Origin of the sequence: Cellvibrio sp. (genome assembly GCF_039207905.1) — a bacterium.
Taxonomy (GTDB): Bacteria; Pseudomonadota; Gammaproteobacteria; order Pseudomonadales; family Cellvibrionaceae; genus Cellvibrio.
The window spans coordinates 57,672-115,342 of record NZ_JBCECX010000013.1 but is presented as its reverse complement, the minus strand read 5'-3'; the positions used below and the strand labels follow the sequence as shown (position 1 = coordinate 115,342).

General features: G+C 47.0%; 54 protein-coding genes (2 of these 54 cut by a window edge). 34 read left to right on the top strand and 20 right to left on the bottom strand.

Translation table 11 applies throughout. The annotated features are described in order from the left end of the window. The 5 genes in view from AAGC78_RS10065 to AAGC78_RS10045 are tightly spaced (at most 55 nt apart) and all read right to left on the bottom strand, a layout consistent with a single transcriptional unit that may run on beyond the window. On the bottom strand, positions 1-443 hold the 5' portion of the coding sequence (locus AAGC78_RS10065; protein ID WP_435783944.1) for an alpha/beta fold hydrolase. The gene continues 283 nt to the left of window position 1, outside the view; the window shows 443 of its 726 coding nt (coding positions 1-443); the start codon lies at positions 441-443; its stop codon lies off the left edge, out of view. A 1-nt stretch (position 444) separates the two neighbouring features. Then, complete coding sequence (locus tag AAGC78_RS10060; protein ID WP_435783943.1) at positions 445-1,767, bottom strand: ATP-binding protein; 1,323 nt, start codon at positions 1,765-1,767, stop codon at positions 445-447. Between the two features lie 18 nt (positions 1,768-1,785). Beyond that, entirely contained in the window at positions 1,786-2,487 is a 702-nt protein-coding gene (locus tag AAGC78_RS10055) for a response regulator (protein WP_435783942.1), read from the bottom strand. Positions 2,488-2,534: 47 nt separating this feature from the next. Next, positions 2,535-2,939, bottom strand: a complete 405-nt coding sequence (locus AAGC78_RS10050; RefSeq protein WP_435783941.1) for a DUF3019 domain-containing protein — start codon at positions 2,937-2,939, stop codon at positions 2,535-2,537. 55 nt (positions 2,940-2,994) lie between these two features. Then, the gene (locus tag AAGC78_RS10045; RefSeq protein ID WP_435783940.1) at positions 2,995-3,897 is read right to left on the bottom strand and encodes a MipA/OmpV family protein; all 903 of its coding nucleotides are present in this window, start codon (positions 3,895-3,897) and stop codon (positions 2,995-2,997) included. A gap of 312 nt (positions 3,898-4,209) precedes the next feature. On the opposite strand from AAGC78_RS10045, the gene AAGC78_RS10040 reads away from it, so the two are divergent. Beyond that, positions 4,210-4,968, top strand: coding sequence for a hypothetical protein (locus AAGC78_RS10040; protein WP_435783939.1), 759 nt, complete (start codon positions 4,210-4,212; stop codon positions 4,966-4,968). 83 nt (positions 4,969-5,051) lie between these two features. On the opposite strand, the gene AAGC78_RS10035 is transcribed toward AAGC78_RS10040, so the two are convergent. From AAGC78_RS10035 to leuA, 7 genes are all read right to left on the bottom strand, one after another. Next, entirely contained in the window at positions 5,052-6,125 is a 1,074-nt protein-coding gene (locus AAGC78_RS10035) for an efflux RND transporter periplasmic adaptor subunit (protein ID WP_435783938.1), read from the bottom strand. A 58-nt stretch (positions 6,126-6,183) separates the two neighbouring features. Next, positions 6,184-7,449 carry an ABC transporter permease gene (locus tag AAGC78_RS10030; RefSeq protein WP_435783937.1) on the bottom strand — a complete coding sequence of 422 codons (1,266 nt, stop codon included), beginning with the start codon at positions 7,447-7,449 and terminating at the stop codon, positions 6,184-6,186. Between the two features lie 11 nt (positions 7,450-7,460). Beyond that, complete coding sequence (locus AAGC78_RS10025) at positions 7,461-8,699, bottom strand: ABC transporter permease (protein ID WP_435783936.1); 1,239 nt, start codon at positions 8,697-8,699, stop codon at positions 7,461-7,463. A gap of 5 nt (positions 8,700-8,704) precedes the next feature. Further along, positions 8,705-9,433: an ABC transporter ATP-binding protein gene (locus AAGC78_RS10020; RefSeq protein WP_435783935.1), complete on the bottom strand. Its 729-nt coding sequence runs from the start codon at positions 9,431-9,433 to the stop codon at positions 8,705-8,707. Positions 9,434-9,707: 274 nt separating this feature from the next. Next, entirely contained in the window at positions 9,708-10,979 is a 1,272-nt protein-coding gene (locus AAGC78_RS10015; protein WP_435783934.1) for an ABC transporter permease, read from the bottom strand. Positions 10,980-10,989: 10 nt separating this feature from the next. Further along, positions 10,990-12,240 (bottom strand): ABC transporter permease, encoded by a 1,251-nt coding sequence (locus AAGC78_RS10010; protein ID WP_435783933.1) that lies wholly within the window; start codon positions 12,238-12,240, stop codon positions 10,990-10,992. Positions 12,241-12,811: 571 nt separating this feature from the next. Beyond that, entirely contained in the window at positions 12,812-14,479 is a 1,668-nt protein-coding gene (gene leuA / locus AAGC78_RS10005) for a 2-isopropylmalate synthase (protein WP_435783932.1), read from the bottom strand. Positions 14,480-14,863: 384 nt separating this feature from the next. Here leuA and AAGC78_RS10000 point away from each other — a divergent pair, with 384 nt between their 5' ends. Both AAGC78_RS10000 and AAGC78_RS09995 read left to right on the top strand, forming a co-directional pair. Further along, positions 14,864-15,328 carry an Lrp/AsnC family transcriptional regulator gene (locus tag AAGC78_RS10000; RefSeq protein WP_435783931.1) on the top strand — a complete coding sequence of 155 codons (465 nt, stop codon included), beginning with the start codon at positions 14,864-14,866 and terminating at the stop codon, positions 15,326-15,328. 6 nt (positions 15,329-15,334) lie between these two features. After that, the gene (locus tag AAGC78_RS09995; protein WP_435783930.1) at positions 15,335-16,117 is read left to right on the top strand and encodes a TSUP family transporter; all 783 of its coding nucleotides are present in this window, start codon (positions 15,335-15,337) and stop codon (positions 16,115-16,117) included. Between the two features lie 81 nt (positions 16,118-16,198). Here AAGC78_RS09995 and AAGC78_RS09990 read toward each other — a convergent pair whose 3' ends face one another. After that, on the bottom strand, positions 16,199-16,363 hold the full coding sequence (locus AAGC78_RS09990; RefSeq protein WP_435783929.1) for a hypothetical protein: 165 nt from the start codon (positions 16,361-16,363) through the stop codon (positions 16,199-16,201). 597 nt (positions 16,364-16,960) lie between these two features. On the opposite strand from AAGC78_RS09990, the gene AAGC78_RS09985 reads away from it, so the two are divergent. Beyond that, positions 16,961-17,275: a helix-turn-helix transcriptional regulator gene (locus tag AAGC78_RS09985; RefSeq protein ID WP_435783928.1), complete on the top strand. Its 315-nt coding sequence runs from the start codon at positions 16,961-16,963 to the stop codon at positions 17,273-17,275. Further along, positions 17,268-18,530, top strand: coding sequence for a type II toxin-antitoxin system HipA family toxin (locus tag AAGC78_RS09980; RefSeq protein ID WP_435783927.1), 1,263 nt, complete (start codon positions 17,268-17,270; stop codon positions 18,528-18,530). The genes AAGC78_RS09985 and AAGC78_RS09980 overlap by 8 nt, the downstream gene beginning before the upstream one ends. 496 nt (positions 18,531-19,026) lie before the next feature. Here the strand turns inward: AAGC78_RS09980 and gyrB are convergent, their stop codons facing one another. The 4 genes from gyrB to dnaA all read right to left on the bottom strand — a co-directional run bounded on the left by gyrB (position 19,027) and on the right by dnaA (position 25,408). After that, entirely contained in the window at positions 19,027-21,447 is a 2,421-nt protein-coding gene (gyrB, locus tag AAGC78_RS09975) for a DNA topoisomerase (ATP-hydrolyzing) subunit B (protein ID WP_435783926.1), read from the bottom strand. An 81-nt stretch (positions 21,448-21,528) separates the two neighbouring features. Continuing rightward, positions 21,529-22,626, bottom strand: a complete 1,098-nt coding sequence (gene recF, locus AAGC78_RS09970; protein WP_435783925.1) for a DNA replication/repair protein RecF — start codon at positions 22,624-22,626, stop codon at positions 21,529-21,531. 33 nt (positions 22,627-22,659) lie between these two features. Continuing rightward, a complete protein-coding gene (gene dnaN / locus AAGC78_RS09965; RefSeq protein ID WP_435783924.1) occupies positions 22,660-23,763 on the bottom strand; it encodes a DNA polymerase III subunit beta in 1,104 nt (367 codons plus the stop codon). A gap of 94 nt (positions 23,764-23,857) precedes the next feature. Further along, positions 23,858-25,408 (bottom strand): chromosomal replication initiator protein DnaA, encoded by a 1,551-nt coding sequence (gene dnaA / locus AAGC78_RS09960; protein ID WP_435783923.1) that lies wholly within the window; start codon positions 25,406-25,408, stop codon positions 23,858-23,860. 587 nt (positions 25,409-25,995) lie between these two features. Here dnaA and rpmH point away from each other — a divergent pair. The 24 genes from rpmH to glmS all read left to right on the top strand — a co-directional run bounded on the left by rpmH (position 25,996) and on the right by glmS (position 51,998). Further along, positions 25,996-26,133 carry a 50S ribosomal protein L34 gene (gene rpmH / locus AAGC78_RS09955; protein ID WP_151033402.1) on the top strand — a complete coding sequence of 46 codons (138 nt, stop codon included), beginning with the start codon at positions 25,996-25,998 and terminating at the stop codon, positions 26,131-26,133. A 108-nt stretch (positions 26,134-26,241) separates the two neighbouring features. Next, positions 26,242-26,745 carry a ribonuclease P protein component gene (gene rnpA, locus AAGC78_RS09950; RefSeq protein WP_435783922.1) on the top strand — a complete coding sequence of 168 codons (504 nt, stop codon included), beginning with the start codon at positions 26,242-26,244 and terminating at the stop codon, positions 26,743-26,745. After that, positions 26,723-27,025 (top strand): membrane protein insertion efficiency factor YidD, encoded by a 303-nt coding sequence (gene yidD, locus AAGC78_RS09945; RefSeq protein ID WP_435783921.1) that lies wholly within the window; start codon positions 26,723-26,725, stop codon positions 27,023-27,025. The genes rnpA and yidD overlap by 23 nt, the downstream gene beginning before the upstream one ends. Position 27,026: 1 nt before the next feature. Continuing rightward, the gene (gene yidC, locus AAGC78_RS09940) at positions 27,027-28,694 is read left to right on the top strand and encodes a membrane protein insertase YidC (RefSeq protein WP_435783920.1); all 1,668 of its coding nucleotides are present in this window, start codon (positions 27,027-27,029) and stop codon (positions 28,692-28,694) included. A gap of 9 nt (positions 28,695-28,703) precedes the next feature. Continuing rightward, positions 28,704-30,068, top strand: a complete 1,365-nt coding sequence (gene mnmE, locus AAGC78_RS09935) for a tRNA uridine-5-carboxymethylaminomethyl(34) synthesis GTPase MnmE (protein ID WP_435783919.1) — start codon at positions 28,704-28,706, stop codon at positions 30,066-30,068. A gap of 109 nt (positions 30,069-30,177) precedes the next feature. Then, on the top strand, positions 30,178-30,963 hold the full coding sequence (locus AAGC78_RS09930) for an AAA family ATPase (RefSeq protein WP_435783918.1): 786 nt from the start codon (positions 30,178-30,180) through the stop codon (positions 30,961-30,963). 719 nt (positions 30,964-31,682) lie between these two features. Further along, a complete protein-coding gene (mnmG, locus tag AAGC78_RS09925; protein ID WP_435783917.1) occupies positions 31,683-33,599 on the top strand; it encodes a tRNA uridine-5-carboxymethylaminomethyl(34) synthesis enzyme MnmG in 1,917 nt (638 codons plus the stop codon). An 86-nt stretch (positions 33,600-33,685) separates the two neighbouring features. Further along, positions 33,686-34,291, top strand: coding sequence for a 16S rRNA (guanine(527)-N(7))-methyltransferase RsmG (gene rsmG, locus AAGC78_RS09920; protein ID WP_435783970.1), 606 nt, complete (start codon positions 33,686-33,688; stop codon positions 34,289-34,291). Positions 34,292-34,327: 36 nt separating this feature from the next. Then, positions 34,328-35,131 (top strand): ParA family protein, encoded by an 804-nt coding sequence (locus AAGC78_RS09915; protein WP_435783916.1) that lies wholly within the window; start codon positions 34,328-34,330, stop codon positions 35,129-35,131. A 27-nt stretch (positions 35,132-35,158) separates the two neighbouring features. Next, a complete protein-coding gene (locus tag AAGC78_RS09910; protein WP_435783915.1) occupies positions 35,159-36,070 on the top strand; it encodes a ParB/RepB/Spo0J family partition protein in 912 nt (303 codons plus the stop codon). Between the two features lie 286 nt (positions 36,071-36,356). Continuing rightward, positions 36,357-36,743 carry an ATP synthase subunit I gene (locus AAGC78_RS09905; protein WP_435783914.1) on the top strand — a complete coding sequence of 129 codons (387 nt, stop codon included), beginning with the start codon at positions 36,357-36,359 and terminating at the stop codon, positions 36,741-36,743. 77 nt (positions 36,744-36,820) lie between these two features. After that, entirely contained in the window at positions 36,821-37,723 is a 903-nt protein-coding gene (gene atpB / locus AAGC78_RS09900; protein WP_435783913.1) for a F0F1 ATP synthase subunit A, read from the top strand. 79 nt (positions 37,724-37,802) lie between these two features. Continuing rightward, positions 37,803-38,042, top strand: coding sequence for a F0F1 ATP synthase subunit C (atpE, locus tag AAGC78_RS09895; protein ID WP_435783912.1), 240 nt, complete (start codon positions 37,803-37,805; stop codon positions 38,040-38,042). 51 nt (positions 38,043-38,093) lie between these two features. Next, positions 38,094-38,564, top strand: coding sequence for a F0F1 ATP synthase subunit B (locus tag AAGC78_RS09890; protein ID WP_435783911.1), 471 nt, complete (start codon positions 38,094-38,096; stop codon positions 38,562-38,564). An 11-nt stretch (positions 38,565-38,575) separates the two neighbouring features. After that, positions 38,576-39,112: a F0F1 ATP synthase subunit delta gene (locus AAGC78_RS09885; RefSeq protein ID WP_435783910.1), complete on the top strand. Its 537-nt coding sequence runs from the start codon at positions 38,576-38,578 to the stop codon at positions 39,110-39,112. Positions 39,113-39,134: 22 nt separating this feature from the next. Then, the gene (gene atpA / locus AAGC78_RS09880) at positions 39,135-40,679 is read left to right on the top strand and encodes a F0F1 ATP synthase subunit alpha (protein ID WP_435783909.1); all 1,545 of its coding nucleotides are present in this window, start codon (positions 39,135-39,137) and stop codon (positions 40,677-40,679) included. Between the two features lie 74 nt (positions 40,680-40,753). Beyond that, positions 40,754-41,617 carry a F0F1 ATP synthase subunit gamma gene (gene atpG, locus AAGC78_RS09875; RefSeq protein ID WP_435783908.1) on the top strand — a complete coding sequence of 288 codons (864 nt, stop codon included), beginning with the start codon at positions 40,754-40,756 and terminating at the stop codon, positions 41,615-41,617. 113 nt (positions 41,618-41,730) lie between these two features. Further along, the gene (gene atpD, locus AAGC78_RS09870) at positions 41,731-43,110 is read left to right on the top strand and encodes a F0F1 ATP synthase subunit beta (RefSeq protein WP_435783907.1); all 1,380 of its coding nucleotides are present in this window, start codon (positions 41,731-41,733) and stop codon (positions 43,108-43,110) included. Positions 43,111-43,189: 79 nt separating this feature from the next. Further along, positions 43,190-43,615 carry a F0F1 ATP synthase subunit epsilon gene (locus tag AAGC78_RS09865; protein WP_435783906.1) on the top strand — a complete coding sequence of 142 codons (426 nt, stop codon included), beginning with the start codon at positions 43,190-43,192 and terminating at the stop codon, positions 43,613-43,615. A gap of 173 nt (positions 43,616-43,788) precedes the next feature. Continuing rightward, positions 43,789-45,147, top strand: coding sequence for a bifunctional UDP-N-acetylglucosamine diphosphorylase/glucosamine-1-phosphate N-acetyltransferase GlmU (glmU, locus tag AAGC78_RS09860; protein WP_435783905.1), 1,359 nt, complete (start codon positions 43,789-43,791; stop codon positions 45,145-45,147). A gap of 308 nt (positions 45,148-45,455) precedes the next feature. After that, positions 45,456-46,913: a polysaccharide lyase gene (locus AAGC78_RS09855; protein ID WP_435783904.1), complete on the top strand. Its 1,458-nt coding sequence runs from the start codon at positions 45,456-45,458 to the stop codon at positions 46,911-46,913. Between the two features lie 141 nt (positions 46,914-47,054). Then, the gene (locus AAGC78_RS09850; protein WP_435783903.1) at positions 47,055-49,172 is read left to right on the top strand and encodes a glycoside hydrolase family 9 protein; all 2,118 of its coding nucleotides are present in this window, start codon (positions 47,055-47,057) and stop codon (positions 49,170-49,172) included. A 143-nt stretch (positions 49,173-49,315) separates the two neighbouring features. Beyond that, positions 49,316-50,086: a DeoR/GlpR family DNA-binding transcription regulator gene (locus AAGC78_RS09845; RefSeq protein ID WP_435783902.1), complete on the top strand. Its 771-nt coding sequence runs from the start codon at positions 49,316-49,318 to the stop codon at positions 50,084-50,086. 79 nt (positions 50,087-50,165) lie between these two features. After that, entirely contained in the window at positions 50,166-51,998 is a 1,833-nt protein-coding gene (glmS, locus tag AAGC78_RS09840; protein ID WP_435783901.1) for a glutamine--fructose-6-phosphate transaminase (isomerizing), read from the top strand. Positions 51,999-52,132: 134 nt separating this feature from the next. Here the strand turns inward: glmS and AAGC78_RS09835 are convergent, their stop codons facing one another. Together AAGC78_RS09835 and AAGC78_RS09830 are read right to left on the bottom strand one after the other, a co-directional pair. Next, positions 52,133-53,422, bottom strand: a complete 1,290-nt coding sequence (locus tag AAGC78_RS09835; RefSeq protein WP_435783900.1) for a sensor histidine kinase — start codon at positions 53,420-53,422, stop codon at positions 52,133-52,135. Then, the gene (locus tag AAGC78_RS09830; protein WP_435783899.1) at positions 53,419-54,093 is read right to left on the bottom strand and encodes a response regulator transcription factor; all 675 of its coding nucleotides are present in this window, start codon (positions 54,091-54,093) and stop codon (positions 53,419-53,421) included. The genes AAGC78_RS09835 and AAGC78_RS09830 overlap by 4 nt, the downstream gene beginning before the upstream one ends. Positions 54,094-54,248: 155 nt before the next feature. On the opposite strand from AAGC78_RS09830, the gene AAGC78_RS09825 reads away from it, so the two are divergent. The 4 genes from AAGC78_RS09825 (at position 54,249) to AAGC78_RS09810 (ending at position 56,422) form a co-directional block, all read left to right on the top strand. After that, positions 54,249-54,728 carry a Fur family transcriptional regulator gene (locus tag AAGC78_RS09825; RefSeq protein ID WP_435783898.1) on the top strand — a complete coding sequence of 160 codons (480 nt, stop codon included), beginning with the start codon at positions 54,249-54,251 and terminating at the stop codon, positions 54,726-54,728. A 155-nt stretch (positions 54,729-54,883) separates the two neighbouring features. Beyond that, complete coding sequence (locus AAGC78_RS09820; protein ID WP_435783897.1) at positions 54,884-55,150, top strand: PepSY domain-containing protein; 267 nt, start codon at positions 54,884-54,886, stop codon at positions 55,148-55,150. Then, positions 55,150-55,680, top strand: coding sequence for a cytochrome b/b6 domain-containing protein (locus AAGC78_RS09815; RefSeq protein ID WP_435783896.1), 531 nt, complete (start codon positions 55,150-55,152; stop codon positions 55,678-55,680). Before AAGC78_RS09820 ends, AAGC78_RS09815 begins: the two co-directional genes overlap by 1 nt. A 91-nt stretch (positions 55,681-55,771) precedes the next feature. Beyond that, on the top strand, positions 55,772-56,422 hold the full coding sequence (locus AAGC78_RS09810) for a DsbA family oxidoreductase (protein ID WP_435783895.1): 651 nt from the start codon (positions 55,772-55,774) through the stop codon (positions 56,420-56,422). A gap of 75 nt (positions 56,423-56,497) precedes the next feature. Here AAGC78_RS09810 and AAGC78_RS09805 read toward each other — a convergent pair whose 3' ends face one another. Next, the gene (locus tag AAGC78_RS09805) at positions 56,498-57,340 is read right to left on the bottom strand and encodes a type 1 glutamine amidotransferase domain-containing protein (protein ID WP_435783894.1); all 843 of its coding nucleotides are present in this window, start codon (positions 57,338-57,340) and stop codon (positions 56,498-56,500) included. 137 nt (positions 57,341-57,477) lie between these two features. Between AAGC78_RS09805 and AAGC78_RS09800 the strand changes: the two genes are divergently transcribed. Then, positions 57,478-57,671, top strand: the beginning of a protein-coding gene (locus tag AAGC78_RS09800; protein ID WP_435783893.1) for a LysR family transcriptional regulator. The gene runs 712 nt beyond the window's last position; 194 of the gene's 906 nt are visible here — the first part of the coding sequence; it begins with the start codon at positions 57,478-57,480; its stop codon lies off the right edge, out of view.

The following is a 57,671-nucleotide window of genomic DNA, read 5'->3' as shown; positions in this document are numbered from 1 at the left end:
GGTTTGATTTTTTGTAATTCGATACTTGCTGCTTTCAGAATGCTTGATGTGTTTTTATCGCTTAATTTAATCCGTAACCAATACAACATTGGTGCAACACTGAAAATAAACGTCCAGGGAAGATATTTGGTAAAGGTGAAGTAAGGTGCTGACTCAAAACTCGCGACCAATATTGTACCTATGTGATTGGTAATATTTTTAGCTAAAATAAATATCGCTATAGGCCCTGAAAAAGATTCCCCTACTAATACAAATCGCCCGTCAATCGAACTGATTTTTCCCAATACGTATTCAGTCAGCTCTTCATAAGATTTAACTTCATGCGTCGGGTAGCTAATTACCAACAGTTCATATTCATCGGTTGCAACGGCAAGTAAAGGATCAAATAAACCTGCGGTACCGTTAAGACCGGGTAATAACACAAGGGTTATTTTTTTTTCCATTTTAGTTATGATTTTTTTTAGGCCAGCGAATCTGCACCCTGGCGCCGCCGAGGATTTCCGGTTCGACAAATTGGGCGGTGCCGTGATGCCATTGCATGATGCGTTTGACGATGGCGAGGCCTAAACCGAAGCCGCCGGTGGAGGAGTTGCCGGAGGTTTGGTCGCCGTCTTGTTCGGCGTAGTAGAGACGGACAAAGGAATCGAATACACGCTCGCGTTCACTGGCGGGAATGCCGGGGCCGTCATCTTCTACGGCGATAATGTATTCGCTGTTGGTTTGCATAAGTTCAATACGGATGCGTGACTTCGCATAGCGTGCGGCGTTGTTAATGAAATTTTGCAACACAGTTTCAATCAACTTCCACTCACATACGAATTCAGCGTTATTGGTGATATCGCAAATTTCCAGCTGCAGGTTTCGTTGGTTATGCCGTGTAAAACGAATTTGTAATTCGTCCAGCAAATCGCGCATGTGGCCGTTGGTTTGTTTTAGCTGTTGGGTCTTCTGTTCAAAACCGGCGTAAGCCAAAAGCGCGCTAATCAGTGATTCCATTTCCGCAATATCTTGCTCCACACTGCGCAATTGGCGGCGGCCTTTTTCATCCAGTTTTTCTTCTTCAATCATGGCGAGTGCAAATTTCATTCGCGCCAGCGGCGTACGCAATTCATGTGAAACAGCGTTGGTCATCTCGCGATGCGAAGCAATCAATTCGCGCAAGCGCTGCGCCATATGGTTGAATGCTTGTGCGAGCGGATAAAGTGTTGAAGTCGGCGAAATTTTTAGCGTCTCGGGTACGCCGTCTTTACCGAGCGTACGAGTTTGGCTTTCCAGTTTTTTACTGTCGCGCGAGAGTGGCCACACCCACAAATAAATCACCAGCGCGATGCCGAGGTAAAACACCAATAACAACACCCGATAAACGGGCGATTCACTGTCGTCATCTACCGGAATGCTGAGCATAATGACTTGATCAGTCTGCGCGAGCCGTTTGTACCAGACCACATTATTATCACTGGTCGCGGCCAGAATTTTGCCCGCGTGCAATTCATGCATTGCTGCTGATTGGGCGAGATCATCGAGTGGGAGTAATTCCAGATTAATTGAAAGTTTGGTGCTGATTTGCTGCGCGGTGTTGTTGTAACCCTGTTCCGATTGTGGCTGTTGCGCTAATAAATCGTGTTCAATCAATTGAAATAATGCGTGGGTTTCGACGCTGGGTTCCTGCTCCGGGGCAACACTTTCCCAGAACTGGTTTAAGCCCCAGCCAATCACTACCACTGAGGCGACGAGAAAAAAATAGAGGGTTATAAACGCGCGGTTCACGTTATTAGTTCACCGCGTTTATTGCCAGGCATCTGCAATAAATAAATAACCCTTGCCCCAGATGGTTTTAATACGGGTGGGATTTTCCGGGTTGTCATTTAATTTTTTTCGCAGCTGCGAAATACGCACATCGATGGTTCGATCCAAGCCATCGTATTCGCGATTGTAGATATGGTTGAATAAAAATTCGCGGCTGAGGATTTGCCCGGCTTGGGCTGCCAGCGATAACAGCAAGTCGTATTCATGGCTGGATAAAATAATATCTTCACCCGCCAACACCACTTTGCGCGCAGTGGGTTGGATACACAATTGACCGAATACCAAGGCCTCTTGTTCGCGCGGATCATTTTGATAATAACGACGCATGAGTGCGCGTATGCGTGCAAGCAATACCCGCGGCTCGGCCGGTTTGATGACATAATCGTCCGCACCGTATTCCAAACCTAATACTTGATCGAGATCGGAATCGCGTGCGGTGAGCATTAAAATCGGGCCTTTAAACTGTGGGCGCAATTCTTTACAGAGTGTGAGTCCGTCTTTACCGGGCAGCATTAAATCCAACACAACTAATGCTGGATTTAAATTCTGCGCCTGACGAATCACGCGGTTGCCGTTTTCTTCGATAGCAACTTGAAAATCATTGCTCTCCAGAAAATCTTTTACCAGCTGCGCCAAACGGCGATCATCCTCAACCAATAAAATCAAATTGTTTTGCGACATAAAAAGTTCTCTGTAAAAAATCCCGTTGGCTATTTACCAGTTTCAACCTAGAAGAAGCTCCAGGGATTACGTCTGGCTTTGCGGTATTTTTTTTCGTTGTACACCACTTGAAAACGCTGGTCACTCAGTGAGGTGTTGCTGTCCAACTCGCGCAATTGAAAATCGGTACTTACACTCGCGGTCAATTCAAATTGATATTCGCCTTGTGTGGATTCTTGCCAACAGCGCAGCGGCTCAACTTTATCGGTTTGATACAAACACAGCGAACGTGCTTGCGCCGATAACCACTTTACTTGCAACTCATCGTGACAAACTTCTTCACCGGCATTCAATACACACAAGCGCGGCTTGATAGAAAACTGGATCAGGGGCAAAGAAGATGATTGTGCGCTGGATGAATCGTCCGCATAGGTATAGCTTGCCGGGAGCAAAGCTGCCAGTAATAGGGCCACCAGAGAACTAACATAGGTGAGAGGTAATAAAGCGCGTAGGCTCAGCAGGTCCCCATCAGAAATGGTACACCCCCCCAATGAAAACAGTGATCACTTTATTGTCATTTATAAGTGGACTTGCTGAGATTTCATCGGGCAATTGGCGATAGTTGGCCAAGAAACGCAGATCCCAGCGTTCAGTCAATTGATAATTCCAATCCAGGCGTGCAGTCGGTGTCAACGCAGCGTCTGCGCTGTAAGTGCCGCGAAGATCCGCTTCGGGCAAAGTGACACCATAGTAATAATTCACCACTTCACTGCTCTGCCAAATAGCACCGATTGAAGTGGACACACGATGACGGCCATTCACCCAATTTTTAGCGAGAGATACACGCACTTCATCGCCGTGATGGATGCCGGTAAAATCACTCACGTATTGCAATTGGAAATCGACCAGATCGGTAGAGAAGCTGTATTCAAATCCGCCCAAGCCCGCCATGCGACGGTCGCGCAGGTCGCGCTCCTGCACATCGCGGAACGCAGGCTCAACCAGTCCCTTATCCCCACCCGCATCAATCACCGGAAGGTTTTCCGGCTCATCGGTTGTTTTACCTGTGGTGGCGAATCCACTCGCATCGACAAAAAAATTGCTCGGACTCCATCGATGGAAATACACCTGGTCGTAACTCGGGGTCGCGAACAGGTTGAGCTGTTGGGTTTCGTTCTCCCACAGAATTACCCCAAAATCGAGATTTTGGATAAAAAAGCGTTCGCCGTTGTAATTGATTTGGGGGAGCAAAAATAGCGGGATATCAGGTGTAGCCTCAAGCGGGTTAGTGCGCACTCCTGCACCTATTCCCAAGCTCACATCCCACTTACCAATCTCGACACAGTCTTCAGTATCCGGCGAACACGCGAGCGCGCTGCCAGCAAGTACGGCGGAAGCGAGAGCAGCAATTAACGCGCGGAGCAAGATCATAGGCAAGGTATAAAAAATAAAGTGAAGATTACAGATGCTATTTATAAATGGCTTTTGCAGTAGCTGTTGTAATGATTTGTAGATAAATCGCTCAACACAGATCCACCATTAGCGCAGCTAGGATACCAGCAAGCGGTTAGCAGGTACAAAAGTCCATCTAACAATCATCTGTAACCACGATGATAACAATCTGTTCGGATTACAATTTTTAACGATAAGCTACACATCCTCAACAGACTCAAACCCGGGTATTACACAAAATTGGCAGGGTGAAGTAACAGGTTACATCCTTTAAAATTCCCGGAGCCCATCATGAACCCATCTTCTTTATTCAGTATTGCCGCACTAAAAAAGGCTCTTGCCATCCTGCCCTTGATAGGTTTGCTCACTGCTTGCGGTAGTGATAACGACGATATCAAAGTAGATCCAAATACCAAGATGTTACATATCGATTTCAACGATAGCATCACCGGTTGGAAAGCGGGCTTTGCTGACTATCCTGAAGGTGAAGAAGAGTTTTATGAATTAGGTTCGGGCCAGACTAGTTTGCCAGCACCACTAACCACGACGCGCAAAGGTTATAAAATTACCGGCAATAACCACAGTGATGACTTGTTTATGTTTATTACCAAACAAGTTGATGGGCTTGAACCAAACACTCGTTACAGTTTCCGTTTTAAAGTCACTTTTGGAACCAATGCACCAAACAACTGTATGGGGATTGGTGGCTCACCGGGCAACAGTGTATGGATTAAAGTAGGTGCTACAAAAAACGAACCCAAAACAGTGAATGATGGCACCGGCTTTTTGTTATTAAATTGGGACAAGGGCAATCAAGCTACCGGAGGCAGTGATGCCATTATTGCGGGTGATTTTGCAAACTCACAGGAGTGTGAAGCAAGTAACTCTATCCCTTATCTGAAAAAGACGTTGATTACTGAAAAGGATAGCTATACTAGTGTGACAGATGAAAAAGGAAGTGTATGGTTGCTACTAGGCACTGATTCAGGTTTTGAAGGCCCAACTACAATTTACTTTATGGAATTGGAAGTAGCCGCAACTAAACTTTAAAGAATTGCGTTTTTAAAACGAGATTCAATTAAATAAAAAGAGCCGCAATTGCGGCTCTTTTTATTTTCATTCAGCATTTACTATTAACGATGTTTAATCTTATCGCCTTCTTTCAAACCTTTGACCACTTCGATATTAATGCCATCTGAAATACCGGTTTTGATTTCACGCTTCTCATATTTTTGCGGGCCGGCTTCCACTTCTACAAATTGCTTTTTCTCTTCTACAATCAAGTTACCCTCATTGATCGCAATAACGTTTTCTTTCTTATCCAGAACTATATCAGCGTTAGCACTGTAGTTGGAACGCAAGAATAATTTCTCGCTCAGTTTCACTGCTGCACGAATCTGGAACTTGATAGTACCTTGATCAGTAACACCTTTTGGCGAAATATATTCAAGTACGGCGGTAAAGGGTTCACCTTCCAATGCACCTACATCCAATACCAATTCCATACCTTCGCGAATCTTGCCTACTTCTGATTCATCGACCATACCTTCAAAAATCATATCGTTCATGTCGGCAAGAGTTGCCACTGTAGTACCTGAACCGAAGGAGCTGGTCTCAACAATAAACGCACCTTCTTTATATGGCAGATCCAGCACCATTCCGTTTACGGTAGCGGGAATCATGTTTGATACTTTGTCAGATTTTTTAGTCGCACCGGATTTCAATAATAACAAATTGTTTTCTGCCGAGGTCACCGCTTCGCGCTGCAAGTCATAAGTCAGCAAAAATTTGTTGTACTCGGAAGCAGAAATTAATTTCTCGGCATAGAGTTTTTTCTGGCGATCAAATTCAACAGTCGCATTCTGTAAATTAAGTCTTGCGGTTTCCAATTGTGATTCCGCTTGGTTGAGCATCACCATGCTCGGTGCCAAAGTGATCTTCGCCAATATGTCACCCTTCTTGACGGTTTGGCCCGCTACAACATAAAGCTGCTCTACCACACCGGATACTTGCGATTTAATTTCTACTTCACGACGGGGAATAACTTTACCCACCGCGACTGTCTTTTTCAGAATGGTCGTTTTAAATACCGCATCCGATTGGTATACAACAGGTTTTGCTTGGGACTTGTTGTATAGAAATACCGCTGTGCCAATAAACACAATGGCGATCAAACCCAAAACTGCGTACCAGATAAACTTTTTCATGGTGTCCTTCTTACGATTGCTGAAAATGAAGTTGTTAATAGTGTGTTACGTAAAAATATTATTCGTCTTGCAATGCCACGATTGGATTCACACCAGCTGCTTTTGCAGCGGGCATTAACGATGCCAGTAATCCGGAAATCACTAACACAACTACAGCACTGATGGCGGTATAAAAATCCACTTCCGGATTGCGGAACATACCCGCACTACCACCGTTGGCTTCCATCAAAGAATTAATTCCTTCGAGCAGTAATACGCCGACCACTAAACCGAAATAACCGGCAACTGCAGTAATAAAAACCGACTCCTGTACGATCATGCTGACAATTGAAAATGGTGTTGCGCCCAATGCTTTGCGCAAACCAATTTCGCGGGTGCGCTCTTTTACAACGATCAACATGATATTACCCACACCGATTGCGCCAGCCATGATGGTGCCAATCGCAACAATCCAACTGAATACATTGATACCGGTGAACAGGCCGTAAATTTTGTCGAATTCATTTTGCAAATTGAAACTACCGAATACGCCTGCATCGTTTGGATCAACTTTATTGCGCTCGAACAAATATTTTTTTACATCTGCTTCCGCTATAGCGGCATGCAACCCGGGTTTGGGAATTACTACAAAACTGCCCACCCAATCCACCTGATTAAATGCATAACGCAATGTGTCGTTAGGGATATAAATTTTTTCTTCTTCACTGGTGTTCGGATTGGTAGAACTGGATTTATATACGCCCACCACCTGAAAACTAATGCCCGATAAAGTAATGTCTGCACCGATTGGGTTTTGCCCCGGCTCAAACAAAATGTCTTTCACCCGCGTACCTATGATGGCGACTTTGCGCCGACGCTCATCATCAAGCTCGTTGATATAGCGACCCTCAATCACTTTTTGTTGATGAAGGTTAGCCATCCCAGCATGAGTGCCCTGAATAGAAAAGCTGCCGTTATTTTGTTTGTACACAGTGTAAACCGGAGATCCGCCCCAAATGCCCACACTATTTTGCGCGTAGATTTTTCCTACACTGGGAACGCTATTTCGTATAGCTTCCACATCTTCCACTTTTAAACGGATGTTTCGGCCAATGGGCATTCCTTGATACGCCAATTGCGTTGCGCCCTCTGACCAAATCCACGCGGACGGAGGAATTTCTTTAAAATCTTCCACCACACCATTTTCCAATGCTTTGCCCGCGCCCAATAAAACGGTCAGCATAAAAATGCCCCAGAACACACCAAAAGCAGTTAGCGCAGTACGCAATTTATGTTGATTAAGGGTAAGAAAAATTTCCTGCCACTTTTCAGTATCTATCATCATCGTGATGCTCCTTAATCCGCACGCATTGCTTCAATGGGCATAATGCGCGCCGCTTTTAACGCCGGCATTAAGCCAGCTAAAGCACCCGTAACCACTAATAAAATAATTGCTGTAATTGCCACTTTGAAATCGACTTCTGGACTTTGGAAAAAAGGTAAATTGGCTCCCGCTGAACGCAACGCAAACGAAATCAACTCCAACAAACCAACACCTAACGCGAGCCCCGCATAACCGGCAATCGCAGTGACCAAAATGGATTCCATTAATAATGTGCTTACAATTCCTGTCGGTGTTGCGCCCAGCGCTTTGCGTATTCCGATTTCACGGGTGCGTTCTTTCACGGTGATGATCATGATATTACTTACACCGACAATACCGGCCATTAACGTGCCCAGCCCCACAAACCAAATAAATCCGTTGATTGCGATAAATAATCCATTCACCATTTTTGCAGGTTCGGCCATATTGAATGAGCGAATTGCACGGCGATCTTCCGGTGATACCTGATGGCGCTGTTTTAATAATTGGATTACGCTTTCTTCCAATTTAAAACCATCTACGCCTTCCAATGGACGCAACCAGATTGAGCCGACCTTATCGCTGGTACCAAATAATTTTTGAAAGGTTGTCTGCGGAATATAGATGCGCTCGGAATCACGCCCACGATCACCTTTGTCATAAAACACACCGACCACTTTCATTACTACACCGTTAACACGGATATTTTTTCCAACCGGATCTACGTCTTTTCCAAACAGGCGCTCACTGACTGCTGTACCAATTACAGTGATCTTGCGTTGCTGGTCGTTGTCGAGCAGATTAACTTTGCGGCCGAAGTTAAACGGAATCGATTCCTTGATTTTAAAATAATCGTCGGGCACGCCATGCACACCAAAGCTTCCGGTTTTCTTTTCGTACACTAAAGAAATTCCACCGCGATTATTTTCAGCTGAAATAAAGCGCACACCCGGAACTTTTTGCTGAATTGATTTGATGTCGTCTTTGGTCAATTCGATGTAGCGACCCACACCTCTACCGTTATGGGCAACCGAGGTAGTACCTGTGTACACCACGATAAAGTCCATCACATCAGAACCAAAATCACTGTAGATACCGTTTTGCATTCCCCGCCCGGCACCGAGCAAAAGAATCAGCATGAAAATACCCCAGAACACACCAAAAGCGGTGAGTGCGGTGCGCAGCTTATTTTGGCGCAGGGTATAAAGGATTTCCTGAAAACCGTCGAACATGATGCTTACCCTAAAATTTCTTCTTCGTCCTGATCGGCGATTACTTCAGCGATATGCGAAGGCGAATGTTTACCAGAAATAATCAATCCATCCTTCAGCACAATCTGACGCTGCGTTTGGTCAGCAATATCTTGTTCGTGGGTTACGATTACGATGGTGTTGCCCATTTGATGCACTTCTTTCAGTAGTGCCATCACCTCGTGTGTTGTCTGGCTATCGAGTGCACCGGTAGGCTCGTCGGCGAGAATTACTTTGGGTTTGGTAACCAGTGCACGGGCAATCGCCACACGCTGTTTTTGTCCACCGGATAATTCATTGGGCATATGGTTGGCGCGATGGGACAAGCCCACCATTTCCAAATACTGCTCAGCGCGGTAGTTGCGCTCTTTGCGACCAACACCTTGGTAATAAAGCGGCAACGCAACATTTTCAGTAGCATTTTTAAACGGCAATAAATTGAACGACTGGAATACAAAGCCCAGCAATTCATTGCGCATTTTTGCGGCGGTTTTTTCTTTCAGGTTTTTGACTTCGCGCCCGGCGAGAAAATAATCTCCCTGGTCGTGGTTATCCAAAATACCGAGGATGTTAAGCAAGGTAGATTTACCCGATCCCGACGAACCCATAATCGATACCAGCTCACCTTCGCGGATGTGCAGGTCTATCCCCTTCAGTACATGCAGTGGATGTTCACCCGAGTGATAGTATTTATGGATATTATTTAATTTGATCATGGCGATCTCCTTTGGCATCGCAGGCACCGTTCAACAAGCAACTCTGCGACTATTTTATTTTCACGCAAGCTTAATGGCTTTTAACCGTTTTACCGGGTTTTTTACGCTGGCTTAACAATTTAGTGACATATGTAAGCCACCCTATTACTTATCACCACCAAAACTATTAACAGTTTGTAACAATCACACTGCTTAAGATTGACTCTCATCAAATCGGTTAACTACTAACTTTGATGCATTGCACTGGGATTTGGATTCATCCCGCTAAAATTATTTATTCATCTTGCAGCGCGACTATCGGATTAACCGATGCGGCTTTGATCGCCGGTAACAAGGCGGCCAATACCCCCGTTATCACCAACACCGCCAACGCGAGTAGCGCTGTGCCGATATCGATAAACGGTGATGCAAACATTCCATCGCCCTGCCCCAGCTTTACCAGCACGACTTTAATTACTTCCAGTAATACCACGCCTACCACCAAGCCGCTGTAACCCGCCAATAAAGTGATGACTAATGATTCATGCATAATCATTAAACTGATATTGAGTGGCGTTGCCCCCAGCGCTTTGCGCAAACCAATTTCGCGGGTGCGCTCCTTGATGACGATCAGCATGATGTTGCCCACACCAATAACACCGGCGATGATTGTCCCTATAGCTACCATCCAACTGAAACCTAAAATGCCCAGCACCAGGTTCTGTTGCTCTTTGAAAAATTTTTCGTGATTCCACGTGGCCAACACACCTTTATCATCGGGATGTACTTTTTTACGTTCGTAAATTAATTCTTTAACACGCTGTTCCAGATCCACTGCGCTATAACCCGGTTTGGGTGTGAAAAAAATCAGATCGAATTTTTCCATCGCATTAAATGCGCGCCGCGCCGTTTCATTGGGAACCATAATAGAGCTGTTGCTATCATCACCACCTTCACCGGTTGATATATTTTTATACACACCGATTACAACAAAATGTACGCCTTGAATGGAGATGGATTTTCCCAACACGCTTTTTTCATGTTTAAACAGCAGCTCTTTTACACGCGTTCCTATCACCGCAACTTTGCGTTTTTGCAATTCATCCAATTGATTGATGTAGCGCCCTTCAACGATCTTACTCATATTGCCAAATTCGTAGGGCAGCCATCCGGCGTGGCTACCTGACACCGAGAACGAACCTGATTCCTGTTCATAAATAACTTCCGTGGGTGAACCCCAACCGCCGATACTGTTTTTTCCATCGACCATTTTTACGCCGGGAACTTTTTCGCGAATCGCATCGACATCTTCCTGAGTCAAACCAATACGTCTGCCTTTACTTAACCCCATGTAAGGAAGTTGCGTAGAGTTGGATGACCACATCAACACTACGTTGGTATTTTCGCCAAAGTCACCGATGACTTTGTTACCAAAGCCAGTACCAAAACCCAGTAGCACTACCAACATCAAAATGCCCCAGAACACACCGAAAGCAGTCAGTGCGGTGCGCACTTTTTGTTTGCTGAGGCTTTTTAAAATTTCTTGCCACTTATCAATATCAATCATGGCGCTGTCCTTACTCCGCACGCATAGCTTCAATCGGCATAATGCGCGCCGCACGCAGCGCCGGCACTAAACCCGCAACTACACCGGCAATCACCAGCACCACTAACGCCATAAGTGCGATGTTGATATTAATTTCCGGCTGCTGGAAATAAGGTAATTGGATATTCATTTTGGTCAGCGCTGCCGAAGTACCTTCAAGCACCGCAACACCAAAAACCAAACCCGCATAACCCGCGATACCGGTTACCAATACCGATTCAAATAATAAAGCCCCTACGATTGAATTCGGATTTGCACCCAACGCCTTGCGTATGCCAATTTCGCGCGTGCGCTCCTTCACTGTAATAATCATGATGTTGCTCACCCCAACCACACCGGCAAGCAAAGTGCCTATACCCACAATCCAGATAAAAATATTAAGGCCGATAAATATTTTGTGAATTTCTTTAGCATCACGCGCTTTGTTGTTAATAAAAATTGCCCGTAGATCATCCGGCGCTATGCGTTGGCGCTGCTTGAGTAATGCCAGAATTTTTTCTTCCAACTCGATTGCATCAACACCCTCTTTCGGGCGCACGGTAATCAGCGATACTTCCCTGCCACCACCAAATGCTTTTTTAAACGCGCTCACCGGCATGTAGATTCTTTCCGACATCCGTCCTTGATTGCCTTTGTCGTAAAACAAACCAATCACGCGAAATGCGATACCGTTGATATGGATTTCTTTGCCGATGGCTTCGAGATGAGTAGTGAATAATCGCTCGCTCACACTGGTTCCGATCACCACCACTTTGCGGTTATCGTCCTGATCGAGAAAATTTAACCGGCGCCCCTCATCAAAACGCACTTTTTCTTTGATATTAAAATATTGGTCGGCAACACCCAGCACTCCAAATGAACCTGACTTGGGACCAAAGGTGACCGAGATATCGGAAGTGATAAATGAACCGAGGGGATTTTCGCTGGAGATATAGCGCACACCGGGCAGCTCACGGCGGATCGCATTCATATCGTCTTCGGTAAATTGGATTTGCCGGCCAATCGGCACACCTTTGAAGGCTACTGACGTAGTGGACGGAATAATCCAGATTGAATCGGCAACGTCATTGCTCCAACCATCGGACAGCGCTTTTTCCATTCCGCGCCCTGCGCCCAACAATAAAATCAGCATAAGCAACCCCCAGAAAACACCAAAGGCGGTGAGTCCGGTACGCAATTTATTTTGACGTAAGGTAAAGAGGATTTCTTGCAAACTATCCATGAGAAATTCCTGGTCTGAATACGCAGTACTACTTATCACACTCAATTGGTGCAGCAAGTTGGACACACACGCACTTCGTCTGGATTCACTTCCATTACTTTTATTATCAAGGCTACTGCTAAAACAACGCCGGTTGTTATTGAAAAACTTTCTTATTTAAAGAGTTTTAATGACGACGATATAGATACGCACATCAGCAAGCGGTTCCAGTATAAGCAGGTTTTTTTTCGTCAGCAGCGAGCAGCTAGTAAAGACGGTGTAAATTCTCTCCCGGGCAGCACCCCGGGAGAGAAGCTATTCCAGATAAAAACTGGTGTGCTGACTATCTGAAAAAGCGGTACTGCGAGACCACCAAATCCCAGGTTGGGGGTTATGGGAGTTGGGTAATCCCAATTGTATGATGCGGATTGTTTACCTTTGGATTCATTGACTGGGAATTCAGTAAATCGAATTAATAAAAAAGCGCAGCCCCTTTTTACTCATTCAGGGAACTGCGCTTTTTTACCTAACACGGGTTTGCTTGTTATTAACTGACTATTTCTTAACTAACTATTTATTAACTAACTCTTTATTAGCTAACAGCGCCGCTGCGGTTAACACCGTTGATCAGCGCTTTTACCGCTGAGGTAATGATGTTGCGATCCTGGCCTACGCCGTAAACCGGTTTACCATTTTTCACTTTGATTTCAACGTAGGTTACTGCTGCTACATCGGAACCTTCACCCACAGAATGTTCGTGATAGTCGATCACACTGACTTCACCGTCGATAAACTGGCTGATCGCATGGGCTGCTGCATCAATCGGTCCATTGCCACTACCACTGATCTGCACCGTTTGGTTTTGATGCTGCGCGTGGATAACAATATCAACTTGATGACTATCATCCTGCTCAGTGAACTTGCTCGATTGATAAGTGATAGGCGCATTCACTGCAAAATATTCGTCGTTAAAAATGCTGACGATATCGCTGCCCTTCACTTCTTTACCGGTGCTATCACTGACTTTTTGCACTGCAGCACTGAATTCAATTTGCAAACGACGCGGCAATTGCAAGCCAGCTTCTTGCTGCAACAAGAAACTCACTCCGCCTTTACCTGATTGTGCATTCACACGCACCACAGCGTCATAACTGCGGCTCAAGTCAGCCGGATCGATTGGCAAATAAGGTACTTCCCACAGGGTATTTTTCTTTTGTACCGCAAAGCCTTTTTTGATTGCATCTTGATGCGAACCAGAGAAAGCCGTGAATACCAATTCACCGGCGTAAGGATGGCGCGGATGCACTGGCAACTGCGTACACTCTTCATGCAACTTACGCACTTTGTCGATATCAGAAAAATCCAGACCGGGATGAACACCTTGCGAATACAAATTCAATGCGAGCGTAACCAAGTCAACATTACCCGTGCGTTCGCCGTTACCAAACAAACAACCTTCAACACGATCAGCACCAGCCATTACCGCCAATTCTGCTGCTGCAACAGCAGTACCGCGGTCATTGTGCGGATGCACGCTGATGATAATGGAGTCGCGGTTGTTGATATTGCGATGCACCCATTCGATTTGGTCTGCATAGGTATTCGGTGTATTCATCTCCACCGTTGCAGGCAAATTCAAAATCATTTTCTTTTGCGGCGTGGGTTGCCAGATTTCGGCAACGGCATCGCTCACTTCTTTTACAAAATCAATTTCAGTGGACGAAAATACTTCCGGTGAATATTGGAACGTCCAATCCACTTCCGCTGCTTTTGCCGTTAGTTCTTTACACCACTTGGTGCCCTGGATCGCAATGTTCTTCACACCTTCTTTATCGGTGTTGTACACAATTTTGCGGAATGCCGGCGCCAATGGATTGTACATGTGCAGAATAGCGCGCTTGGCGCCGCGCAAACTCTCCACGGTTTTTTCGATCAAGTCGTAACGCGCTTGCACCAATACTTCGATGGTGACATCGTCGGGAATCAAATTCTCTTCGATCAAAATACGCGTGAAGTTGAAATCAATTTCACTTGCTGAGGGAAATCCGATTTCGATTTCTTTAAAGCCAATTGCCACCAATTCTTTAAACATACGCAATTTGGTTGCAACTGACATGGGGTCGATTAGCGCCTGGTTGCCATCACGCAGGTCTGTGCTCATCCAGATCGGCGGTTTTTCAATGTGCTTGTTGGGCCATTGGCGGTCGGGCAAAGACACGCCGACAAAGCGCTGGTACTTGCTGGATGGATTGGAAAGCATAATCGACTCCGAAAATTTTTTGCCTGGGCTGTTTAGACAGTCGCCTAAGGTGTATGGAGAACCTCTGAATAATCCGCCGGGTAAGCGATTACCCAGAGGCTCCCATGAGCTGTAGTAAGTTCTTGTGGTTTTGGTCAATAACGGGCCCGGTTTGGTAGGCAGTTAAGGGTAATCAACTGCCGGTTTCCGGTGATGCGGTCGCACGGGTAAAAACCCCTTTCCGGCGCGGATAGCGCTGAGCCTTCTATCAACATGTGGCTAGTATAGGGAATTGAGCTTGGCAGATGATTGCGAAGCTTGTGTTAATATAGCCAGTAGAACAATATTATTGCTGTAAATTGATATTTATTGAAATTATTGGTTAATTAACTGGAGTTTACCGCTATGGAACTGGATCGCTATGATCGTTTGATTCTGGAGGCCTTGCAGCAGAATGGCCGCATCTCCAACCAGGAGCTGGCCGACAGCATCAGCCTGTCGCCCTCGCCTTGTTTGCGCCGGGTGCGGGCGCTGGAAGAGTCCGGGCTTATCGACGGCTATGTCACCCTGCTCAACGCCCGTAAACTGGGGCTGACGCTGGTGTCATTCGTGCAGATCAGTATGGATAAACACACGCCTGATCGATTCGAAGTATTTGAGCGGACGGTGGCGGATTATCCCGAAGTGTTGGAGTGCCATCTTATTACCGGGCAATCCGCTGATTACTTATTGAAAGTGATCGTAAAAGACATGGATGCCTACCAGCAATTTTTGTTACAAAAGCTATTGGCTATTGAGGGTGTAGGCGGGGTTCATTCGTCATTTGTGTTGAAGTCTCCGATTGATAAAACGGCGTTGCCGGTGGGGTAGTTGTTGATGGCTGATTTGCAGTTCTATCAGTATGTGTTGATCGCATTGATTTTTGTATGGAGTGGTTTTGTTCGCTCGGGTTTGGGATTTGGCGGTGCAGTTATGTCGCTGCCGCTGTTGTTATTAATCGACAATCAACCACTGGTGTATTTGCCGATTATTGCGGTGCATTTACTATTTTTTTCGTCGATTACGGTTTGGCAGAATTATCAGAAAAACAAAAAGTCACTTACAACGTCTGACATAACAACCAGCACCATCGATTGGGATTACCTGAAAAAATCGATGAAAATAATGATTATTCCCAAGCTAATTGGCGTTGCGGGAATACTCACCTTACCAGCGTCATTAATGACCGCCATTATTTTTGCCATAGTTTCGGTTTATTCCATTAGCTACATTTTTGACAAACCATTCAAAAGTAGTAATCCATTATTGGATAAATTTTTTCTAGTGTTAGGTGCTTATATCAGTGGTACTTCGTTAATTGGAGCACCACTGATTATGGCGGTGTTTTCGCATCACGTGAGTAAATTGCAGTTACGCGATACGCTATTTGTGCTTTGGTTTATTTTAGTTGTTATCAAGATGGTGGCCTTTGTTATTGCCGGTGTTGATCTGCAACTGGAGGCGCATCTGTGGCTATTACCCGCTGCTACACTCGGCCATTTAATCGGCTTGCGTTTTCATCAAAAACTTCTCAGTAGCGATCCAAAAATTTTCTATCGTGTTATTGGCTTTTCATTGCTAGGTGTAAGCTTGATGGGAATTGCCTCGCTGCTGCTATGAAATATCCAATATTGACGACTAGTACACAAATTAAATTACAACAAAAATAAAGGGGCTGATTAGCCCCTTTATTTTTGAAATTTATTTTGCGGCTTTGCGCTCACGGCGGTCAGCCTTGCGTCGCTCTTGAGGTACATCTTGCGGTATACCTTCACGATATTGGCGTCTGTCTGCTCGTTGGCGTTCCTCCAGTGCATCCTCAATCTGAGTTAATAACACCTTCGGCGTTTTGTTCTCACTTGTCATTAAAGTCTTCCCACTACACAGTTAATCTTATTCAAAACTATCGACTACGACCTGAGTATAGACTAGCCAAAATCGAATAATTGTGAATTTGACGACATTTTTTATTTCATTTGTGCATATAAAAAGCCGAATTCTTGCGAATCCGGCTTTCTATTTTATATATAAAATAAACTATAAATTTAAATAATTTAATAGTGTGGGTTATCACAAAAACTGAATATATATGTCATTGATTTATATTAACTTTTTTCATTTTTTATGATTGCAAAATCAGTCTCGATTTACATCATTTAATGCTCAAATCCACATGTTTTTTTAGATTAATTGCATAATTACCTATATATCAAATACTTATATGTAGATAATTACTCAAAATCACACTTACTTTCCACATCCATGCTCAACCATTTACTAGGCGAATTTCAAAGTCCAGTCCACTCTTAGTGGTTGTATGTTAGTTAACTTAATTCTCAAATATTTTGTATTAACAATGAAATAAAAACTTAATTCACAATATATGTGAATTATTGTGCTGTTATTTTTCCTGTTCCACTATACTGTCATAAGTGTTATTTGATCACAAAATGGGCAGACTGTATGGATTTGGGATTCAAAAAACCTGAGGAGATAGTGAAGATTCTTTGCGAAAGACTTCGTAAAGAACGCCTCTCACAGGAAATGTCCCAGGGGGATGTGGCCGCCAGAGCTGGTCTAAGTACCAATACCGTCAGTAACCTTGAGGCTGGCAGGGGTGTCGGATTTGAAAACATTATTCGCGTTGCGCGCGTACTTGGCAGGGCAAACGAATTAGATGACCTTTTCAGCCCACGGCTAACAAGCTTGAGTGATATCCAGCGTTATGAAGAAAACGCGCACCGCCACCGGGCCAAGAGAAAGCCATCCAATGATTAAACAAGTTGATGTTTATTACGATGGTTGGGGCGAGCACTGGCTTTGGGGGTCACTAGTCTCCACCACTATCGCTGGCGGTCGCCCGACGATTTTCTTTGAATATAGCGATCAAGCCAGGCAAAAAGGCTACGAACTTTCCCGCCATAAATTGCCACTGGCGACCAATCAATTCGTCGGTCGCTTTCCTGATCACCAAATGGGATTACCCGGCCCCGTCTATGACTCCTTGCCAGATGGTTGGGGTCTCTTGCTTATGGATCGTCTTTTTCGGCGTCGAGGCTTGGACATCAGCAACATTACCCCCTTGGATCGCTTGACCTACATTGGTGATAGCGCGATGGGAGCATTGTCTTTTAAACCAATTGCTTCCGATATAGATAGTAGCCAGCCCCACATTCCAATTGAGCAACTTGCTGCCGAAATTCAAGAGATTGTCAGCGGTCATGGCAGTGAATTTTTAGAGCGTATCGTAAAAATTGGTGGTTCCCCACAGGGTGCCCGACCAAAAGCACTGGTATTCCGCTGCCCGATCACTGGAACCTTTTCAACAGTTTCTCATCCTGGTTGGGAGGCTTGGCTCATCAAATTTCCAGCCGCCCAGGAAAACGCGGAAGTTTGTGCCATAGAGTATGTTTATGCCGAGTGCCTACGTGCCTGTGGAATCGCTACTCCAGATACCCAACACTTTATTATGAATAATGGATTAGCCGCTTTCGCGAGCAAGCGATTTGATCGCCAGGGCGATATTAAGATTCCTATGCAAAGCCTTGCTTCATTCACAGGAGCAGACTTCAGGTCTCCCGGTTCACTGGATTACGCTACATTTTTACGCGCAACCGAAGTGTGTACAAACGATGTTCGCGAAAAAAAGTTTGCCTTTGAGCGAGCTGTTTTCAATGTGGCATTCAATAATCGGGATGATCACCCGAAAAATTTTGCCTATCTCATGTCCGCTAAAGGGCAATGGACACTAGCACCAGCATTTGATGTGACTTTTTGCAATGGCCCAGCTGGCTATCATCAAATGGATGTAATGGGTGAAGCTCTGAAGATTAACCGCAGACAGATGATATCGCTCGGCGTTGATGAAGCAGAACTGACCCGCGAAAACGCTGAAGTTATAATCGACCGCATTTGTACAATTGCCAGCAGGTTTAATGACATAGCAAACCAACTTATACCGGACGCTATCACCCAAGAAACTTTGCAGTTGATTCAGAAAAAAATTGATAGGAATGTTGTTTTGCTGTCTTAGCGTATGCGTTCAGAATTTCTCGATTAGTGAATTAACCGTGCGTAACACCTAGTACTTCATTTTTCGCGGCAGCAATCATTCTCATTTGACTCATCATTGACTATGCCGATTGCAAATCAGATATAAAAAGACAATCGATTATCTGCTTCTGACGACATAATGCCACTCCATGGTTGAGCATGCTCAGGAGCTATGCATCAAGGATGTACTATGAGTTTATAGATATAGTTCTTGTCTATTATAGATTTGCTAGTTAAAACTAACACAGCTTAATGGCATGGAATTCTTTATTTTTCTCAAATCTAATGTAATAGATGTAACCGATTACACCAGAAAACCTCTAATATTTCGAGATTGATCTACTCTCTGTATTGTAAAGATATATGAAAAGAAAAAAGCCATAACCTATTGATTATAATAGAGTTATGGCCTTTCCATCTTGGACAGCTTATGCGCTAAATGGACAATTTATGTGATAACCCACAAAATAGTTTTATTAAATATCCAAGTTGGCTACGGCCAGTGCGTTAGTCTCGATGAAGTCACGGCGAGGTTCCACGTTATCACCCATCAAGCAGGTGAAGATTTGGTCGGCAGCGATGGCATCTTGGATAGTTACGCGCAGCATGCGACGGGTTTCCGGGTTCATTGTAGTTTCCCACAATTGCTCCGGGTTCATCTCACCCAGACCTTTATAACGCTGGATGTTGTAGCCTTTACGCGACTCTTTCATCAACCACTCAAGGCCTTCAGCAAACTTGAACAGAGGTTGTTTACGTTCGCCGCGCTGGATGTATGCGCCATCTTCAATCAGGTTTTCCAGCTTGCTACCAAGGGAGACGATAGAAGCATATTCGCCTGAAGCAAAGAAGTCGTGGTTGAACGGGTAAGGGGTAGCTATACCGTGCGCCGTAATTTCAACTTGCGGCAGGAACAGGTGACGCTCGCTATCTTCACGCACGGTGATGATGTAACGCTGGCTACCGGCGCGGGCATCAATGCTGAAATGCGCGGCCATCTGGTCACACCATTGCTGCATATGACCTTGGTCAGCCAGATGCTCAGGGCGAATTGCCGGCAAGTAGATCATTTTTTCAAGCACGTCGGCTGGATAGAGACGCGACAAGCGCTCGATAGTCGCCATTACCTTACGATATTCCTGCACTAGATTCTGCAGTGCTTCACCTGCGATAGGTGGTGCACTAGGGTTGACGTACAGGGCTGCATCTTCCAAAGCTGCCTGGGTCAGGAACTCAGTCATGGCCGCTTCGTCCTTCAGGTATTGCTCCTGCTTACCCTTGGCAATTTTGTACAAGGGTGGTTGGGCGATATAGATGTGGCCGCGCTCAATCAACTCACGCATCTGACGGAAGAAGAAAGTCAGCAACAGGGTACGAATGTGGGAACCGTCGACGTCGGCGTCGGTCATGATAATGATGCTGTGATAGCGCAGTTTTTCCGGGTTGTAATCTTCTTTACCAATACCGCAGCCTAGCGCAGTAATGAGCGTTCCCACTTCCGCACTGGACAGCATCTTGTCGAAACGCGCCTTTTCTACGTTGAGAATCTTACCTTTAAGCGGCAGGATCGCTTGGGTTTTACGCGCGCGCCCTTGCTTGGCCGAACCACCTGCAGAGTCACCCTCTACCAGGTAGAGTTCGGAAAGCGCTGGATCTTTCTCCTGGCAGTCCGCCAATTTACCAGGCAAGCCAGCAATATCCAGTGCACCCTTACGACGGGTCATCTCACGGGCTTTACGCGCAGCTTCACGGGCGCGGGCGGCATCGATCATCTTACCCACGATGGATTTGGCTTCTTGCGGGTTTTCCAGCAAGTAAGCACCGAAATGTTCATTCATCTCCTGCTCTACCGCGGTTTTCACCTCGGAAGACACCAGCTTGTCTTTGGTCTGGCTGGAGAATTTAGGATCAGGCACTTTTACCGAGATAATCGCAGTCAGGCCTTCACGCGCATCGTCACCGGTAGTGGCAACTTTGGCGTTTTTAGCGATACCTTCTTTCTCGATATAGGTATTCAAACCACGGGTCAGCGCCGCGCGGAAGCCCGCCAAGTGCGTACCGCCATCGCGCTGCGGGATATTGTTGGTGTAGCAGAACAGGTTTTCTTGGAAGGAATCATTCCACTGCAACGCCACTTCAACGCCAATACCATCCTCACGTTTGATTGAAACAAAGTGCACCATCTTATTAATGGTGGTCTTGTTCTTGTTCAGATGATCTACAAACGCACGTAAACCACCTTCGTATTGATAGATCTCTTCCTTAGCGGTGCGCTCGTCTTTCAATACAATGCGTACACCGGAGTTTAAAAAAGAGAGTTCGCGCAGACGTTTTGCCAGTAATTCGAAGTGGAATTCGATATTGGTAAAGGTTCCAGCGGAGGGTTTGAAGTGGACTTCAGTTCCTGTAGTAGTTGAATCACCCACCACTGACAGCGGTGCATCAGGCACACCGTGGCGATAAATTTGCTCGTGGATCTTGCCACCACGGCGAATAGTCAGCTTCAGATATTCAGAGAGCGCGTTTACTACCGACACACCTACACCATGCAGACCACCGGAAACCTTATAGGTATTGTCATCAAACTTACCACCCGCATGGAGAATGGTCATGATAACTTCCGCAGCCGATACACCCTCTTCGTGCATTTCGGTCGGCATACCCCGGCCGTTGTCAGATACAGAGACGCTTTCATCAGGGTGAATAGTCACGCGCACCTCATCGCAATGACCGGCAAGTGCTTCATCGATAGAGTTATCCACGATTTCAAACACCATATGGTGCAAGCCTGAACCATCATCGGTGTCGCCAATGTACATCCCTGGGCGCTTACGCACCGCATCCAAGCCCTTAAGGACTTTAATACTGGACGAGTCGTAAACATTCTCTTCTGACATAGCTATTCTCCGCTTTTTTGTTCAGTAGCAACCAACATAAGCAGGTTGCGCATAATCTCATTAGGCAATAACTGGAGGGAATTAACTCACCTCAGTTACCCTACCCTGTTCCACGTGGAACATTTTAGGGATAATCTCAGTCTTATCACGCCAACTGGAAAGCAATGTTTCAGCCTCTACCCCGGTAATAAATACCTGGGTGTTCATGGTATCAAGCCAATGAACCAGCAACGCGCGATGTTTTTCATCCAATTCAGCCGGTAGATCATCTACCAAGTAGATCGACTTACGGCCAGTAATCCTGCTAAATACATAGCCTTGGGCAATTTTGAGTGCACAGACTAGCAGCTTTTGTTGACCACGCGAGAGTACTTCAGCGGCATCCAAGCCATTCACCGTTATTTTTAAATCTGCCCTATGACTACCGGAATGGGTATAACCTTGACGCTTATCGCGCTCAAAGGTATCGGCAAGGACGTCATGATAGGACTTATCCTTATCCCAGCCGCGATAGTATCTGAGTGCAATACCATCGATATTGATAAATTCCTTCAGCAATACAGCAAATGTTTCATCAAACTGCGCCATACACTGGGTGCGAAACTCGTGGATCTTATTCGTTAAATCAACGAGTTCCCTATCCCAAGGGGCTAGTTCAAAAGGATCTATTCTATCACGCCGCAGCAGGCTATTGCGGTGTTTAAGGCAGCGCTGAATAGCTTTCCACGCTGGGAAGAAATTAGGTTCCACGTGAAACACTAACCAATCAATAAACTGCCGCCTGACTTTAGGGCTACCTTCCAACAATAAAAAGGTATCGGAATTAATCACCTGCACCGGAAGATATGCCGCGAGATCAGCGGCAGAAGGAACCAAAACCCCATTAGCTTTAAAACTGGCTTCTCCATCCAGATGTCGGCTTATTCCAATCGGCACATCCGACTCATCATCCGTATGCACACGGCCAAACACCGTAAAGGATTTCTGATGATGATTAATAAGCGGCTTATGCTTGTGACTGCGAAAAGAACGACCCAAGGCAAGCAGGTTTATGGCTTCCAGTACACTGGTTTTGCCTGAACCATTCTCACCGTAGATAAGATTAACCCGCAAAGAAGGCGTGATATCCACTCCTTCCAAATTGCGCAGGTTTTGAATAAAGAGGCGTTTTAAGGTCATACGACCAACGGACAGCTAACTACCAATGCACCCTTACAGGCGCATCGGCATAACTACATAGAGAGAATCACTGTTTTCCGGCTCTTCCAGCAGTGCACTGGAATTCGCATCAGACAAGGTAATCTTCACATTCTCGTTACTGATTACGTTGGTTACATCCTGCAAATAACTTACGTTGAAGCCTACTTCAAGAGAATCACCAGTGTAATCCACAGTAACCTGCTCTTCTGCTTCTTCCTGTTCCGGGTTATTGGCAACAATAGTCAGAGTACCATCGGACAACAGCAAACGAACACCGCGATATTTTTCGTTGGACAAAATCGCCGTGCGGGCAAAGGCTTGCTTCAATTCCAGACGTGAGCCGATTACGACTTTATTACCACCGCGTGGCAGTACACGCTCGTATTCAGGGAATTTTCCATCTACCAGTTTGGAAGTAAAAGTGTAATCCATCGAGGTCACACGGATATGGTTTGAACTCAATACCACTTCAACTTGCGCACTTGAATCGTCGAGCAGACGAGATAATTCCAACACACCTTTGCGCGGCAAAATTGCCTGCACAACATCGCTGGTGTTAACCGCTACCGCACGAGTACACATCGCCATACGGTGACCATCAGTAGCCACTACGCGCAATTGATCCTGGCGAACTTCCCACAACATTCCATTCAAATAATAACGAACATCTTGCTGAGCCATGGCAAACGCCGTGCGTTCGATCAAGCGTTTAACTTCTTGCTGGGCACAGCTGAAACGCAAATTACCGGGAGTATCTTCCACATTCGGGAAGTCTGATGCCGGCAAAGTAGATAAGGTAAAGCGGCTGCGGCCAGACTTGACCATAATGCGGCTTTCTTCTAGAAAAAACTCAATATTGCTGCCATCAGGTAGCGATCTGCAGATATCTACCAGCTTACGTGCTGGAACTGTAATCTCGCCCGAGACTCCAGCTTGCTCCAGGGTAATACGGCCAACGATTTCTACTTCCAGATCAGTCCCCGTTAACGACAACTGATCGCCATTCAACTGAATCAACACATTGGACAACACCGGTAGCGTTTGACGACGCTCCACCACACCAGCTACCAGTTGTAAGGGTTTGAGCAAGGTTTCGCGGGATACGGCAAATTTCATGTGATGGTCTCTTAAGTAATCTTCCGGGACTTATTGAGTTTTTATCTCTGGTGTTGCGTTACTACTGTCGGTAAAGACAAACAGCGTTTATAAATCAAGTCGTCAGGGAACGCAGCAAGTTTTTCATATCTTCGCGGATATCCGCAGTCTCTTCCTGCAATTCCTTAATTTTGCGGCACGCATGTAGTACAGTCGTATGATCGCGGCCACCAAAAGCTTCGCCGATTTCCGGCAAACTGTGGTTGGTCAATTCTTTCGCCAGAGCCATTGCCACCTGACGTGGACGCGCCACTGAACGGCTGCGTCGCTTGGAAATCATGTCATTCATTTTGATCTTGTAATACTCGCAGACTACCCGCTGAATATTATCGATTCCCACCTGCTTATCCTGCAGCGCCAATAAATCTTTCAAAGCCTCCCGCACCAGTTCTACGTCAATAGAGCGACCGGTGAAATTCGCACTGGCGATAACCCGCTTGAGCGCACCTTCAAGATCACGCACATTGGCGCGAATCCGCTGGGCGATAAAAAATGCAGCCTCGTGCGGTAAATCAATATTCACCTGCTCGGCTTTCTTCATCAAAATGGCAACGCGGGTTTCCAATTCGGGCGGTTCGACTGCCACCGTTAAACCCCAACCAAAGCGGGATTTAAGCCGCTCTTCCAAGCCATTAATTTCTTTAGGGAAACGGTCACAGGTCAGGATGATCTGGCGGCCACCTTCAAGCAGTGAGTTGAAGGTATGGAAAAACTCTTCCTGCGAGCGCTCTTTGCCGGCAAAGAATTGGATGTCATCAATAAGCAAGGCATCCATCGAGCGATAGTAGCGTTTGAAATCATTGATCGCATTTAACTGCAGCGCTTTTACCATATCGGCAACAAAACGCTCGGAGTGTAGATACACCACTTTGGCGTTGGGGTTACGCGCCACCATGGCGTTGCCCACTGCTTGCATCAAGTGGGTTTTACCCAGCCCCACACCACCATATATAAAGAGGGGGTTATAAGCACCACCCGGATTTTCAGCAACCTGGCGAGCAGCAGCTAAACCCAGCTGGTTGGACTTACCTTCAACAAAGGTCGCGAAGGTAGATGAGAGGTTCAAGTAGTTGCTGTGCTTCAAACCCCCTTCAACTTCGATCTCAACTGCCGGGCGCGGAATATCAATAATGACTTCTTCAGCAGAGTTAGCGGTTTTAACCTCATAATCTGCGATTTTAGCGGCTAAATTCTGAACTTTAGGCGCAGAATAGATTTCGGTAACTATGCTTTCACTTTTGCCACTACTGGTAAAAGCAAGGTTATCAACGACCGGAGTCGTAAGCAGATCGCTTTGATTAGGCGTAAATGCACGCGCTGGTTGTGGCACTGGCGCAGGTTGGAAACCCGCTGCAGGTCTGGGAGCCACAGCCACGGCTACTTGCAACCCATTACCTTGATGATAATGACTGGCAAGTTCACGGATACGGTTAAGGAATTTCTCCGACACCCAATCACAAATAAACCGGTTAGGTGCCAACAAGCGCAATTCCTGGGGCGATGCTGACTCATCAATTTGCAATGGCCGAATCCAGGTATTGAACTGCTGCGACGGCAATTCATCCTGCAAGCTGGCGGCACATAATTTCCAAATCGATTGCAGCAAAACAAAAACTCCCGGAACGCATACCGCGCTTATTGTTTATTGAACTGATGAAACAACAACATCCGACCACACAAATCCACATATCGCTGGCGGAGCATCAATCACGCATTACCACATGAATTACTAATGGGTAATGCCTGAAGCACCTGAATCGATTTTTGGATGTTTGATCAAATAGATAGGTGATAACCAAAGCAGCCGGTAATAGATAAATTGCACCGGCAGGTTATACAAGGGAGCCAAGTCTACTCTCGCCTCCCAAAGTTATCCACAACAAAAGCCAAAATAAATTTAATGGGCTAAAACTTAGCCATTAAAATTCAAATAGTTACGATACAACTGGCAGCTCAATCAAGCACCCGGAATTATCACAAAAATAGACATTAAAACGCCAAACCTGTGGATAAACCTGTTAATAAGATATGGATTATCTGGGGGAAAACAGGTAGAAAATGTGGACGGCCAAATTTCCCTGTTTTTGTAGATTATTTGTTCAAAATTATTTGCTTTAGCGGGTGGCATTCATTAGAATCCCGCCTCTTTTCGCACGCCGTGTGAATTAACTCAGGATTTTTAACAGGTTTATCATGAAAAGAACATTCCAACCCAGCAATCTGAAGCGCGTTCGTAACCACGGTTTCCGTGCTCGTATGGCTACCAAAGGTGGTCGTTTGGTTTTAGCTCGTCGTCGTGCTAAAGGCCGCAAAGCGCTGACCCAAGTTTAATTGGCTCTCCGCTCCCTGGTTCACTAGCAGTTTGTTGAAATTCGTTATTGGCAAACGTGATACAAAGTAGTCGATAACGGTCGCTTCCAGACTATTTTTAGCGCACTTATGCCAGCCAAAATAGAATTTCAACAGCCTGCTAGTTCGAATCAACCTTCAAGCGATTCCCGCTCTGATTCTGATTCCCGCAATACCTCCTTCCGCTTTACCAAATCCTTGCGTTTACTCTGTGCCGCTGATTTCAAACCTGTGTTTGATGACGCTCCCTTTCGCGCATCGCACCAGCATTTTTTGATCCTCGCCCGTCTCAACCAACAAGCACAACCACGCTTGGGTTTGGTGATGGCAAAAAAGCACATGCGTCTGGCCGTTGAACGCAACAGGATGAAACGCTTAATCCGCGAAAGCTTCCGCCTCAACCAGCAGGACTTTTCTGGCCTGGATGTGGTGGTGTTATCGCGCAAGGGGATGGATAGTTTATCGAATAGCGATTTTATCCAGCAGTTAAACCAACAATGGCAGCGAATTTTCAAAAAAGTGCGCCATCATCGGTTAACATCGCAAGCGCAAACTCAACAGGTAAATGCGGATGTTAAAACAGCTGATCAATAAGGCCCACCAGAGCCTGATCTGGCTGGCGGTAAAATTGCTCCATGCTTATCGCTATGTGTTAAGCCCCTGGATTGGCAACCAATGCCGTTTTTATCCCAGTTGTTCACATTACTCGGAAGAAGCAATTGTGCGGCACGGATTTTTTATAGGGTCTTATCTAACCTTGCGCCGCCTACTAAAATGCCACCCCTGGCATGAAGGCGGGCTTGATCCAGTGCCCGAACTGAAAAAAACCTGTTGTTCTTCTATTCATTCACACACTACTGATGGCAGTCATTAAGATGGATTGGCAAAAAAACCTTTTAATTGCAGCGATTCTCGCTACTTTATTATTACTGGTGATTCGCTGGCACGAATATCAGGAAAAGCTTCCCGCACAACCCGCGGTAGTTTCACAAGCAGCAGCCAATGCCAGTTCTGCGCAAAGCACCATTCCCTCTGCCTCTGCAAACAGCGAAATTCCGGTAGCTGCCAACAGCTTGTCGGAAGCAGAAAAAACTACTCTGGCGGCCAACCAACTGATCGAAGTGAAAACCGACAGTTTGGATCTGACCATTAACCCATTAGGTGGCGACATAGTGCAGTTGGCACTGCCGCGTCATTTCCTGAAATTAAATACCCCGGATCAGCCTTTTGTGCTGCTGGATAACCGCGATAACCATACCTACCTCGCGCAAAGTGGTCTGATCGGCGCCAACGGCACTGATACCGCACAAGGTCGCCCACTATTTACCAGCGAAAAAACGGCTTACACCTTGGCAGAAGGTGAAAACCAACTCGTGGTAGATCTGGCTCTGCAACAAGGTGAAGTGAGCATCACCAAACGCTTTACCTTTACCCGCGGTGAATACCTGATCAAAGTCGAATACCTGATCGACAACAAAAGTACCACCAGCTGGTCAGCGCAACTTTATGGCCAGATCAAACGCGACAGCCAAAACTTTGTAAAAGTCAGCGCGTTGGAAATGAATCCATTCCTCGGCGCAGCGATTACTACCCCGGAAGAAAACTACAAAAAGATGACCTTCGCCAAAATTGCGGAAGGTGAATATAAAACCAGCCATCAAGGTGGATGGGTCGCCATGGTGCAGCACTATTTCATCAGCGCCTGGATTCCAGACGCTAACAGCGAAAATAGTTACAGTTTGCGTAAGTTAGGTACAAATGACCTGTATTTGCTCGGTTTTACCGGCAAAGTTACTGAAGTTGCTCCCGGTACCCAAGCCAGTATCAGCGCTAACTTCTACGCTGGCCCGAAAGATACCGAGCGTTTGGAGCAAATCTCTCCGCACCTTGATCTGACCGTAGATTACGGCTGGCTTTGGTGGGTATCCAAACCACTGTTTATTGTATTGAAGTGGATCCACGAACTAGTAGGCAACTGGGGCTTGGCGATTATCGGCCTGACCCTGTGTGTAAAATTGCTGTTCTTCAAACTTTCAGCAACCAGCTACAAATCTATGGCGAAAATGCGCAAGTTAGCGCCGAAATTAGCCGAAATGAAAGAACGTTACGGCGATGACCGCCAGAAGTTCTCACAAGAAATGATGAAGATGTACAAAACCGAAAAGGTGAATCCTTTTGGTGGATGCTTGCCATTGTTGATTCAGATGCCGGTGTTCCTTGCACTTTATTATGTATTGATGGAATCCGTTGAATTGCGTCACTCGCCCTTCTTCGGCTGGATTTTCGACTTGTCGGTAAAAGATCCTTACTTTGTGTTGCCGATTATCTACGGCATCACCATGTACTTTATGCAGAAGCTCAATCCACAGCCGACTGATCCTATGCAAGCGCGCATCATGCAAATGCTGCCGTTGATTTTTACCTTTATGTTCCTCTGGTTCCCGGCCGGTCTGGTACTTTACTGGGTAACCAACAACGTGTTGTCGATTCTCCAGCAATACATTATTACCAAACAAATCGACGCTGAACCTGCTGCTAAATAAGTTATTGCTATGATCATTACCGACACCATCGCTGCCATAGCCACCGCCACTGGCCGCGGTGGTGTCGGTATAGTCCGCGTCTCCGGCCCCAAAGCCAGTCTTGTCGCCGAACAACTCCTCAAGATCAAACTTCAACCGCGCCACGCCCACTATTGCGATTTCTCCAGTCGCAGCGGTGAAGTACTCGATCAAGGCATCGCCCTGTTTTTCCCCGGCCCCAATTCCTTTACCGGTGAAGATGTCCTTGAACTCCAGGGCCACGGCGGCCCGGTTATCCTCGATTTGCTCTTGCGCGAAATTACCCAGTTGGGAATTCGCCTTGCCCGCCCGGGTGAATTTTCCGAGCGCGCCTTCTTAAATGACAAACTCGATCTCGCCCAAGCTGAAGCGATTGCCGATTTAATCGATGCAACCACTGAACAAGCCGCGCGCAATGCCCTGCACTCTTTACAGGGTGCATTTTCCATACGAATTCAGGATCTGGTTGAAGCGCTGATTCATCTGCGCATTTATGTCGAAGCATCTATTGATTTCCCGGAAGAAGAAATCGACTTTCTCAGTGATGGCAAAGTCGCCCGCGATCTGGACGGCATCATCGGTAAACTGCAGCAGGTATTTAAAGAAGCACGACAGGGAGTATTGGTGCGCGATGGTATGCGGGTAGTTATCGCCGGCCGCCCAAACGCCGGTAAATCCAGTTTGCTCAATGCACTCAGCGGCCGTGAATCTGCCATTGTGACCAGTATTGAAGGCACGACACGCGATGTGCTGCGCGAACATATCCATATTGATGGCATGCCACTGCACATTATTGATACTGCCGGTTTGCGCGAAAGTCCGGATGAAGTTGAACAAATCGGCATCCAGCGCGCCTGGCAAGAAATCCAACAAGCCGACCGGGTATTGTTATTGGTCGATAGTCGTCAAAGCCAACTGACTGATCCCCATGAAATTTGGCCAGAATTTGTCGAAAAACTGCAAGATCCCACCAAGATCACCCTTGTTCGCAACAAGATTGATCTCAGTAATGAAACAGCTGGACTGTTTTATTCAAATTCCAATGACATATATATAGGTATTAGTGCCGCAACTGGGGCTGGTATCGATGAGCTGAAAAACCATCTGAAAACTATCATGGGTTTTAGCGAGAGCGGCGAAAGTGGTTTTACCGCCCGCCGCCGTCATCTTGATGCGCTTGAACGTGCGCAAGCTTTCCTCTCCTCCGGCAAAGCGCAGCTGCAAGGTTATGCCGCAGGTGAATTACTCGCTGAAGATTTACGCCAAGCCCAAAATGCACTGAGTGAGATTACCGGCGAATTTACCCCGGATGATTTGCTTGGCCGTATCTTCAGCAGCTTCTGCATCGGCAAATAACTGACCAGCTTGCGACATCTAAATACACCTAATGTGAGCCCTCACTAAAAATAGTGGCGAAACTATGTCTATACTGTTTATTAATTAAACAATATAGATTTCTCACGCCATGAATATTCCGGCTTCATTTGATAGCGCTAGACCTCATACCGATCCCTTAGTTGCTATACAGCTACTGTCCGCTTGCCGAATCCTGGTTATCAACGGCAAAGGTGGCTCAGGTAAAACCACCTTAAGCACTAATCTCGCCGCCTGGTTGGCAAAACGCGGCGAAACGACTGTATTGGTGGATGCAGATCCGCAGGGATCAGCTAGCCATTGGCTTGCATCCCGCGCACCGGAATTGCCCGCTATTTTTGGGGTAAAAATCGACCCAAGCAGTCGCATAAGCCGCAGCTTCCAATGGCGTGCCCCCAAATCTACCCGCTGGTTAATTACTGATGCCGCCCCCGGGCTTACCGATAACGCGCTGGAAGACATCATCCAGAGCCACGATCTCATCATAGTGCCGGTATTACCGTCCGATATTGATATCCGCGCCAGTGCGCGTTTTATCGGTGAACTCTTGTTAACCCGCAGCATGCGCCGCCAACGTCGCCCCATAGCCGTGGTGGCTAACCGTGTAAAACAACAAACCAGCGCTTGGGAGAGATTACAAAAATTCCTGCTCAGCCTGAACATTCCCCACCCCGCCACTTTGCGCGATACCCAATATTACGTCCGTGCTTACGGTGAAGGACGGGGTGTTGCCGACTATCCCCAACAAACCCATGAGCGCGACCGCAAAGATTGGGAATTACTGTTGTGTTGGTTGGATGCGCAATTATCAGCCAAAGAATGGCTGGATGAGGCATTTCCCGAAGACCAAGCCAATGACATCTCAAATGTGTCTTGAATAAGCAAACATTCCACTAACAGAAACCTTAATACAGACTTATCTCCAATCTTTTCCACACAGTTACACAGGTTATCCACAGTTGAATCGAGTTTTATTGCGTAAATGGTTGTTTTAAATACCGTTTTACTTATCGAATTAAACTGGTGTGTACAACCCTGTGGGTGTTGATGACAAAAGCTGGGCAGGTTTTTGGGGATAAGTCCGGATTTACTCGCTTTCTGTATAACCATGCCTTTTATAACCAGCTTCCAAGCAGCTTAAGCCCAGCTTGCGCGAACCTTTTTCAGTGCTTTATCCTTCCATTAATTCATTGATAAATATAACTATTTTTAGCTTATCCACAGAAGTTCTCATCTACATATATAACAACATCTTTTAAATACCTAAATAACAATACATATATTCATTTCATACATTATTTTTCTTTGTTGTAACGCGAGCAGTTTTTTTGAATAAGTCCCTGCCAGGATGAAAGTTGAAGTTCCCTCTGAGACCCGCTGTGAACCCATCCATGGGGGCTTGTCTTCGACATCCCTGTCTCAGACAGTCTCAGAGGAAACTCCAAATTTCATCTTCAAAAAATGCGATATAAAAAAGCATTGATTAATCCCTGTACAAGTTTTGTGCAAATCGCTGACAGGCCCTATAATGTCGCCCCTTTTGTTCCACGCCTGTCCAAGGTATTTGTACGCAGCCCGGCTGCAAGGTAGTAAGCGATGATTTTCCCGGATCGTTTTGATGTGATTGTGATCGGCGGCGGCCATGCCGGTACCGAGGCCTGTCTGGCGGCGGCGCGCATGGGCTGTAAAACCCTGCTGCTTTCTCATAACATTGAAACCCTTGGCCAAATGTCCTGTAACCCGGCGATTGGTGGGATCGGCAAAAGCCATCTGGTAAAAGAAATTGATGCCATGGGCGGTGCTATGGCACTTGCAACCGACAAAGGTGGTATCCAGTTTCGCGTGCTCAATGCGCGCAAAGGTCCTGCGGTGCGCGCAACTCGCGCCCAAGCAGACCGCATCCTTTACAAAGCGGCTATTCGCCATACGTTGGAAAATCAGGAAAACCTCTGGATTTTCCAACAAGCAGCTGATGACCTGATTGTTGAAAACGATCAAGTGCGGGGTGTGGTTACCCAAATGGGCCTGAAATTTATGGCCAATCAAGTGGTGTTGACTGCCGGTACGTTCCTCGGTGGTTTGATTCACATCGGCATGCAAAATTATTCCGGCGGTCGCGCTGGCGATCCGCCGTCGATTGCACTGTCAAAACGCCTGCGCGAATTGCCGCTGCGTGTTGATCGTTTGAAAACCGGCACGCCACCGCGTATTGATGCGCGCACCGTTAATTTTGATGTATTGGAAAAACAATACGGCGATGATCCGCGTCCGGTGATGTCGGTGATGGGCAATCGCGCCATGCAACCGCAACAAATTTGTTGTTACATCACCCACACCAATGAAAAAACCCACGACGTGATTCGTCGCAACCTTGATCGCTCGCCCATGTACTCGGGTGTGATTGAAGGCATCGGTCCGCGCTACTGTCCGTCGATCGAAGATAAAATTCACCGCTTCGCGGATAAAGATTCACACCAGGTATTTATCGAGCCGGAAGGTTTGACTACCCACGAGCTTTACCCGAACGGAATTTCCACCAGCTTGCCGTTTGATGTGCAGCTGGAAATCGTGCGCTCGATGAAAGGTTTTGAAAACGCGCACATCCTGCGCCCCGGTTACGCGATTGAATACGATTATTTTAATCCGCAGGATTTGCAGCACAGTCTGGAAACCAAAGTCATCGGCGGTTTATTTTTTGCCGGCCAGATCAACGGTACCACCGGTTACGAAGAAGCCGGTGCACAAGGTTTGCTTGCGGGAATCAACGCGGCGCTGCGCGCGCAAGAAAAAGCGGCCTGGTGCCCAACGCGCGATCAAGCTTATGTCGGTGTATTGGTAGACGACTTGATTACACTCGGCACTAAAGAACCTTATCGCATGTTCACCAGTCGCGCCGAATACCGTTTGTTGTTGCGCGAAGACAATGCCGATTTGCGTCTCACCGAAACCGCGCGCGAATTTGGTTTGATCGGCGATGCGCAATGGAAAATTTTCTGCGACAAGCGCGAGCAAATCGCACTTGAGCAAGAGCGCTTGCACTCTACCTGGATTCAAGCCGGCTCTGCCGAAGCAGAACAAGTTGAACAAAAAATCCAGACTAAACTGACACGCGAATACAGTTTGATGGATTTGCTGCGTCGCCCGGAATTAACTTACACCGATATCGCCTCGCTCAAAGGTGAACCTATCGCCAATGAAGCGGCGGCGGAACAAATTGAAATCGATGCAAAATATTCCGGCTATATTGAACGTCAGCAAGAAGATGTTGATCGTTTGCGTGCTTATGAAAATACGCTGATCCCGGATGACTTCGATTATTCAGTAGTGGATGGTTTGTCCAATGAGGTCAAACAAAAATTGACCGCTGCGCGGCCACAAACATTAGCGCGTGCTTCACGTATTTCCGGCATTACACCGGCGGCGATTTCGCTGGTATTGGTCTATTTGAAAAAGCGCGGTGTATTAAAACGTTTGCAAGCAGATGCAGATGCGCCAGAACAACAAGCATCATAATTTTAGTGCTGCTTAAACCAAGAGAATGTTGAGTGACCGATTTACATAACGAATTACGCAATCAACTGCTGCGCGGTGCGACTGAAATGTCGGTCGCCCTGGATGACGGGCAGATTGAAAAATTACTGGCTTACGTGCGTGAGTTTGAAAAGTGGAACAAAGCCTATAATCTTTCAGCAGTGCGCGATATTCGCCAAATGGTAGCGCGCCACCTGCTCGATAGTTTAAGTGTGGTGCCCTGGTTTCAAGGTGAAAAAAAATTTTCCGCTGCGCGGGTAATTGATGTCGGCACCGGCGGTGGTCTACCGGGAATCCCATTGGCAATTATGTTCCCGGAAAAACAATTTACCCTGCTCGACAGCAACGGCAAAAAAACCCGTTTTTTGTTTCACGTTAAAACCCTACTGGGTTTAACCAATGTCACGGTTGAAAACCGGCGGGTAGAAGAATTTCAACCTGAGCAAAAATTTGATGCGGTGATCAGCCGTGCCTTTGCCAGTTTGCAAGACATGACCGACGGTTGCGCGCACATGTTGGCACCGGGCGGAATTTTTCTGGCGATGAAAGGGATTTTTCCGCAAGATGAACTTGCACCCATCGCCGAAAAAATTAAATTATTAGAAAGTGTGAAACTGTTGGTTGCAGAAACGGATGGCGAACGTCACCTGTTAGTTTTGCGGCCGCAACAATAAAAATTTTCAACCACTGTGTGGTTATAGGATTTTCACTTGACCAAGATATACGCCATTGCCAATCAAAAAGGTGGAGTCGGTAAAACGACAACTTGCGTGAATCTCGCTGCTTCATTGGTTGCGACCAAAAAGCGGGTATTGCTGGTGGATCTCGACCCACAAGGAAACGCCACTATGGGCAGCGGCGTAAATAAAAATGAAGTGGAAAAATCCATTTACGATGTACTTACCGAGCGCGAATCGATTAAAGACTGCCTGAGTTTTTCGGAAAGCGGCAAATATCAGGTACTGCCTGCCAACGGCGATTTGACCGCAGCAGAAGTTGAAATGCTCACGCTCGATAACAAAGAGCGCCGTTTACAAAATGCACTTAACGAAGTGCGCGACCAATTCGATTACATTCTTATTGACTGCCCACCTTCGCTCAACATGCTTACCTTGAACGGACTTACCGCCTGCGACGGTGTGATCATTGCCATGCAATGTGAATACTATGCATTGGAAGGTTTGTCGGCATTGGTTGGTACCATTAACCAAATTCAAAAAGTATTAAATCCGAATTTAAAAATCGAGGGTCTGCTGCGCACTATGTATGACCCACGCAACAGTTTGACTAACGATGTATCGGCGCAATTGCAACAGCATTTTGGCGATCGTTTATATCGCACCTGCATTCCACGTAATGTGCGTCTTGCAGAAGCACCGAGTTTCGGCATGCCGGTGTTGGCGTTTGATCGTCAATCCAAAGGCGCCATTGCGTATCTCGCATTGGCCGGTGAAATTTTGCGTCGCAATGAAATGAGCAACAAACCCGCTGCTGCTGTAACAGAAACTCTCTAACAAAAAATTGATATAAGGCTGATTCAGATGTCGACAAAACGCAAAGGATTAGGAAAAGGTTTGGACGCACTGCTCAGTGCCGGTCTGGGTGTAACGGCGCCTGCGCCCGAGATGCCAATTAATCCTGCGGAAGTGGATAGCAAACTGGAATATCGCGATGGAAAACTCGCGCATCTACCGGTGGAATTAATTCAGCGCGGTAAATATCAACCGCGTCGCGATATGCACACTGAGGCATTGGAAGAATTAGCCGAATCGATCAAAGCCCAAGGCGTAATGCAACCGATTGTGGTGCGCCCGATTGGCGAAGGTCGCTATGAAATTATCGCTGGTGAACGCCGCTGGCGCGCCACACAAATTGCTGGCCTCGATAAAATTCCCGCGGTGATTCGCGATGTGCCAGATGAAGCAGCAATTGCAATGGCGCTTATCGAAAACATTCAGCGCGAAAATTTAAATCCGATTGAAGAAGCAGTTGCACTAAAACGATTGCAAGACGAGTTTGAATTAACCCACGCAGAAGTGGCGCAAGCGGTGGGTAAATCGCGCACCACAATTACTAACCTGTTGCGTTTGATCGCGTTGAGCGACGAAGTAAAAACCTTGCTCGAACACGGCGATCTGGAAATGGGTCATGCTCGTGCGTTGTTAACGCTGGATGCAGAAACCCAACGTGCAATTGCGCGTCAAATTGTGGCTAAGGGTTTATCGGTTCGCCAAACCGAAGCGCTGGTGCGTTTGCACCAAGAGGGACAAAATACGGACAAATTAAAACCGGAAGTTACTGTTTCTGCCGACATACGTCGTTTGCAGGATCAACTTTCCGATACCTTGGGTGCGGGCGTTGAAATCCAACACGGTGCGAAAGGCAAAGGTAAATTGGTAATTAGTTATAACTCGCTTGATGAGCTGGATGGAATTCTCGGCCATATAAAATAAATTTTATGCCATTGGCACCTTTCATAAAGGTGCCTTTTCCCTACATATAGTTGTCGATAACAGCTGCACACACTAGTTACAGTAAAGATAAAAAATCGAAGCAAATTTACAGCAAATTTACTAGTCGTTATTGAGCTTTGGTGCTAGCCCGGCGGTTGCTGCTATAGGGCTTAATCACTATAATGCGCCACGTTTGGGCGTTTGAAACATAAGCTTGTTACTAATGGTAATAAGCTGACATTTGTGACAGAATGCCGCCGCAAAAAATGGGGAGCCCAAAACCAATATGTCGCGTTATTTAAAAGGGCGTGACTTTGCTCTCCAGACAGTGGCAGTCCAGTTGTTGGTAACCTTGGCGATCAGCGCCATGGGTCTTGCGGTCAACAATCAGATCGCAATTTCATTGTTTGCAGGTGGAATTATTTGTGTGACGGCCAATTTGTGGCTGGCACTCGTGGCGTTTCGTCCCCAAATGGGCGCGCCACCCCAAAAGATGCTCGCGGCGTTTTATACCGGTGAGCTTGGAAAATTTGTAATCACAGCCTTGATGTTTTTGCTGGCCTTTAAGCAGATTGGGTTTCTAAAAGAAGCCGCTTATGCCGCTACCATGATCCTGGCTTATGTGATGATTCAGGTTGTTGCCTGGATCAGCCCGCTGGTGCGTCGCCAGTAGTTGTCTTTAACTAGCTTGAAAGATAACTGCGACCCGGCCGGAAGTTTTTTCAACTTTAATCATTTTGGAACTTAACGATGTCAGCCGCCGAGCATGAAGCAATAACATCCTCCGAGTATATTAAACACCACCTTACCAACCTCACCTATGGTCAATTACCGGATGGTACTTGGGGTTTTGCGCACGATTCTGCTGAAGCAGCGCAAATGGGTTTCTGGTCTTTCCATGTTGATACCCTTGGTTGGTCAGTACTCTTGGCCACCGTGTTTTTCTTAATTTTCCGCAGTGTGGCCAAAAAAGCGAACAGCGATGTTCCAACCGGTCTGCAAAATGTGGTTGAAGCCGCGATTGAATTTGTAGACGGCAATGTGAAAAGCATGTTCCCCTACAAGAACGCCATGATTGCACCTATGGCTCTGACCGTTTTTGTCTGGGTATTCTTCATGAATGCGATGGACTTGATTGCGGTTGACCTGCTGCCTGAAATTGCAAAACTGGTCGGCGTATCCTTAGGTGCTGATCCTCACGCTGTATTTTTCAAAGTTGTTCCCTCTACCGATCCAAACATCACCTTGGGTATGGCCCTCTGCATCTTTATCCTGATCCTTTGGTTCAGTATCACCCAAAAAGGTTTGTTGGGTTTCTTGAAAGAATTGACGCTGCATCCTTTCAGCAGCAGCAACCCGATTGTGCAAACCCTGTTTATCCCAGTAAACCTCGTACTTGAGTTGCCAGGTTTGATCGCGAAGCCTGTATCACTGGGTTTGCGTCTGTTCGGTAACCTCTACGCCGGTGAAATCATTTTTATTCTAGTAGCGATCCTTTACGGTGCCGGTATTGTGTTTGCTGGTGTTGCCGGTGTTATCCAGATCATCTGGGCGCTGTTCCATATTCTTATTATTTTCTTGCAAGCATTGATCTTCATGTCGCTGACCATTGTGTACATGAGCATGGCTTATCAAACCGATGAGCAGCACTAATTATTAGTAACTGGTTTTGTAATTTGTTTTTTTAGTTTGTTTTATTTTTTTAATTATCAACTTAGTAGGAGAAAACACTGTGACTGAAGCTCAAGCTTTGATTTATTTGGCGGGTGCACTGGTAATTGGTTTGGGCGCTGTAGGCGCTGCGATTGGTGTAGGTATTCTTGGTGGTAAATTCCTGGAAGGCGGTGCTCGTCAACCAGAATTGATCCCAATGCTGCGTACTCAATTCTTCGTTGTTATGGGTCTGGTTGACGCGGTACCAATGATCGGTGTTGGTATCGGTATGTACATCCTGTTCGCAACTGGCGTCTAATTTTTAGCGGTCCTGTTGCGATTTACATCCCTTTAACAAAGGCATTTAATCGTGAATCTTAATGCAACTCTTATCGGTCAGATGGTGGCGTTTGTCATCTTCATCTATCTGACACACCGCTTTGTGTGGCCACCCATTGTTGCGGCATTGGCAGAGCGCACCAAGCGTATTGCCGATGGTCTTCAGGCTGCCGATAAAGCTGAAAAAGATCTCGAACTGGCTAAACAAAAAGTGGTTGAGCAACTGACTTCTGCAAAGAAAGAAGCTGCTGCAATCATTGATCAAGCTAACAAGCGCGCTATCGAAATTGTTGAAGAAGCAAAAGAGAAAGCACGTGCTGAGGCTGATCGTGTGAAAGCCGCTGCCCAAGCTGAAATTGATCAGGCTACCAGCCGTGCGCGTGAAGAACTGCGTGCGAAAGTGGTTACCCTGGCATTGGCGGGTGCAGAAAAGATTCTGGAATCTTCTATCGATCAAAACGCTCACAACGAGTTGGTAAACAAACTCGCTGCGCAGCTGTAAGAGAGGTAGATATGGCTGAACTCACTACCCTGGCTAGACCTTACGCCAAAGCAGCATTCGAGTTCGCCCTGGCTGCCAATAAATTGCAGTCATGGTTTGAAGCTCTGGAAGTTTCAGCCGCTGTTGCCGAACAAGATCAGGTGAAGAAAGCGTTAGGCGCATCTGGCCTGTCGGCGCAGCAGAAAGCTTCCGTTTTTGTACAGGTTTGTGGTGAAAAATTGGATGAAGCGCAAAAGAATTTCATCCACACCCTTGCAAGCAATAAACGTCTGGCGCTGTTACCGTTCGTAAAAGAACTGTTTGCCAGAATGAAGGCGCAGCAAGAAAAAACTATTGATGTCGAGGTAACTGCAGCTTACGAGCTTCCAGTTGACTTGATTAACAAATTGGCTCAGGCACTAAGCACCAAACTGGATCGTAAAGTCAGTGTTCAAGGTTCGGTAGATAAGAACCTGTTAGGTGGGATTGTTATCTCCACTGGCGATATGGTTATTGACGGTTCAGTCCGTGGTCGCTTGGCGAAGCTTGCCGAAGCAATGAAATCCTAATTTTAGGGTTGAGGAACAGAGCATGCAGCAACTGAATCCTTCTGAAATCAGTGAAATCATCAAGCAGCGCATTGCTGGCCTTGAGTTTTCAACAGAAGCACAAAACGAAGGTACTGTCGTTTCCGTAACTGACGGTATTATTCGTATTCACGGTCTCGCCGATGTTATGTATGGTGAGATGATTGAATTTGAAGGCGGTATCTACGGTATGGCACTGAACCTGGAGCGCGACTCCGTTGGTGCTGTAATCCTGGGTGATTACCGCGGTGTGGCCGAAGGCCAAAAATGTAAGTGTACTGGTCGTATCCTTGAAGTACCTGTTGGTCCGGAATTGCTGGGTCGCGTTGTTGACGCACTGGGTAACCCAATCGACGGTAAAGGTCCGCTGAACACCAAAATGACCGACGCAGTTGAGAAAATTGCACCGGGCGTAATTTGGCGTAAGTCGGTTGACCAGCCAGTACAAATCGGTTTGAAAGCAATCGATGCGATGGTACCTATCGGCCGTGGCCAGCGTGAGCTGATCATCGGTGACCGTCAAATCGGTAAAACCGCTATCGCCGTTGATGCCATCATCAACCAAAAAGGTTCTGGCATTAAGTGTATTTATGTAGCGATTGGTCAAAAAGCGTCTTCTGTTGCGAGCGTTGTGCGCAAGCTGGAAGAGCACGGCGCTATGGATCACACCGTTGTGATCGCAGCGACCGCTTCTGATCCTGCATCTATGCAATTCCTGGCAGCATTCACCGGTTGTACCATGGGTGAATACTTCCGCGATCGCGGTCAGGATGCCCTGATTATTTATGACGACTTGACCAAGCAAGCTTGGGCTTACCGTCAAATTTCCTTGTTGCTGCGTCGTCCACCGGGCCGCGAAGCTTATCCTGGCGACGTGTTCTATCTCCACTCCCGTCTGCTGGAGCGTGCATCTCGCGTGAGCGAAGATTACGTAGAGAAATTCACCAACGGTGAAGTGAAAGGTAAAACCGGTTCTTTGACCGCATTGCCAATCATTGAAACCCAGGCTGGTGACGTTTCTGCGTTCGTTCCAACCAACGTGATTTCTATTACCGATGGACAGATCTTCCTTGAGTCGTCCATGTTCAACTCGGGCATTCGTCCGTCAATGAACGCCGGTATTTCGGTATCGCGTGTAGGTGGTGCTGCACAAACTAAAGTTATCAAGAAACTCTCTGGTGGTATCCGTACCGCGTTGGCGCAATACCGTGAGTTGGCGGCCTTCTCCCAGTTCGCATCTGATCTGGATGAAGCAACCAAATCGCAATTGGAACACGGTCAACGTGTTACCGAGCTGATGAAGCAAAAACAATTTGCTCCATTGAGCGTTGCGCAAATGGCATTGGTACTGTTCGCTGCGAACGAAGGTCACCTGAAAGATATCGAAGTTAGCAAAGTATTAGACTTCGAAGCCGCTCTGCTGTCTTTCGCCAAATCCGAATACGCTGACACTATGGCTCACATCGATGCCACTGGTGACTGGAACGGCGAATTGGAAGGCAAGTTCAAAGAGCTGGTGACCAAGCTGAAAGCGAGCCGCACCTGGTAATCTGGCGATCGCTGCGTTAATTCGCAGCGATCTCTAACCTTTTAGGTCGCGAGGCCTTAACCGGGGTTCGAGAGATGGCAAGCACAAAAGAAATTCGGACGCAGATATCGAGCGTCAAAAGCACGCAGAAAATTACCAGCGCGATGGAAATGGTCGCCGCGAGTAAAATGCGCCGTGCACAAGAGCGGATGCAATTGGGTAAACCTTATGCCCAACGTATCCGTGAAGTAGTCGGGCATCTGGCCAACTCCAGCCCCGAGTACAAACACCGTTTTATGAAAGAGCGCGAAGTCAAACGCGTTGGCTATATCCTGGTTTCCAGTGACCGCGGTCTGTGTGGTGGTTTGAACACAAACATGTTCAAAGCCGCTATTAAAGACATGAAGGTTTGGGCAGACAAAGGTATCGCCATTGATTTGTGTCTGATCGGTGCGAAAGCCGGCCAATTCTTCAAAAGTTTTGGCGGTAATGTTGTTGCGTCAACCCGTGATATCGGCGAAGCCCCGCAAGTGGCCGACCTGATTGGCAGCGTGAAGGTAATGTTGGATTCATTTGAAGCTGGCACCATCGACAAGCTGTATCTGGTGAGCAACGACTTTGTAAACACCATGACGCAGTCACCAAAAGTTCGCCAATTGCTGCCTTTGGTTGCCGAAGAAAATACCAAGTTGAAACATCACTGGGATTATATCTACGAGCCGGATGCAGAGTTCCTGTTGAAAGGATTGCTGACTCGCTTTATTGAATCACAAGTCTATCAAGCGGTTGTTGAAAATGCGGCCTCTGAACAAGCTGCACGTATGATTGCGATGAAGAGCGCAACCGACAACGCCGGCGAATTGATTGATAGCTTGAAGTTGATTTATAACAAAGCACGTCAAGCAGCGATTACCCAGGAACTGTCAGAAATTGTGGGTGGTGCGGCAGCGATCCAATAAGCTGCGTTGTTAAGCATCGCCCTGAAAGGCTAACGATTTTTCTATTTAAACCTTCAGATCCTTGAGATTTATTAAAAGAGATCTGGAATTTCTGGAACAAAGAGGAACCGGAAATGAGTAGCGGACGTATCGTTCAGATTATCGGCGCCGTTATCGATGTGGAATTCCCACGCGATGCAGTGCCTAAAGTGTATGACGCTTTGGTTATCACCGATGGCAACCTGACCCTCGAAGTGCAACAGCAATTAGGTGACGGTGTAGTCCGTACTATTGCTCTGGGCTCCTCCGAAGGTTTGCGCCGTGGTTTGGTTGTGACCAATACCAACGAGCCAATCAAAGTGCCAGTGGGTACCGAAACCCTCGGTCGTATTATGGACGTATTGGGCAACCCAATTGATGAAGCGGGTCCAATCGGCGAAAAAGAGCGTATGCAGATTCACCGCGCTGCGCCTAAATACGAAGAACTGGCTGCTTCTGAAGAACTGCTCGAAACCGGTATTAAAGTTATCGACCTGGTTTGCCCATTCGCCAAAGGCGGTAAAGTAGGCCTGTTCGGTGGTGCCGGTGTAGGTAAAACCGTAAACATGATGGAACTCATCAACAACATCGCGAAAGAGCACAGCGGTCTGTCTGTATTCGCCGGTGTAGGTGAGCGTACTCGTGAAGGTAACGACTTCTACCACGAGATGAAAGAATCTAACGTAGTAGACAAAGTAGCGATGGTATACGGCCAAATGAACGAGCCGCCGGGGAACCGTCTCCGTGTAGCTCTGACTGGTTTGACCATGGCAGAAAAATTCCGTGACGAAGGTAAAGACGTTCTGTTGTTCGTTGACAACATTTACCGTTACACCCTGGCCGGTACTGAAGTATCTGCACTCTTGGGTCGTATGCCTTCAGCGGTAGGTTACCAGCCAACTCTGGCGGAAGAGATGGGCGTTCTGCAAGAGCGTATTACTTCTACCAAAATTGGTTCTATCACCTCTGTACAAGCGGTATACGTACCAGCGGACGACTTGACTGACCCGTCGCCAGCAACCACCTTTGCGCACTTGGACTCAACCGTAGTATTGAGCCGTGATATTGCAGCAAAAGGTATTTACCCGGCGATTGATCCACTGGATTCAACTTCACGTCAGTTGGACCCAATGGTTATCGGTCACGAGCACTATGCCACTGCGCGCGGTGTACAAACCGTACTGCAACGTTACAAAGAACTGAAAGATATTATCGCGATTCTGGGTATGGACGAATTGTCTGAAGAAGACAAACAAACCGTATCCCGTGCACGTAAAATCGAACGTTTCTTGTCACAACCTTTCCACGTAGCAGAAGTATTTACTGGTTCTCCAGGCAAATACGTTCCACTGAAAGAAACCATCCGTGGTTTCAAAGGTTTGTTAGCGGGTGAGTTCGATCACTTGCCAGAACAAGCTTTCTACATGGTTGGTTCTATCGACGAAGCGATCGAAAAAGCTGCCAAACTCAAGTAATCGCCAACCCCCGTGCTTAGCATGGGGGTTGTTTGCTGTACCCTCGGGTACGGCGTTATTTCAGTGAAGAGACACAAGTATGGCCATGACTATTCAATGCGATATCGTCAGTGCTGAGCGTGAAATTTTCTCAGGTTTGGTGGAGATGGTAATCACCACCGGTAGCTTGGGTGAAGTAGGTATTGCCTACGGCCACGCGCCACTGCTGACTGGCATCAAGCCAGGTCCTGTGCGTCTTATTAAACAAGGTGGCGCGGAAGAGATTTATTTCGTTTCCGGCGGTTTCCTTGAAGTTCAGCCTTATCACGTTACCGTTTTGGCAGACACTGCCTTGCGTGCCGATGATATGGATGAAGCTGCAGCATTAGAAGCACAGCAACTGGCGCAACAACAGCTAGCTGACCAATCGAGCGAGATTGATTTCCAGCGCGCTGCTATTCAATTGGCAGAAGCTTCTGCGCAATTGCGTACCTTGCAAGCGATTAAGAAAAAAGCAGGCAAGTAAGCGATCGTTGTTGAACCTGAAAAAGGCGACTTTCGAGTCGCCTTTTTTATTGCACAAATTTTTAACCAGTAGAGCTATTGTCATTTCAATGACCGATCAAATCGTTAAAATGTAGCGACAACTACCCGCTCCTCAGAATCAGCTTACAGAACTCAAACCCAAAGGACTTCATCATGCTCGATATCCTCGTACTTGCTGCCGGTAAAGGCACCCGCATGCGCTCTGACCTTCCCAAAGTATTGCACCCGATTGGTGGCAAAGCGCTAGTGCAGCATGTAGTGGATACCGCGCGTAAAGTGGGTGGCGAACAGATTTTAATTATCGTCGGCCACGGTGCAGAAAAAGTTGAAGAGCGCATGGCAGCGCCGGATGTGAAATTCGTTTTGCAAGCGCAGCAACTCGGCACCGGCCACGCGGTACAACAGGCATTGCCACAGCTGCGCAATGATGCAACGGTATTAATCCTCTACGGTGATGTTCCCCTCACCCGTGCAGAAACCTTGCAAAAATTGATCGCTGGCGTAAATGAAAAACAAATGGGTTTGCTCACCGTCAATATGCCCGACCCAACCGAATATGGCCGTATCCTGCGCGACAATTCCGGTGCAGTGATCGCGATTGTTGAACATAAAGATGCGAGCGACGAGCAGAAAAAAATCGCTGAAATTAATACCGGTATCATGGCAGTCAAAGCTGCGCATTTACAAAAGTGGTTGCCGCAGTTGAAAAACAATAATGCCCAAGGCGAATTTTATCTGACCGATATTATTGCGCTCGCCAAAGCCGATGGTGTTGCGATTCACGTAGAACAACCTGATGCGATTGAAGAGGTAGAAGGTATTAATAATCGCCGTCAGCAAGCAGCGTTGGAATGCTTTTACCAAAAACAAAAAGCCAATGAACTGATGGATGCTGGCGTTACTTTACTCGATCCACATCGCGTTGATGTGCGCGGAAGTTTAACCGTTGGCCGCGACGTGATTATCGATGTTAACTGTGTATTTGAAGGCGATGTAGTGTTGGGCGATGGCGTTGTTATTGAACCAAATTGCATTATTATCAATAGCAGAATCGGCAATAACTCTCGCATTAAAGCGTTCAGCCATCTCGAAGATGCAGAGCTTGCCGCGAATTGCGATATCGGCCCTTACGCCCGTTTGCGTCCCGGAACGCAATTGGCTGATGATGTAAAAATCGGCAATTTTGTTGAAACGAAAAAAGCCGTGATCGCCAAAGGCAGTAAAGTGAATCACCTAAGTTATATCGGCGATGCGACTATCGGCACTAAAGTAAATGTCGGCGCCGGTACGATTACCTGCAACTACGATGGTGTTAATAAATTCAAAACGGAAATTGGCGATAACGCTTTTATCGGTTCCAACTCGGCATTGGTTGCGCCAGTAAAAATTGGTGCGGGCAGTACCGTTGGTGCTGGTTCGATTATCACCAAAGATGTTGAAGAAGCCGAGCTGGCGATTGCGCGCAGCAAGCAACGCAATATTCAGGGTTGGGAACGGCCAACGAAAAAATAGTGATCGACAATAAACAAAGGAGCCAACTCGGCTCCTTTTGTATTTTGGGGTATCGATAAAATGGTCTTCACCTGCTTGTCAGGATTTGCAGTTTAGTTGTCTCGTTTGAATGAGCTATGCATCCCATTCTGCGGTACGACTTTTAGTAGCGATCAAAATCGGCAAAAAGTGGGATGAATCCAGAGGAAGAAATACGAATGATCAGCCAATAAAAATAGCTACAACATCGACCACCACAATTGCATCGCTCTGGCTTTTCGTTAGGCGCGACTTTCGCGTCGAGTTCGCAAAAAACCGGGGATTAAACCATGAACAAAAATTTGATCAGTGTGTTGGCAGTGGGCGTGAGCGCATTGTTGTTATCTACCGCAAGCAATGCTTACGAATGCGGTAATATTGCCCAATACCAAAATGGCCAGAGTTACACGGCAGGCCAGATAGTTAAAAATACTAATCGCGCATTTTCCTGCACCGTAGGTGGTTGGTGTTCAATAGGCGGTCCTTATGAGCCGGGTGTTGGTTGGGCTTGGACCAATGCGTGGAGCGACTTGGGTTCGTGCGGAACGGTGACGACAAGTTCGTCAGTAGCAGTATCGAGCAAATCATCCAGCGCCTTGTCATCCAGTTTGCCATCTTCCAGTAAAAGCTCATCAAGTGTGGTTAGCTCAAGTAAGTCTTCCGCAAGCAGCCTGAGCAGTAGCTCGCGCTCATCGCAATCGAGTAGTTCCAGCAGCAGTTCGTCTGCTAATGGAGCGCCATCGCTCTACAGCAATAATTTCCAACAGCACACCGCTGGTGCCTATACCGCTGCCAGATTCAGCGCGGATTGGGGTTTTGCTCCGGGGGCATCTGCCGGTGTGGCGGATAATCGTCTCAGCGTGGTAACTGATCCGCTGGAGTCCAGCAATCGCGTGTTGCGCGTAACCTACAAGGCCAATCAGATTGGTGGCAGCTCTGCCTCGGTATTTACTTATCCTATTCCCGGTGGGCCGCACACCCAACTGTGGCTGCAATACAAAGTGATGTTCGATAACAATTTCACTTGGGTAAAAGGCGGCAAGCTTCCGGGCTTGGCGGGTTATAACGGCACCAAACCAACCGGATGCGTCAATAATAGTCTGCTCGATGGATTCAGCGCGCGCTTTATGTGGCGTGAAAACGGCAACGGGTTTTTGTATCTCTACAATCCGGTCAAACAGGATGAATGTGGCGATTATTCCCCACTCGCGAGTTTTTTCACCAAGGGTCGTTGGTACACCATCACCAGTTCAGTCGAGTTAGGGACGGCTAATCAATACAACGGGGTAGTCACAACCTATATCGACGGTATAGAAGTATCCCGCGTCTCAGGTTTGATGTTGCGCAACTCAACGTCGGTTAGCATCGATAAGTTTTTGTTTGAAACTTTCTTTGGCGGCAGCACTACGGATTGGGCGCCCACAACCGACCAGTATTCTTATTTTGACAACATCACCATCAGTACCACCAGCCGTTTGAGCGAGGTAACCACCGGTGGAAATAACGGCGGAAACGTCAGCCATCCAATAACGGGTTACAGCCTATGGCAAAGCAATAAGTCTTATAGCCAGGGCAACCGGGTCTACCTGCAAGATAGCGCGGGTACTCATCACTACTACCAAGCGCGCTGGGGTGTTTCTGCCAATAAAAGTCCGCTGCAAAATTCCCTGCCGGAAAATTACGTGGGCGTTTACAGCCCGGTAAGGTTGGACAACGGTCAGCCTTGGGTGGAATTGATTAATCCTTGATGATAATACCGGTGCGCATGAGCCCCATGTCGCACCGGTTGTTTGCCAATCGATACAGGAAAAACCTTAAAACTGCTTATCTCTTTACTGTGAAACCGTTATCATCCGGTAATTAAATCAGATAATTAATAAGAGCGATTTATGAACCAGCCTGCACCTGCATTATCCAAATTATTTATCGGCCTGACTTTAACCGGATTGATCACTGCCTGCGGCGGTGGAGGTGGCGGTTCGAGCAATGTTAAACCCAGCTCCACACCAGTGACTGCATCCAGCCAAGCTCCGGTGGCATCGTCGGTCGCGCCGTCATCAACACCTGCATCAAGTTCCGCCGCGAGCTCTTCTGCGAACGGCTGCCAGCAACCGACGTCTTCATCGGCTATGTCTGTACCAAGTGCGGCTTTATTGGGTAACGCGAGCATCAGCAATTTTATTGTGGTGGACCAATTTGGCTATCTACCTGACGCTAAAAAAGTTGCGGTGATTCGCGATCCGCAAATTGGTTATGACGCTGATCGTAGTTTTAACCCGGGCGCGTCCTATGAGTTGATTAATCTCGATACCAATACGGTAGCTCTTAGCAAAGCCGTTACTAGCTGGAAATCCGGGGCGACCTTTGATGCGGCTGGCGATAAAGCCTGGTGGTTTGATTTCTCAGCCATAACCACGCCGGGTACCTACGCGATTTTGGATAAAGCCAATAACGTCCGCTCACCTAGCTTCAAAATTTCAACGACTGTCTACAAAACCGTGCTTAAGCACGCAATGCGCACCTTTTACTATCAGCGCGCGGGATTGGCTAAACAGGTGCCTTGTGCTGAAGCGGGTTGGACTGATGCGGCCAGCCATATAGGTGCAGGTCAGGATAAAAACGCCCGTCTCTTCAGCGACAAAAATAACGCCGCTACCGAAAAAGACCTGTCGGGTGGTTGGTACGATGCGGGTGATTACAACAAATACACCAACTGGCACGCCTACTATCTGGTCGCCCTACTCCATGCCTATACGGAAAATCCCGGCGCTTGGACTGATGACTACAACATCCCCGAATCCGGCAACGGCATTCCCGACATTATCGATGAGATCAAATGGGGCTTTGATTGGCTGAAGAAAATGCAGAACAATGATGGTTCTGTCCTTTCCATCCTCGGTTTGTCGCACAGCAATGCCAGTGGCGGTCATGCCAGCCCTCCATCCAGCGCAACGGGCGCGAGTTATTACGGCCCTGCCAATACTTCGGCGACTTTGACCAGTGCTGGCGCGTTTGCGCTGGGGGCGAAGATTTTGGGCGGCTTGGGTAATACCGAACTGAATACCTACGCGGCAGATTTGAAAACCCGCGGTGAAAAAGCCTGGGATTGGGCGATTACCAATCCGAATGTCATCTTCCGTAATAATGAGGGTGCATCGGCAGGTCTGGGTGCCGGTCAACAAGAAGTAGATGATGCAGGCCGCGCGACGAAAAAACTGACGGCGGCGATCTACCTGTTTGCCGCGACTGGCTCTTCAACTTATCGCTCTCATGTCGATACCAATGCTACTAATGCAACCAACTGGGTCGCGCCCTGGAATGAACCTGAGTTAACGGCTTGGCTCTATTACGCCACGCTTCCGGATGCGACCACCACAATCGCCAATACTTTGAAGAGCCAGTATCAATCTGCGCTCAATACCAGCGATAACTGGCCAGCCGTGCGCAATGGCGATGATCCTTATCGCGCCTTTTTAGGCACCAGCAACTTCACTTGGGGCAGCAACCGGACTATGTCGCGCAAGGGTCAAACCTTTTACAACTTGGTCAGTTACAGCGTCGGTACGCCGGATAGCAACGAGGTGCGCAACGCGGCGGCCGGTTACCTGAACTATATCCACGGCACTAACCCGCAGGGCTTGGTTTACCTGTCCAATATGTACAGCCTGGGTGTACATAGCTCGGTCAATGAGTTCTACCATTCCTGGTTTACCAACGGCAGCACCCTGTGGGATAGAGTGGGCACATCGACCTATGGTCCGGCACCGGGCTTTTTAGTCGGTGGCCCCAACCCGTCTTACGACTGGGATAGTAACTGTACCTCCAATAGCCCGAATGCCGGTTGCGGCAGCGCAGCGCCCAATCCACCTAAAGGCCAACCGGCGATGAAAGCCTATCTGGATTTCAATACCAGCTGGCCGCTTAACTCCTGGCAGATCACCGAAAACCACAACGATTATCAGGTCGCTTACGTTCGCCTGCTCTCCAAATTTGTCCCCAATCCCTAATCAGTAAGGGATCAATCAAAAGGCACTTGTCGCAGGGCAAGTGCCTTTTGTCGTTTTAGTGAACATATTTTGTTAGAAAACTTGCTTAAAAGTTTCGAAGTATTAAAATATCTTTCAAATCGAAACTTATTTGGCAGTCAAAAATGACAAAGCGTAACACCCAGCAGCGCCGTCGCGCGATTATCGATCTGCTTAATGAAAGCGGCGAAGTCAGTGTAGAGACGCTGGCGGAACAGTTTGCCACCTCGGAAGTCACTATCCGCAAGGACTTGGCCGCACTGGAATCCAACGGTTTATTGCTACGTCGTTACGGTGGTGCGGTGTTAATGCCGCAAGAATTGATCAATGACCCAAGTGGTGAGAAAGTTTCACTTCGTAAGCAAGCCATTGCCAAAGCCGCCGCCCAACTGATCCGCGACCACAACCGCATCATCCTCGATAGCGGCAGCTCCACCACCGCCGCGCTCTTACCCGAATTGTCCGGCAAACAGGGTTTGGTGGTGATGACCAATTCCCTCAGCATCGCCAACGCCCTGCGCGAATTGGAAAATGAACCCACCATTTTGATGACTGGCGGCACCTGGGACCCAAAATCCGAAGGCTTCCAGGGCCAACTCGCTGAACAGATCCTGCGCTCCTACAATTTCGACCAATTTTTTATCGGCGCCGACGGTTTGGATCTGGAGCGCGGCACAACCACATTTAACGAACTCTACAGTTTGAGTCGCGTAATGGCGGAAGTCGCACGCGAAGTAATTGTGATGGCCGAGTCCGACAAACTCGGGCGCAAAATCCATAACCTTGAATTGCCTTGGTCGGCGATAAAAGTTTTGGTGACTGACGACGGCATCGCTGAACAAGATAAAAAGAAAATTGAACAACAAGGTGTGCAAGTAATTTGTGCATCCGCATAACAACTACAAAAAGCATTAAGACCACGATTTACAAAAACAAAATATTTTTACTACTACTAAACAGCTCAAGGAGTTAATCATGTGTGGAATTGTTGGCGCAGTAGCGCAACGCGATGTGGTGGATATTCTGGTGGAAGGATTGCGTCGCCTTGAATATCGCGGTTATGACTCTGCCGGTGTGGCAGTTGTTAACAGCAGTGGCGAATTGCAACGTATTCGTCGTCTGGGAAAAGTAAAAGAATTATCCGATGCAGTACACACCAGCCCTACCCCCGGTGGCACTGGCATCGCGCATACCCGCTGGGCAACACACGGTGAGCCGAGCGAGCGCAATGCGCATCCGCATTTATCAAAAGACCATATCGCGGTAGTGCATAACGGCATCATCGAAAACCATGCATCGCTGCGCAATTTATTGCAAGAAGAAGGCTACGTATTTACTTCCGATACCGATACCGAAGTGATCGCGCATTTGGTACAAAAAGAATTAAAAAATACTGACAGCCTGTTAAAAGCCGTTCAAAAAAGTGTAAAAAATTTGCACGGTGCTTACGGTACAGTATTGATGGATAAAAATGATTCATCACGTTTGGTTGTCGCCCGCTCCGGCAGTCCGCTGGTGATTGGTCTTGGCATCGGCGAAAACTTTATTGCATCCGATCAACTCGCACTCTTGCCGGTAACGCGCCGTTTTATTTTTCTGGAAGAAGGCGACGTTGCAGAAATCACCCGTCACAGCATCCAGATTTTTGATAAAGACGGTGTGGCAGTTGAGCGTCAAATTCACGAATCCACTGCCAGTTATGACGCGGGCGATAAAGGCAAATACCGCCACTTTATGCTCAAGGAAATTTACGAACAACCTAACGCAGTGACGAATACGCTCGAAGGTCGTTTGAGCAGTGAATCAGTAATGGATGAAACTTTTGGTAATGGCGCAGCCGAATTATTTAAACAAGTAAAACACATCCAGATCGTTGCCTGCGGCACCAGCTATCACTCAGCAATGGTCGCGCGCTACTGGTTGGAATCACTCGCCGGAATTTCCTGCAACGTAGAAATCGCCAGCGAATTCCGTTATCGCAAATCCTTTGTGCAACCCAACAGCATGGTTGTGACCATCAGCCAGTCAGGTGAAACTGCAGATACCTTAGCCGCTTTGCGTTTAGCAAAAGAACTCGGCTACTTGGGCAGCTTGAGTATTTGCAACGTTGCTGGTTCATCGCTGGTGCGCGAATCTGATCTCGCCTTTATGACCCGCGCCGGAGCCGAAATTGGCGTAGCCTCCACCAAAGCCTTTACCACGCAATTGGTTGGTTTGGCGATGCTTGTATTAGCCATTGGAAAATACAACGGCCTTTCAACTGAACAACAAAAGGATATGGTTGCCGCATTAAAAAATCTGCCAGCAAAATTGGAAGAGTCTTTAGCGCTCGCACCAAAAATTGAAGCACTCGCAGAAGAGTTTGCCGATAAACACCACGCACTCTTTTTAGGTCGCGGCGATCAATATCCAATCGCAATGGAAGGCGCGTTGAAATTAAAAGAAATTTCCTATATCCACGCCGAAGCTTACGCCGCCGGTGAATTAAAACACGGCCCGCTCGCATTGATCGATGCAGAAATGCCGATCATTGTTGTTGCACCCAATAACGATCTGCTGGAAAAACTAAAATCCAACGTGGAAGAAGTGCGCGCACGCGGCGGTATCTTGTACGTATTTGCCGATGAAGATGCAAAATTCGAATCAGACGCAACCATGCGCGTAATCAATGTCCCGCATATTCATCCTTGGTTAGCGCCAATCCTTTACACATTGCCACTACAGCTACTAAGCTATTATGTAGCGATAATCAAAGGCACCGATGTAGATCAACCACGCAACCTCGCAAAAAGTGTGACTGTGGAATAATTTTTCGTTTAAGCAATGAGTGATAGAACCCGGCGGTGATCTATATTTTTTAGATTAGGTCTGTGCCGGGCTTTTTTCCTTCCGATTTATACGGAACAATCGAGATAATTTTCAATTTAAGCTATTTCCGTCGATTAAATAAATTTCACCGAAAAAGTAACCGTCTCGGAATCAGGTAAAAAATGTAGGTTCCAGTTGCAGTGCACGCAAAGCCGGCTAATTAATTCCAATCCCAAGCCGCCACCATTGCGACCACTTTTGCGGGCGAGGCGGCCGTACATTTCGCTGATTTCCTGCATGGTCATTTCTTTGTTGGTATTTTTAATCGTAACTGTTGAGTCTTTATCCAGACTGATAAATATTTCTCCGCTGTGGGAATTTTCAATCGCATTTCTCAGCAAATTCCCCAGTGCACACTTCACCATTTGCAGGGGTGCGGTAATTTCGCACGCGGGTAGTTGTTCCATCTTAATTTCGACGTTTCTTTCGCTGGCAAGAAAGGCGTGTTCTTTAATGATCTCCAGAATGAGCTGATCAAGAAAAATCAGTTCGCTATTCTCCTGTACGCGGGCGGGATCTTTGGCGAGTACCAACAAAATGGCGATCATTTCATTGACATCGTTGATCGATCCGCGCACGCAGGTTAAGCGGCCTTTAATATTGTCGGGGATATTTTTTTCATCAAGGGAGAGTTTTACTACACCATCGATCACCGATAATGGCGTACGCAATTCATGGCTTGCCATGTTAATAAAATCGCGTTCCCGCTCTAAAAATTGTTCGTTGCGCTCGATATAGGTATTCATCGCATCGACAATAACTTCGATTTCCGTACTTGAATTATCGGGTAGCCGTAAACGCTGTTTTTGCTTGTCCGGTGTTAGTTGCTGGATTTGCTGTGCAAGTTCTTGCAGCGGCCTAACCAACCATCCCGCTGCCCAGGCGATAAAAATACAGAGTACAAAACTAACGACCCCGGCGGCGATAAAAATAGTGTTGCGCGCTTTTGCCTCTTCACGCTCCAAGTCATCGATGTGTAGTAGCAATACCAGGGATTGCGCGCCGGTATCGCGGATCAGTAACACGCGATTTTTTCCTTCAAATATAATTTCATCGTGCAACCCTGGCCCGAGTTCAAGCAAAGGTGCATGACGCGGATTATTTTTATCCAGCGCAAACATTGCCATAGCGTCAGTATTAGGCCATTCATACGCTGGATCAGCTTCGCGGCGATTGATCAAATAATCCATTTCGCTTTTTAGCGACGAATTCCACACCAATTCTTCGGCACGCTCGTTGATTACAAAGTCATTGGCCAATACACCCAAGGTCAGCAATATTTGATAGGTGATCAAACCAATAATAATTTTCCGGCGCAAACTCCAGCGATAAGTGAATGTGTGTAGCGCATTAGTTGAAGTCATAAACTCGCCAGGCGATAGCCGATTCGTGGAAGAGTGTGAATAAGTTTGTTGGGAAAAGGTGCATCCACTTTGCGGCGCAAATCATGGATATACGCGCGCAATTTATCGCTACCCGGTGGACTATCGCCCCAAATACATTCTTCAAGTTGCGTGTGGGTAACAATCGATGGGCTTGCTTCCATTAGCAGGCGCAACATTTTTTTATACATGGGATAAAGTTGGATGGATTGTCCGGCTCTGCTCACTTCCATCGTTGAAAGATCGAAACTCAAATCAGCCACTTCCAAAACCCGCGCTTTGGCGGAACGCGACGTGCGCGCAATCAATGCCTCCATGCGCACTTCCAATTCCATAAATTCAAAAGGTTTGGTCAGGTAATCATCTGCGCCCGCATGAAATCCGCTGACCTTATCCGGCAGTTCCGCGCGCGCGGTTAACATAATGATCGGCACTGTGCTCTGGTGTTCTTCGCGCAATTCTTTCAGTAATTGAAAGCCATCCAATTTGGGCAGATTCCAATCCAGGATGATGCCATCGTACTGCTGGGTTGTTGCCAGCCAGCGTCCCACCAATCCATCGGGTGCGGCATCTAATATGTGTCCCTTGGCTTCAAAATAATCGAATAAATTGGCTACCAGATTCTGGTTGTCTTCAACGATTAGCAGCTTCATTTCTCTCAATCCACAAGGTTGATCTGGTTCTGCAGGAGACGGTTTTGCAGGGACAAAATAAGGACGGGGTGCCCGCTACAATGGCGCGCAGTCATTCTTATTAGCGATTGCTATTAAATATCAGTGAAACCAACTTGATAAGTCAAGAAGTGTCTATGAATTCCAGTAGCGGTATTATGAGAAAGGCGAAAGCGGCAGATCACCTGGATTTTGGTGAGCGCTACTTTGCGCTGGCACAGCTCAAACACGCAGGTCTGGCGGCGACTGATTCGCGCCTGAAAGTGCTTGCTACCTTCTATTCTACCAACGGTTCAAATCAATCCATTCTTGATATTTACCGCACCCTGCAAAAAAACAAAACCCCCGTACCATTTTCCACTATTTACAATGCCCTGAGCCGCTTTGCGGAAAAGGGTATTTTGGTTGCGCGGATGCAGATCAATGGTGCGAAGCATTATGAAGTTAATGGCGGTGATCATCCATCGCATATTGTGTGTTACAAGTGCGGGCAGCGATCCAGTTTTTTTAATTATCAATTAATGGATGCCTGCAAAAAACAGATACAGAATTTAGGTGTTGATACCGACGAGTTTTCGATTTCAATAAATGGCATATGCAAAGCCTGCGCTGTTTAAGTAGGTGATGATTGAAAGGATTCTGTTGTTTTACCCCATAATAAAATAGTTAAAACGTTCGCAAAAAAATATAACAGTTTGAACTTAAACCTTACCCACGAATCACCTCTATTGTTAGTCAAAAAAACCTTCTAATCCAATACGGAGATTATCCTATGCGCATGCTTTTCCTTGCGACCCTGACGTTATGCAGTGCCACCGCTTTTGCTGGACCTCAATGTACTACCGCCGATAAATCTACCTGGTTGGATCAAACCAAATTTCAGGAAGATTTGAAAAAGCAAGGTTACGAAATCAAAGTGTTTAAAGTGACCGATGGCAACTGCTATGAAATTTACGGTTGGAACAAAGACAAGAAAAAAGTCGAAATATATTTTGATCCGGTTTCAGGCAAACCAGTGAAAGAGGAAATTGACGAGTAATGTCAGCACAAACCGAAAAACTCTGGGACTCGCTTATCCGTTTGTTTCACTGGTCGATAGCGGGAATTTTTATTGCCAACTATTTTTTTAATGAAGCCGGCGATTCTTGGCACCAGTGGCTTGGTTACATTGCCGTTGCCTGGTTGGTAGTAAGATTTTTCTGGGGCTTTTTCGGTGCTGGTGCAGCGCGTTGGGCAGATTTTTTCCCCACGCCTGCGCGGCTTAAAACACATCTCACTGCACTGCTAACAGGAAAACCTTATCACCGCATGGGCCATTCACCCTTAGGTGGTTTGGTCATGATATTAATGATGCTCTGTATTTTATCGCTGGGCATCACCGGTTATATGATGGAAGAAATTGATTATTTCTGGGGCGAAGACTGGGTGCAAAACCTGCACGACTGGATCGCTAGTACATTATTAGCGCTAGTATTAGTGCATGTATTCGCCGCTTTGTTTGAAAGCTATCGGTTAAAGGAAAATCTTCCACTCTCAATGGTGACCGGTAACAGGCGAAAAATAGAATAATAATGATAAAAGTCATAGGTTAAATCATTAATCTGGATATCAGCAACCGCGAGCGTTATGCTCGTGGTTTCGTTTATTTCAGGATAATGTCATGCTGCGACTCGATTTTATTTCCGATATTAATTGCCCCTGGTGCGCACTCGGCCTTGCGAATTTGAAAGCGGCGCTGGCGAATCTTGGGGATGAAATAAAGGTGGATCTGCACTTCCAGCCGTTTGAACTCAACCCGCAACTTCCACGAGAAGGTGTTGATCTGGTGGATTATTTGCGCGGCAAATATGGCATGACCGCTGAGCAAATCGAAGCGAATCATACAACCTTGCGCGAGCGTGGAGCGGAAGTGGGTTTTGTATTTGGCAAGCGCGATCGCCTGTGGAATAGTTTTGATGCGCACCGCCTGCTTTACTGGGCAGCGCAAGAAGGTAAACCGGAAAGCCAGCAACAATTGAAAACTGCATTGATGCAAGCTTATCAAGGCGAAGGCCGCAATCATTCCGACGCGCAAGTTCTAATCGAATTGGCTGGACAATCTGGGTTGGATAAAACGCGCGCGCAAGCAATTCTGGCTTCAGACGAGTATGTGCGTGAAGTGCGCGAGTTGGAACAGCAGTGGCAAAGTGCAGGAATTAGTGCAGTGCCGAGTTTGGTGATCAACAGAAAACATTTAATTCAAGGCGCACAACCGTCTGCGTTAATTGAACAGGCATTGCGCGATATAAATGCGCAGGTATATAAGAGTTGACTTACAAAAACCATCAAGCTTTAATAAACGTGAATTAAAGAGATGTACTCATTAATTCACGACTTTATCTGCGTATTATTTTTTCGCCAAACGCGCGATTAATTTCTCACCTACACCGATTGCCGAAGCGGGATTTTGTCCGGTAATTAATTCGCGGTCTTCCACTATATTTGCTTGCCACAAAGGTTGCGCACTGAATTTCGCTCCGGCTTGTTCAAGGGCAGTTTGTGGATAAAATTTCATTTCGCCGCCACCCAATTGTGCTTTTGATGCTTCCTCTTCTGCATTGCTGAATACCGTCAATTTGTAACCAGAGTAAATCCATTTTTGTGCAGCGGCTTTGTTGGTGCGTGTTAATGAGTCGGTAAATTTGGTGGCGTCGGGCAAGGTAGAAATCAGTGCAATTGGCCCGTGGCAAACCAGTGCGGTGGGTTTGTTGTTGTGATGGAAAGTGGTCAACAATTTGCCCAGATTTTTATCGGTTAATAAATCCTGCATAGGCGCGTGGCCGCCGGGCACAAGCACGGCATCGAACTGTTCGTAGCCGATTTGTTCAACGCGTGCAAGGCTTATAACCGGTGAGTTGGTCGGTGAAGTGACCGCCAGTTTATCGAGCAATTTGATGTGCTCGTCCATAGCTTTAGTATCTCCGCCAAAGAACATCGGGTTGATCGAACCTTTGTCCAGGGTCGGCGCGCGGCCGGTGGGTGTTACGAAGGTGATCTGGTGTCCAGCATCGAGTAGCATTTTTATCGGCTGCATGGCCTCGTTCAGGTAAAAGCCGGTGGCGAAAGTTTTGCCGGCTTTGAGTTCAAGTGTGTCGGTATCGGACAGCACCACCAGCACATTGGCGGCCTGCGCAAAACTGGCAGTTGCCATTAATGCAACGGCGGCAATCAGGCGATAAAGCGTTTTCATAATCTGTTCCTCAGTAAGTAAATGATGGTGCCTGCAGAGATTTAGCTGGCTAACAGGCATGGGAACAGTTTATTGATGCCATAAGCGGCGATAAACTATCGGCAAGCAAAATCATTTTTTCTTTTGAGGCAATAATTGTGCGCCGCTTCGATCACCTGGCAGATCTGGAAATCTTTATTACCGTAGTGGAGACAGGTTCTATGACGGCGGGCGCCGTCGCGTTGGGAACCACTCCTTCAGTCGTTAGCCGGGCGGTTGTGCGGCTGGAGGCTCGTTTGGGTTGCCAGTTATTGCGCCGGACGACCAGACGTATCGGTCTGACCGATGCAGG

Excerpts from the sequence above, each read along its gene's own strand:
- AAGC78_RS10055 (WP_435783942.1), bottom strand. The coding sequence starts at position 2,487 with ATGTCGCAAAACAATTTGATTTTATTGGTTGAGGATGATCGCCGTTTG.
- AAGC78_RS10045 (WP_435783940.1), bottom strand. The coding sequence starts at position 3,897 with ATGATCTTGCTCCGCGCGTTAATTGCTGCTCTCGCTTCCGCCGTACTT.
- AAGC78_RS10040 (WP_435783939.1), top strand. The coding sequence starts at position 4,210 with ATGAACCCATCTTCTTTATTCAGTATTGCCGCACTAAAAAAGGCTCTT.
- AAGC78_RS10035 (WP_435783938.1), bottom strand. The coding sequence starts at position 6,125 with ATGAAAAAGTTTATCTGGTACGCAGTTTTGGGTTTGATCGCCATTGTG.
- AAGC78_RS10030 (WP_435783937.1), bottom strand. The coding sequence starts at position 7,449 with ATGATGATAGATACTGAAAAGTGGCAGGAAATTTTTCTTACCCTTAAT.
- AAGC78_RS10025 (WP_435783936.1), bottom strand. The coding sequence starts at position 8,699 with ATGTTCGACGGTTTTCAGGAAATCCTTTATACCCTGCGCCAAAATAAG.
- AAGC78_RS10020 (WP_435783935.1), bottom strand. The coding sequence starts at position 9,433 with ATGATCAAATTAAATAATATCCATAAATACTATCACTCGGGTGAACAT.
- AAGC78_RS10015 (WP_435783934.1), bottom strand. The coding sequence starts at position 10,979 with ATGATTGATATTGATAAGTGGCAAGAAATTTTAAAAAGCCTCAGCAAA.
- AAGC78_RS10010 (WP_435783933.1), bottom strand. The coding sequence starts at position 12,240 with ATGGATAGTTTGCAAGAAATCCTCTTTACCTTACGTCAAAATAAATTG.
- leuA (WP_435783932.1), bottom strand. The coding sequence starts at position 14,479 with ATGCTTTCCAATCCATCCAGCAAGTACCAGCGCTTTGTCGGCGTGTCT.
- AAGC78_RS10000 (WP_435783931.1), top strand. The coding sequence starts at position 14,864 with ATGGAACTGGATCGCTATGATCGTTTGATTCTGGAGGCCTTGCAGCAG.
- AAGC78_RS09995 (WP_435783930.1), top strand. The coding sequence starts at position 15,335 with ATGGCTGATTTGCAGTTCTATCAGTATGTGTTGATCGCATTGATTTTT.
- AAGC78_RS09990 (WP_435783929.1), bottom strand. The coding sequence starts at position 16,363 with ATGACAAGTGAGAACAAAACGCCGAAGGTGTTATTAACTCAGATTGAG.
- AAGC78_RS09985 (WP_435783928.1), top strand. The coding sequence starts at position 16,961 with ATGGATTTGGGATTCAAAAAACCTGAGGAGATAGTGAAGATTCTTTGC.
- AAGC78_RS09980 (WP_435783927.1), top strand. The coding sequence starts at position 17,268 with ATGATTAAACAAGTTGATGTTTATTACGATGGTTGGGGCGAGCACTGG.
- gyrB (WP_435783926.1), bottom strand. The coding sequence starts at position 21,447 with ATGTCAGAAGAGAATGTTTACGACTCGTCCAGTATTAAAGTCCTTAAG.
- recF (WP_435783925.1), bottom strand. The coding sequence starts at position 22,626 with ATGACCTTAAAACGCCTCTTTATTCAAAACCTGCGCAATTTGGAAGGA.
- dnaN (WP_435783924.1), bottom strand. The coding sequence starts at position 23,763 with ATGAAATTTGCCGTATCCCGCGAAACCTTGCTCAAACCCTTACAACTG.
- rpmH (WP_151033402.1), top strand. The coding sequence starts at position 25,996 with ATGAAAAGAACATTCCAACCCAGCAATCTGAAGCGCGTTCGTAACCAC.
- rnpA (WP_435783922.1), top strand. The coding sequence starts at position 26,242 with ATGCCAGCCAAAATAGAATTTCAACAGCCTGCTAGTTCGAATCAACCT.
- yidD (WP_435783921.1), top strand. The coding sequence starts at position 26,723 with ATGTTAAAACAGCTGATCAATAAGGCCCACCAGAGCCTGATCTGGCTG.
- yidC (WP_435783920.1), top strand. The coding sequence starts at position 27,027 with ATGGATTGGCAAAAAAACCTTTTAATTGCAGCGATTCTCGCTACTTTA.
- mnmE (WP_435783919.1), top strand. The coding sequence starts at position 28,704 with ATGATCATTACCGACACCATCGCTGCCATAGCCACCGCCACTGGCCGC.
- AAGC78_RS09930 (WP_435783918.1), top strand. The coding sequence starts at position 30,178 with ATGAATATTCCGGCTTCATTTGATAGCGCTAGACCTCATACCGATCCC.
- mnmG (WP_435783917.1), top strand. The coding sequence starts at position 31,683 with ATGATTTTCCCGGATCGTTTTGATGTGATTGTGATCGGCGGCGGCCAT.
- rsmG (WP_435783970.1), top strand. The coding sequence starts at position 33,686 with ATGTCGGTCGCCCTGGATGACGGGCAGATTGAAAAATTACTGGCTTAC.
- AAGC78_RS09910 (WP_435783915.1), top strand. The coding sequence starts at position 35,159 with ATGTCGACAAAACGCAAAGGATTAGGAAAAGGTTTGGACGCACTGCTC.
- AAGC78_RS09905 (WP_435783914.1), top strand. The coding sequence starts at position 36,357 with ATGTCGCGTTATTTAAAAGGGCGTGACTTTGCTCTCCAGACAGTGGCA.
- atpB (WP_435783913.1), top strand. The coding sequence starts at position 36,821 with ATGTCAGCCGCCGAGCATGAAGCAATAACATCCTCCGAGTATATTAAA.
- AAGC78_RS09885 (WP_435783910.1), top strand. The coding sequence starts at position 38,576 with ATGGCTGAACTCACTACCCTGGCTAGACCTTACGCCAAAGCAGCATTC.
- atpA (WP_435783909.1), top strand. The coding sequence starts at position 39,135 with ATGCAGCAACTGAATCCTTCTGAAATCAGTGAAATCATCAAGCAGCGC.
- atpG (WP_435783908.1), top strand. The coding sequence starts at position 40,754 with ATGGCAAGCACAAAAGAAATTCGGACGCAGATATCGAGCGTCAAAAGC.
- atpD (WP_435783907.1), top strand. The coding sequence starts at position 41,731 with ATGAGTAGCGGACGTATCGTTCAGATTATCGGCGCCGTTATCGATGTG.
- AAGC78_RS09865 (WP_435783906.1), top strand. The coding sequence starts at position 43,190 with ATGGCCATGACTATTCAATGCGATATCGTCAGTGCTGAGCGTGAAATT.
- glmU (WP_435783905.1), top strand. The coding sequence starts at position 43,789 with ATGCTCGATATCCTCGTACTTGCTGCCGGTAAAGGCACCCGCATGCGC.
- AAGC78_RS09855 (WP_435783904.1), top strand. The coding sequence starts at position 45,456 with ATGAACAAAAATTTGATCAGTGTGTTGGCAGTGGGCGTGAGCGCATTG.
- AAGC78_RS09850 (WP_435783903.1), top strand. The coding sequence starts at position 47,055 with ATGAACCAGCCTGCACCTGCATTATCCAAATTATTTATCGGCCTGACT.
- AAGC78_RS09845 (WP_435783902.1), top strand. The coding sequence starts at position 49,316 with ATGACAAAGCGTAACACCCAGCAGCGCCGTCGCGCGATTATCGATCTG.
- glmS (WP_435783901.1), top strand. The coding sequence starts at position 50,166 with ATGTGTGGAATTGTTGGCGCAGTAGCGCAACGCGATGTGGTGGATATT.
- AAGC78_RS09835 (WP_435783900.1), bottom strand. The coding sequence starts at position 53,422 with ATGACTTCAACTAATGCGCTACACACATTCACTTATCGCTGGAGTTTG.
- AAGC78_RS09830 (WP_435783899.1), bottom strand. The coding sequence starts at position 54,093 with ATGAAGCTGCTAATCGTTGAAGACAACCAGAATCTGGTAGCCAATTTA.
- AAGC78_RS09825 (WP_435783898.1), top strand. The coding sequence starts at position 54,249 with ATGAATTCCAGTAGCGGTATTATGAGAAAGGCGAAAGCGGCAGATCAC.
- AAGC78_RS09820 (WP_435783897.1), top strand. The coding sequence starts at position 54,884 with ATGCGCATGCTTTTCCTTGCGACCCTGACGTTATGCAGTGCCACCGCT.
- AAGC78_RS09815 (WP_435783896.1), top strand. The coding sequence starts at position 55,150 with ATGTCAGCACAAACCGAAAAACTCTGGGACTCGCTTATCCGTTTGTTT.
- AAGC78_RS09810 (WP_435783895.1), top strand. The coding sequence starts at position 55,772 with ATGCTGCGACTCGATTTTATTTCCGATATTAATTGCCCCTGGTGCGCA.
- AAGC78_RS09805 (WP_435783894.1), bottom strand. The coding sequence starts at position 57,340 with ATGAAAACGCTTTATCGCCTGATTGCCGCCGTTGCATTAATGGCAACT.